The sequence below is a fragment of the Chitinophaga oryzae genome, assembly GCF_012516375.2.
Lineage (GTDB): Bacteria > Bacteroidota > Bacteroidia > Chitinophagales > Chitinophagaceae > Chitinophaga > Chitinophaga oryzae.
The window spans coordinates 4,266,709-4,324,379 of record NZ_CP051204.2 but is presented as its reverse complement, the minus strand read 5'-3'; the positions used below and the strand labels follow the sequence as shown (position 1 = coordinate 4,324,379).

42 protein-coding genes and 1 pseudogene (2 of these 43 only partly in view) are annotated in these 57,671 nt (G+C 50.6%); 19 read left to right on the top strand and 24 right to left on the bottom strand.

The annotated features are described in order from the left end of the window. Positions 1-14, bottom strand: the 5' portion of a protein-coding gene (locus HF324_RS17945) for a sialate O-acetylesterase (protein ID WP_246269646.1). It extends 652 nt beyond the left edge of the window; 14 of the gene's 666 nt are visible here — the first part of the coding sequence; it begins with the start codon at positions 12-14; its stop codon lies beyond the left edge, outside the window. A gap of 741 nt (positions 15-755) precedes the next feature. On the opposite strand from HF324_RS17945, the gene HF324_RS17940 reads away from it, so the two are divergent. The 8 genes and pseudogenes from HF324_RS17940 to HF324_RS17915 all read left to right on the top strand — a co-directional run bounded on the left by HF324_RS17940 (position 756) and on the right by HF324_RS17915 (position 13,970). Continuing rightward, positions 756-3,899 carry a SusC/RagA family TonB-linked outer membrane protein gene (locus HF324_RS17940; protein ID WP_168803788.1) on the top strand — a complete coding sequence of 1,048 codons (3,144 nt, stop codon included), beginning with the start codon at positions 756-758 and terminating at the stop codon, positions 3,897-3,899. Positions 3,900-3,923: 24 nt separating this feature from the next. Further along, entirely contained in the window at positions 3,924-5,771 is a 1,848-nt protein-coding gene (locus tag HF324_RS17935; RefSeq protein WP_168860410.1) for a RagB/SusD family nutrient uptake outer membrane protein, read from the top strand. 19 nt (positions 5,772-5,790) lie between these two features. After that, the gene (locus HF324_RS17930; protein WP_168860409.1) at positions 5,791-6,177 is read left to right on the top strand and encodes a DUF5017 domain-containing protein; all 387 of its coding nucleotides are present in this window, start codon (positions 5,791-5,793) and stop codon (positions 6,175-6,177) included. A 24-nt stretch (positions 6,178-6,201) separates the two neighbouring features. Further along, a complete protein-coding gene (locus tag HF324_RS33640; protein WP_258539145.1) occupies positions 6,202-6,630 on the top strand; it encodes a hypothetical protein in 429 nt (142 codons plus the stop codon). Positions 6,631-6,674: 44 nt separating this feature from the next. After that, the gene (locus HF324_RS17925) at positions 6,675-7,586 is read left to right on the top strand and encodes a mandelate racemase/muconate lactonizing enzyme family protein (RefSeq protein WP_258539144.1); all 912 of its coding nucleotides are present in this window, start codon (positions 6,675-6,677) and stop codon (positions 7,584-7,586) included. A 57-nt stretch (positions 7,587-7,643) separates the two neighbouring features. Then, a pseudogene (locus HF324_RS33880) lies at positions 7,644-8,099 on the top strand (chondroitinase family protein); the annotation flags it as partial. Between the two features lie 486 nt (positions 8,100-8,585). Beyond that, on the top strand, positions 8,586-10,871 hold the full coding sequence (locus HF324_RS17920) for a polysaccharide lyase family 8 super-sandwich domain-containing protein (protein WP_373997307.1): 2,286 nt from the start codon (positions 8,586-8,588) through the stop codon (positions 10,869-10,871). Between the two features lie 30 nt (positions 10,872-10,901). After that, complete coding sequence (locus HF324_RS17915) at positions 10,902-13,970, top strand: PVC-type heme-binding CxxCH protein (protein WP_168860407.1); 3,069 nt, start codon at positions 10,902-10,904, stop codon at positions 13,968-13,970. 13 nt (positions 13,971-13,983) lie between these two features. Here the strand turns inward: HF324_RS17915 and HF324_RS17910 are convergent, their stop codons facing one another. The 3 genes from HF324_RS17910 to HF324_RS17900 form a co-directional block, all read right to left on the bottom strand. Continuing rightward, the gene (locus tag HF324_RS17910; protein ID WP_168803782.1) at positions 13,984-14,385 is read right to left on the bottom strand and encodes a nuclear transport factor 2 family protein; all 402 of its coding nucleotides are present in this window, start codon (positions 14,383-14,385) and stop codon (positions 13,984-13,986) included. A gap of 177 nt (positions 14,386-14,562) precedes the next feature. Continuing rightward, on the bottom strand, positions 14,563-15,522 hold the full coding sequence (locus HF324_RS17905) for a hypothetical protein (protein ID WP_168803781.1): 960 nt from the start codon (positions 15,520-15,522) through the stop codon (positions 14,563-14,565). Between the two features lie 90 nt (positions 15,523-15,612). Further along, positions 15,613-16,173, bottom strand: a complete 561-nt coding sequence (locus tag HF324_RS17900; protein WP_168803780.1) for a glycosyl-4,4'-diaponeurosporenoate acyltransferase CrtO family protein — start codon at positions 16,171-16,173, stop codon at positions 15,613-15,615. A 349-nt stretch (positions 16,174-16,522) separates the two neighbouring features. Between HF324_RS17900 and HF324_RS17895 the strand changes: the two genes are divergently transcribed. Together HF324_RS17895 and HF324_RS17890 are read left to right on the top strand one after the other, a co-directional pair. Next, complete coding sequence (locus HF324_RS17895; RefSeq protein ID WP_168803779.1) at positions 16,523-16,873, top strand: hypothetical protein; 351 nt, start codon at positions 16,523-16,525, stop codon at positions 16,871-16,873. 139 nt (positions 16,874-17,012) lie between these two features. After that, positions 17,013-18,131 (top strand): oxidoreductase, encoded by a 1,119-nt coding sequence (locus HF324_RS17890; protein WP_168860406.1) that lies wholly within the window; start codon positions 17,013-17,015, stop codon positions 18,129-18,131. Here HF324_RS17890 and HF324_RS17885 read toward each other — a convergent pair. The 8 genes from HF324_RS17885 to HF324_RS17850 all read right to left on the bottom strand — a co-directional run bounded on the left by HF324_RS17885 (position 18,106) and on the right by HF324_RS17850 (position 34,304). Continuing rightward, complete coding sequence (locus HF324_RS17885) at positions 18,106-19,254, bottom strand: hypothetical protein (RefSeq protein WP_168803777.1); 1,149 nt, start codon at positions 19,252-19,254, stop codon at positions 18,106-18,108. The two genes, HF324_RS17890 and HF324_RS17885, sit on opposite strands and share 26 nt — an antisense overlap. A 22-nt stretch (positions 19,255-19,276) precedes the next feature. After that, entirely contained in the window at positions 19,277-20,227 is a 951-nt protein-coding gene (locus HF324_RS17880; protein WP_168803776.1) for a hypothetical protein, read from the bottom strand. Positions 20,228-20,257: 30 nt separating this feature from the next. Then, positions 20,258-21,829 carry a hypothetical protein gene (locus HF324_RS17875; protein ID WP_168860405.1) on the bottom strand — a complete coding sequence of 524 codons (1,572 nt, stop codon included), beginning with the start codon at positions 21,827-21,829 and terminating at the stop codon, positions 20,258-20,260. Positions 21,830-21,843: 14 nt separating this feature from the next. Then, on the bottom strand, positions 21,844-25,632 hold the full coding sequence (locus HF324_RS17870; RefSeq protein WP_168860404.1) for a hypothetical protein: 3,789 nt from the start codon (positions 25,630-25,632) through the stop codon (positions 21,844-21,846). Positions 25,633-25,643: 11 nt separating this feature from the next. After that, on the bottom strand, positions 25,644-27,932 hold the full coding sequence (locus HF324_RS17865) for a hypothetical protein (RefSeq protein WP_168860403.1): 2,289 nt from the start codon (positions 27,930-27,932) through the stop codon (positions 25,644-25,646). A 2-nt stretch (positions 27,933-27,934) separates the two neighbouring features. Continuing rightward, positions 27,935-32,236 (bottom strand): DUF6603 domain-containing protein, encoded by a 4,302-nt coding sequence (locus tag HF324_RS17860; protein WP_168860402.1) that lies wholly within the window; start codon positions 32,234-32,236, stop codon positions 27,935-27,937. Positions 32,237-32,278: 42 nt separating this feature from the next. Further along, on the bottom strand, positions 32,279-33,547 hold the full coding sequence (locus HF324_RS17855; protein WP_168860401.1) for a hypothetical protein: 1,269 nt from the start codon (positions 33,545-33,547) through the stop codon (positions 32,279-32,281). 352 nt (positions 33,548-33,899) lie between these two features. After that, positions 33,900-34,304, bottom strand: coding sequence for a hypothetical protein (locus tag HF324_RS17850; RefSeq protein ID WP_168803770.1), 405 nt, complete (start codon positions 34,302-34,304; stop codon positions 33,900-33,902). 226 nt (positions 34,305-34,530) lie between these two features. On the opposite strand from HF324_RS17850, the gene HF324_RS17845 reads away from it, so the two are divergent. The 6 genes from HF324_RS17845 to HF324_RS17820 all read left to right on the top strand — a co-directional run bounded on the left by HF324_RS17845 (position 34,531) and on the right by HF324_RS17820 (position 42,773). Further along, positions 34,531-35,079 (top strand): RNA polymerase sigma-70 factor, encoded by a 549-nt coding sequence (locus HF324_RS17845; RefSeq protein WP_168803769.1) that lies wholly within the window; start codon positions 34,531-34,533, stop codon positions 35,077-35,079. Positions 35,080-35,170: 91 nt separating this feature from the next. Next, entirely contained in the window at positions 35,171-36,430 is a 1,260-nt protein-coding gene (locus HF324_RS17840) for a FecR family protein (RefSeq protein ID WP_168860400.1), read from the top strand. A 115-nt stretch (positions 36,431-36,545) separates the two neighbouring features. Continuing rightward, the gene (locus HF324_RS17835; protein WP_168860399.1) at positions 36,546-40,112 is read left to right on the top strand and encodes a SusC/RagA family TonB-linked outer membrane protein; all 3,567 of its coding nucleotides are present in this window, start codon (positions 36,546-36,548) and stop codon (positions 40,110-40,112) included. A 10-nt stretch (positions 40,113-40,122) separates the two neighbouring features. Continuing rightward, positions 40,123-41,643, top strand: a complete 1,521-nt coding sequence (locus HF324_RS17830; protein ID WP_168860398.1) for a RagB/SusD family nutrient uptake outer membrane protein — start codon at positions 40,123-40,125, stop codon at positions 41,641-41,643. Between the two features lie 18 nt (positions 41,644-41,661). Further along, on the top strand, positions 41,662-42,636 hold the full coding sequence (locus HF324_RS17825; protein WP_168860397.1) for a TlpA disulfide reductase family protein: 975 nt from the start codon (positions 41,662-41,664) through the stop codon (positions 42,634-42,636). After that, positions 42,633-42,773: a TlpA family protein disulfide reductase gene (locus HF324_RS17820; protein ID WP_168860396.1), complete on the top strand. Its 141-nt coding sequence runs from the start codon at positions 42,633-42,635 to the stop codon at positions 42,771-42,773. Before HF324_RS17825 ends, HF324_RS17820 begins: the two co-directional genes overlap by 4 nt. Before the next feature lie 47 nt (positions 42,774-42,820). Here the strand turns inward: HF324_RS17820 and HF324_RS17815 are convergent, their stop codons facing one another. The 3 genes from HF324_RS17815 to HF324_RS17805 form a co-directional block, all read right to left on the bottom strand. Then, positions 42,821-43,231, bottom strand: a complete 411-nt coding sequence (locus HF324_RS17815; protein WP_168803764.1) for a hypothetical protein — start codon at positions 43,229-43,231, stop codon at positions 42,821-42,823. A 164-nt stretch (positions 43,232-43,395) separates the two neighbouring features. Beyond that, positions 43,396-43,545, bottom strand: coding sequence for a hypothetical protein (locus HF324_RS33875; protein WP_373997306.1), 150 nt, complete (start codon positions 43,543-43,545; stop codon positions 43,396-43,398). Between the two features lie 94 nt (positions 43,546-43,639). Further along, positions 43,640-43,816 (bottom strand): class I lanthipeptide, encoded by a 177-nt coding sequence (locus HF324_RS17805; protein WP_168803763.1) that lies wholly within the window; start codon positions 43,814-43,816, stop codon positions 43,640-43,642. A gap of 309 nt (positions 43,817-44,125) precedes the next feature. Between HF324_RS17805 and HF324_RS17800 the strand changes: the two genes are divergently transcribed. Both HF324_RS17800 and HF324_RS17795 read left to right on the top strand, forming a co-directional pair. Then, positions 44,126-44,545 (top strand): DUF3592 domain-containing protein, encoded by a 420-nt coding sequence (locus tag HF324_RS17800; protein ID WP_168860395.1) that lies wholly within the window; start codon positions 44,126-44,128, stop codon positions 44,543-44,545. Between the two features lie 15 nt (positions 44,546-44,560). Continuing rightward, complete coding sequence (locus tag HF324_RS17795; RefSeq protein WP_168860394.1) at positions 44,561-44,971, top strand: DUF3592 domain-containing protein; 411 nt, start codon at positions 44,561-44,563, stop codon at positions 44,969-44,971. Between the two features lie 5 nt (positions 44,972-44,976). On the opposite strand, the gene HF324_RS17790 is transcribed toward HF324_RS17795, so the two are convergent. The 6 genes from HF324_RS17790 to HF324_RS17765 all read right to left on the bottom strand — a co-directional run bounded on the left by HF324_RS17790 (position 44,977) and on the right by HF324_RS17765 (position 53,853). Continuing rightward, the gene (locus HF324_RS17790; protein WP_168803760.1) at positions 44,977-45,810 is read right to left on the bottom strand and encodes an SDR family NAD(P)-dependent oxidoreductase; all 834 of its coding nucleotides are present in this window, start codon (positions 45,808-45,810) and stop codon (positions 44,977-44,979) included. A 74-nt stretch (positions 45,811-45,884) separates the two neighbouring features. Further along, positions 45,885-46,790: a helix-turn-helix domain-containing protein gene (locus HF324_RS17785; RefSeq protein ID WP_168860393.1), complete on the bottom strand. Its 906-nt coding sequence runs from the start codon at positions 46,788-46,790 to the stop codon at positions 45,885-45,887. 108 nt (positions 46,791-46,898) lie between these two features. Further along, the gene (locus HF324_RS17780) at positions 46,899-48,482 is read right to left on the bottom strand and encodes a discoidin domain-containing protein (RefSeq protein ID WP_168860392.1); all 1,584 of its coding nucleotides are present in this window, start codon (positions 48,480-48,482) and stop codon (positions 46,899-46,901) included. A gap of 289 nt (positions 48,483-48,771) precedes the next feature. After that, positions 48,772-48,945 (bottom strand): class I lanthipeptide, encoded by a 174-nt coding sequence (locus HF324_RS17775; RefSeq protein WP_168803757.1) that lies wholly within the window; start codon positions 48,943-48,945, stop codon positions 48,772-48,774. A 163-nt stretch (positions 48,946-49,108) separates the two neighbouring features. Further along, positions 49,109-50,587: a SusD/RagB family nutrient-binding outer membrane lipoprotein gene (locus tag HF324_RS17770; protein ID WP_168860391.1), complete on the bottom strand. Its 1,479-nt coding sequence runs from the start codon at positions 50,585-50,587 to the stop codon at positions 49,109-49,111. 11 nt (positions 50,588-50,598) lie between these two features. Next, positions 50,599-53,853 (bottom strand): SusC/RagA family TonB-linked outer membrane protein, encoded by a 3,255-nt coding sequence (locus tag HF324_RS17765; RefSeq protein WP_168803755.1) that lies wholly within the window; start codon positions 53,851-53,853, stop codon positions 50,599-50,601. A gap of 330 nt (positions 53,854-54,183) precedes the next feature. On the opposite strand from HF324_RS17765, the gene HF324_RS17760 reads away from it, so the two are divergent. Then, a complete protein-coding gene (locus HF324_RS17760; RefSeq protein WP_168803754.1) occupies positions 54,184-54,822 on the top strand; it encodes a class I SAM-dependent methyltransferase in 639 nt (212 codons plus the stop codon). 26 nt (positions 54,823-54,848) lie between these two features. On the opposite strand, the gene HF324_RS17755 is transcribed toward HF324_RS17760, so the two are convergent. From HF324_RS17755 to HF324_RS17745, 3 genes are all read right to left on the bottom strand, one after another. Next, positions 54,849-55,019, bottom strand: coding sequence for a hypothetical protein (locus HF324_RS17755; protein WP_168860390.1), 171 nt, complete (start codon positions 55,017-55,019; stop codon positions 54,849-54,851). Positions 55,020-55,227: 208 nt separating this feature from the next. Further along, on the bottom strand, positions 55,228-57,384 hold the full coding sequence (locus HF324_RS17750) for a c-type cytochrome domain-containing protein (RefSeq protein ID WP_168860389.1): 2,157 nt from the start codon (positions 57,382-57,384) through the stop codon (positions 55,228-55,230). Further along, a protein-coding gene (locus tag HF324_RS17745; protein WP_168860388.1) for an NHL repeat-containing protein crosses the window boundary here: on the bottom strand, positions 57,384-57,671 show its 3' end. Its footprint extends 738 nt past the window's final position; only the last 288 of its 1,026 coding nucleotides appear in the window; the start codon falls outside the window, past its right edge; it ends in the stop codon at positions 57,384-57,386. The genes HF324_RS17750 and HF324_RS17745 overlap by 1 nt, the downstream gene beginning before the upstream one ends.

Sequence of the window (57,671 nt, the reverse complement as noted above, 5' to 3'; positions counted from 1 at the left end):
CCCCTGCCAGCCATATTGGATTGACCGATCAACAGGTATAAATGAAAGTCCTGATCTGGTGGGTGAACAGATGACTGCGCACAGGAAGGATAGATAAAAATTGTCAAAGAAATCGTTAGTAACAGAATGGTGAAAGTACATTTCATTTGCTGTAGTTTTTAGTGAATATGATTGAATAATGATGTCGGAAAAATTCCTGCGTACATCGAATACCTGTTTACAGGGAGATGAAAATACCAGTTTGTAAGTAGGTAAATAAGGAATCCTCACTCACTTGATTATCTTCTGTGTTTTTCCCTGAATTTATGCGCAAATATTAGCTTAAAAAATTTGCTTTATAATAATTGTTTTATAATTTCGGGTACGTACCCGGTTTTTTAGATAAAGGGTCTTTTTTATACTAATCGGAAAGGGAAACGTTGTCAAAAAAAACAGCGTAGGCTTGTAATTCATGGACGTACGATAATGCTGCCGAAAACCAAAAAAACCTGGCCTCCCGGAGTTAATGTTATTCACGTATGGAAAATTCCTCGTTGCCCCGGCACATGAGGGTTAAGCGTATATTGAAGGATTGTCTGAATTTTAAAGCAAACAAAAATATAGCGGTTAAACGATAGCCAAAATCTACTCTTGCAAAGAGTAACTGTTTCTATTGGATGTATACGCCAGTCACCATTCGTGTGCGTACACGTTTTTATGCAACTATGATGAATAACAATTATTGAAACCAACATCTATCAGCCAAAATTATTAAAATGAATATCTATCATTCAAGGCCTGCGCTTGTCATGCTGCTCTTGTTGTTTTTCCTTGCGTCGGTGAAAATCTATGCACAGCAGCCTAAAAGCATTACAGGCGCTGTTACAGATGCAGAAACAGGTGAGCCCGTACCAACTGTCATCATCAGGGCAAAACAGACGGGCGTTGTTGTAAAAACAGATGCAAACGGTAAATACACCATTAAGGCAAATGACGCCGATATCCTCACCTTTTCCGCGATGGGTTATACTTCAAAGACGCTCAACGTTACGAAAGGAGCGGTATTGAATGTAATGCTCAGCAAGTCTGTTTCCAATCTTTCTGAAGTGATTGTAGTGGCTTATGGCACCGTTAAGAAAACAGATCTTACCGGTTCGGTAGGCCAGGTAAACATGACTGACATCGCAAAGGCGCCCGTGGCTTCGTTTAGCGAAGCGCTGGCCGGACGTATCGCCGGCGTACAGGTTTCCTCCCAGGACGGGCAACCCGGGAAAGGAATGGGCATCGTCATCAGGGGCGCTAACTCATTAACGCAAAGTAATTCTCCGCTGTATGTGATCGATGGGTTCCCGATCGAAGATCCGGAAGACGGCATGCTCAACCCGGATGATATAGAAACGATCAATATCCTGAAAGATGCCTCAGCTACCGCTATTTATGGATCAAGGGCCGCTAACGGTGTGATACTGGTAGAAACAAAAAAAGGTAAAATTGGAAAACCCGTTGTTTCCTTTAATGCTTCCTATGGCATACAACAGGTCCAGAAAAAAATACCGGTGATGGACGCCTACGAGTTTGTAAAATACCAGACGGAACTCAATAAAACATCCGCCGCTGCCACCTATTTTACGAATGGAAGAACGTTGGAGTCCTACAAAGATATGGAAGGGATCAACTGGCAGGACCAGATATTCCGCCAGTCGCCCGTCACTATCAGTAACATCGCTTTAAGAGGAGGTACCGGTCAAACGAAGTATTCCATTTCCGGTTCAGTCTACGATCAGAAAGGAATCGTCATCAATTCGGGGTATAACCGCTACCAGGGCAGGGTGGCTATTGATCAGGGCATCGGCAAAAAGCTGAAAGCCGGCATCACCGCCAACTACAGTAAAATCACCACGTCAGGGCAGCCGCTGTCTGAAGGAAACGGTCCTTCCTTCACCACCTACCTGTTATCCAGGGCCTGGGGATACCGGCCGGTATCCGGTAATCCAAATTCGGACCTCACGGAAGAAGAAGGCGATATGGATTTTCTCAACCAGTACGATATCCGTCTAAACCCCATCATCACCAGTAACAATGAACATAATATCAGTAAAACATCGGACCTGCTGGCCAATGGTTATATCTCCTATGCACCGGTGAGTAACCTGGTGTTCCGGTTTTCCGGCTCCGTCTCCGGCAGGCAAAAGAGGGGAGATCTCTTCTTTAACTCCAAAACCGTGCAGGGAAGCCCCCTGAACCCGCGGAACTCCAGAGGGCAGCATGGCTCTGTGATCTATTCGGAAACAAACATCTGGTCCAACGATAATACCGTTACCTATAACACCACTTTTAACAAGGACCATAAAATAACCGTACTGGGAGGCGTTTCGTTTCAGAACTACAAAGCCGAAACCTATGGTTATGCCGCCCAGAACCTGCCGAACGAGCAACTGGAAATGCCCGGCCTGGATGAAGGTATCCCTTATGCCGGTTATGCCAGCGCCGGTGAAAGTTTTATGACATCTTTCTTCAGCCGCCTGACTTATAACTACCAGTCAAAGTACCTTTTCGAAGTGACCTTCCGGGGCGACGGTTCCTCCAAGTTCGCCAAAGGCCATAAGTGGGGATATTTTCCCTCGGGCTCGTTTGCCTGGAATATGCAGGAAGAAGAATTTATGAAAGGATCGCGGGTGATATCCAACTCAAAGCTGCGGCTTAGCTACGGAAGTACCGGCAACAACCGGGTAGGTAATTATGATGCGTATTCCGGGTTAAGCTTTCCCGTGGCGAACTCCTACTCGTTTAATAATGCCACCCCAGGCAAGGGCGCTATTATTAGTGGTATTGGCAATGCTAACCTGAAATGGGAAACCACCACGCAATTCAATATCGGTTATGACCTGGGGTTGTTTAAAGACAGGATTGAGTTTACCGCCGAATGGTACCGGAAAATCACGCGCGACTTGTTGCTGAATGCAGACCTTCCCTCCACCATGGGCCTGCTGAGCGCACAACAGAACATCGGTAAAATTCAGAACCAGGGCGTGGAACTGAGCCTTAAAACAGTGAATGTCAGAACGAAGGCGTTTGAATGGACCAGCAATTTTAACATCAGCTTTAATCAGAACAAAATACTGGAACTGGTAAGAGGACAGGATGCGCTGTATTCAACCGTGAACTTTGAAACCCAGTACAACAACAACCCTCCCTATATTTCGCAGGTAGGGCAGCCGGCCGGCATGTTTTACGGATATATTTTTGACGGCGTTTATCAGCTGGATGATTTTGACAAATCGGCATCCGGCGTGTATACGCTGAAGCCCGGTGTAACCAATAACGGCGCTGCTGCCCAGCCCGGGCATATTAAGTACCGGGACCTGAACGGGGACGGCAACATCAGTACGGCAGACCTGACCGTCATAGGACGCGGACAACCACTCCATACAGGCGGTTTCTCCAATAACTTTACTTACAAAGGATTTGATCTCGGCGTATTCCTGCAATGGTCGTACGGAAATGATATTATGAACGCCAACCGGTACATGTTTGAAGGTAACGGCAATATAAGACTCAGCCTGAACCAGTTCGCCAGCTATGAAGATCGCTGGAGTGAAACCAATCCCACCAACAAAAACTTTAAAGCCGGCGGCCAGGGGACCATAGGCAGCTATTCATCAAGAGTAATTGAAGATGGTTCTTACCTGCGGCTGAAAACCGTTTCATTTGGTTATAATCTCCCGGAAAGATACCTGCGTGCTTTACACTTCAGTAAACTAAGGCTCACAGTGGCCGCACAAAACCTGCTCACATTTACCAGTTACACCGGTATGGACCCGGAAGTGTCCGTTCGTAGTTCGGTACTGACGCCCGGATTTGACTTTTCGGCTTACCCGATCGCAAGGACCGTTGTTTTTGGACTCAATGCCATCTTTTAATTCCTGACGCTCATAACATACAACATGAAGTACAGCTATTTATTATTATCCCTGTTTCTTCTCACCAGTCTGAACGCCTGTGTAAAGAAACTGGATAGCAAACCCAAAGACTTTCTGCAGCCTTCTGATTACTACCGCACGGTAGAACAGCTGAACATTGCATTGAATGGCGTATATGATAATCTCGGTGTATTGTATTCCAATCCCATCCACTTCCGGTTCGGGTTTGAGGGCGATGAGCACTGGTATGTAAAGAGTTCTCCCCTGAGCGGGCTTCATATTTATGATTATACCGCTGCCCATCCTGATTTTCAGAGTTTCTGGAGTAACCTGTATATTGGTATTGGCCGTGCCAATTATCTGCTGGCCAACCTGGATAATAATCCCGCCCTTGATTCGGCTGCCCGTGCCAGGGTAAAAGGCGAAGCCTTGTTTTTAAGAGCCTATTATTATTTTATGCTGGTGCAGAGTTTTGGGGGCGTTCCATTGATCCTGACGCCTCCTGTATCGGTTGAACAGGTAGATGCGCCGCGTGCCACTGCGAAAGAAGTATATGACCGCATCATCGCAGATATGACCGAAGCAGAGGGATTGGTGGCGTCTATTAAACAGCTGGGCTTTGGCGGCAGGGTGAACAAGTCGGCCGTAAGAGGCGTGCTCGCACGTGTATGCCTGCATATGGCCGGTTATCCTGTCAGGGATATCAGCAAATATAAAGATGCCCGTAACTGGGCGAAGAAAGTGATGGACGACGGGGAAGCGGGGCACGCATTAAACCCTTCCTATTCCGGCGTATTCATCAACCTGGTATCGGATAAGTATGATATCAAAGAAAGTTTATGGGAGGTAGAGTACTGGGGCAATAAATCTGACGCCTATACGGAAACAGGCTCTCTGGGAGATGTGAATGGCAATGCCACACAGAATACACAAACCGGCTTCGCCTATGCGGGCATTAAAGCAACGGCAGACATGTACTACCGTTACCAGGAAGGAGACATCAGAAGAGACTGGTCTATCTCCACTTTTAATTACGGTACCGCCAGCCAGCCCGCCAATCATAAGATTTTCTTCACTTCTGTTAGCCGTAACACGGCTTACAACAGGTTTCCCGGGAAATACAGAAGGGAATATGAAGTGGTACTGCCTAAAAATAATACAGGTACGCCCACCAACTGTCCCCTGATGCGTTACGCGGATGTATTGCTGATGTTTGCTGAAGCGGAAAATGAAGTGTCCGGACCTACCGCAGCAGCCATAGAAGCGGTCAACAAGGTGAGAAGAAGAGGATGGTGCACCGGTATTAAGACGGTGACCATCACCAGTGGAGGCGCGGGTTATACGACTGCACCCGCCGTAACCTTTACAGGCGGGGGAGGCTCCGGTATTTCGGCCACTGCGGTCATGTCGGGTGGTCAGGTTACAGGGATAACATTTGCCCCCGATGCGGTGTATGGAACAGCCCGCGGCGTGGGATATACGGCTGCGCCTTCCATTACGTTCACCGGGGGCAATGGCGCCGGCGCCAGCGCCATTGCTACCATTTACACCACTGCCGATGCAGATATGCCGGTAGAAGCAACCGCCGGTAAGGACGCATTTCGCAGGTTTATCCAGGATGAAAGATCAAGGGAGCTGAGTGGGGAAACCTACCGCAAAGCAGATCTGATCCGCTGGGGGATTTTTGTAGAGCGCATGCATGCGCTTTCCGCTACCATTGAACGGGACCTCGGTACTTCCACTACACCTGCTTACCTGAATCTTTTTATCAAGGGGTTTGGGCCTAACATATCAGACAGGAACCGGCTTTGGCCTATTCCTACAAGGGAGCTGACTTTAAATAAGGCATTAACACAAAACCCGGGCTGGTAATTTATAAACCGATATGCATATGAAAGCAGTATTGATCGTATTATCCTTATTAACGATGACCGTGTCCTGCAAAAAAGAACCAACGCTGGATACGCCGGATTTTAACCTTACCTCCTCATCCGTCACTTTTGAAGCGGGAAAAGAAGGTCAGTTTGATTTTGCAGGAACAGCAGGTATTATCTCATTTTATTCCGGGGAAGCCGGGTTTGAGTACGGGCCGGAAGGAGCTGCCGCCGGCGTTAACAAATCGGTTGCCGTAAAAGGATATTCAGATGCCAGGCTCACAAAGTTCACCTATACCTACGCAGAAAAAGGCACCTATAAAGCTTTTTTTGTAGCGAAGAATGTCAGCATATATGCAGGGAAGGAGGTCGTAAGGGCTATAACCGTCACTGTTACCGACTGATCATCCGGGACAACTACCATTACAATGCACAGGAGACAATTTATCAAAAATACGGGCCTGATAGCTGCATTCACAGGGATGGACCTGGGTCAGCTGAAAGGCTATGGAACACATACTATGAAAAATATTGAGGTTATTCAAACAGGGTCGGATTTTGAGCGCGAAAAGCTGGTACGGCCATTTGGTTTTAAAGGAGCTTACCTGACAGAGCTCTGGCAGGTGGCTTCCAGGTTGGAAACGGCATCGGGGGTAAAGAAAACCGGCATTGCCACTCAGAGTGTATTATACGGAGATGCAGACCTGTTTGCCGCCCATTCGGAAACAGAAGGGAATGCCCTGATGTATCTGGTGGCAGGCCATGCATTGAAACTGATTAAAAAAACACCGTTCCGCGATCCTGTAAGGTTGCTGGATGCGATCTTCCCCGGCTGCTGGCAGCAGCAAAGCAATTAACCGGTAAAACAGATCTGAATACCAATTTTGTATACAATGCGTTGGTGAGTGCCGACAATGCCGCCTGGCTGTTATACGCGGCAGAGAATAACTTCTCCACCTTTGATGAGATGATTCCTGCCGCTTACAAAAAAGGACTGTCGCATAAAAACAATAAGGTAGCCATCATGTACCAGGTGCCGTACGGTATGCCGGTACAGGACTTACAGCAGGCCGCCGCCGCCGGCTATTTTGTATTTAAAATAAAGACGGGTTACCCGGGAACCACGGCAGAGATGCTGGAAAAGGACATGGCCAGGCTTACCCAGGTGCATCATGCGCTGAAAGACCTGCGTACAGCGCAAACCCCGAACGGTAAACTGATTTACACAATGGACGCCAACGGTCGTTATGAAAAAAAGGAATGGCTGATGCGCTACCTGGACCATGCCAGGAAGATCGGCGCTTTTGAGCATATCCTGTTTTATGAAGAACCACTGGCAGAACAGAATGAAGAAGATGTATCCGACACCGGTATTACCATTGCCGCCGATGAAAGTGTGCACAATGAAACCTCCGCGATCAGGAGAATAGAACAGGGCTACAAGGCCATGGTGTTGAAAGGCATTGCCAAAACCCTGAGTATGTCGATGAAGATAGCGGCGCTGGCTGCTGAAAAACAAATTCCCTGTATCTGTGCAGACCTGACCGTAAACCCTGTTTTAATTGACTGGAATAAAAACCTTGCCGCACGCCTGATGTCTTTCCCCGGCGTGGGGATGGGGTTCATGGAAACGAATGGGGATATGAATTACCGCAACTGGAAAAATATGCAGGGCTATCATCCGTTGGCAGGTGCTTCCTGGACGCAGCCTAAGAATGGGGTATTCGAGTTAAATGAAGACTTCTATCAGCAAAGCGGGGGCATATTCCTGCCGTCGCCGCACTACCGGGAAATTATTCAGCAACCTCATTGAGTAAATGTTTCCGGTTGCCGTTTCCTGCTATACCATAAACCATAAATCACATCAGTTATGAACAAAATTTTACTACTTGTTTTGATGTTTTTGGCAGGCCTTAGCGGGCTTAGGTCTCAGCAACGCTTTGTTTCTTTTGACACCGGTATTCCCGGCAACTGGCAAAGTAACAAACCAGGGGCGTTATCGTCCTGCACCGAACACCTCAAGGGAGGTGCCGGCTCGCTGAAATGGGCCGCGCAAAACGGGGATTTCATCCGGGCAACCAACCTGGCCATTCCGGATTCGGAAATTACAAAGGCTGCATCCGCCGCTGCGCAAATGTTTATCTATAGCCAGGCAATCACCACTGATACGCTGCTATTCCAGTTCCTTGATGAAGAGGGGGTGGTAAAAAGACAGGGAAGGATGCTGTTGAATTATAAAGGATGGATGGAATTTCACCGGTCTTATTATTACGACTATCCCCTCACCGGATCTGTTCCGGACACTTTTGCCCTGACCGAAATGAAAATTACCTATAAGCCGTCCAATGCGGCTAATAGCTGTGTGGTCTATATTGACGAAGCCACCATCATTGGCAATACGGATGTTCGTATTCCCGGTCCGCATGTATATCCCGACTATCCCTATTTCAGGAAGAATGTGACGAACGCTCCTTATCTGGATGTGCTGGAAAATTGGAAGAACGGCCCGGACCTGCCGGTGGTAGCGGCAACGGCAACGGAGCTGGCGGATTTGCAGACGGTAAAAAACCGTCTTATAAAAGTACCCGGCACTGATACTTTATTAAACGTCGCCAAAAACTATGTGCGTTCCCTTAATATCCATTATAACAGCGATGGCAGTATCAACGGCACCGGCATTCGCAGTATTTACCATCCTGATACTTTAGTGAAGGTATCGTCCTATTGCGGGTCACTGGCAAGAGCAGCGGCTGGTGATGCGGATGCTTTATCGAAGTTATTATTGTTTACGGAGTATTTGCTGAGTGAAGGCATGGCGGAAGGTGGCAGAATTGTGTTTCAAACCAATTCTTATACGCCGGCAAGAAATTTCCCGTTGGGATTTTTATTGGCGCTGCCCTATTATTCACCGGCTATGCGGGAAGAGGTGATAAAGATGCTGAAATGGTCTAACGAGTATGCCGTGTTATATGGCGCCACTTTCCAGGAGGGCTACAGCGTAGACTTTCTCAATATAAAAATGCCCTTGCTTTTTGACCTGGCCATCCTGGAGCAGGACGCAAACACCGCCGTCCGTGACCTGAAGTTGCTGAAACGTTTCCTGGAGCGGAACACGGTACCCGGACTGGGTGGCAGGGACGGGATGAAGCCCGACGGCGTCGGTTACCATCACGGGTCACAGCATACCAGTTACATGGGGGCGTGGTTAAGATGGATCGACTATGCCTATTATTTAAAAGGGACGGTTTATAAAATAAGTCTCAGTGCGTATGAGAATCTGAGCAAGGGATTGACTTATCTGCTGGCCGGATCATCCAAAGGCGTGTTGTATGCGCATGCTGAGTCCGGGAGAAATCCATTCCCCGATAAGTTACCGGTAACACCTGACCGCTTTGAAAAATTCGTCGAAATAGGAGGCGATATTAAAGGGGTTGATGCCGACCCGGTAATGGGAGGGATCTATAACGACGTGACAGGCGTCAATAAATATCCCGTACCGGTTAACTCCCTGAAAGGTTTTCATCAGTATAACTACGGCGCATTGGGAATTCAGCGGAAGAGCAACTGGGTGGCGGTGATGAGAGGGTTTACGAGTAAAATATTCGGAGCGGAAATATATAAGACGGAGAACCGGTATGGCCGTTACCAGAGTTACGGTACGCTGGAGGTATTGTATGACGGCACCCTCGCCGCCACCGGGTATGTACTCAACGGCCGCGGATGGGATTGGAATGTAATGCCTGGTACCACTACCGTGCACTTCGAGGGGTATGGAGGATTGCAGCCCTCCAGGGCAGGTACGGCGATGGAGTTTCAGAATTTCAATTTCGCAGGGGCGTTATCCCTTGGGCAGCATGGTATTTTCGGTTTAAATTTTTCTGAAAAGGCAAATGGAAATTATAACCCCTCCCGCCTGGTATTCAGGAAAACGGTCTTTGCGTTTGACAGCATTTTGGTTTGTCTGGGGAGTGGAATTACCACGCAATACGGTTTAGGGAATGTAGCTACCAATCTTTTCCAGGCCATCAATAAGACCACCCATGCGCCCATTTATGTTAATTCATCTGCCGCTGTTACAAATGCGAACTATGATGAAACCATCAGTACAGCCACAACCCCCTTATGGCTCCTGAATGCGCAATCAACCGGTTATTACATCCCGGCCGGCAATGCGCCCGTGCGCGTTGTGAGAACGCGGCAGGCTACTCCCCGGGAGTCTGTCACCGATCAGAGCCTTCCAAATTCCTTTGATACTGCCTACGCCAGTAAAGCCTGGATGAACCATGGCATAATGCCCAACAAGGCCAGCTATCATTATGTGGTAGTTCCGGGTACAACGCCGCAGGGCATGCAAACGCTGGCCGCGGAATTTGCCACCGCTATGCCCTATAGTATTCTAAAGCAAACGGACTCCCTGCACGTGGTAAGATATAATCCCTCGTCGCTTACCTCATATGTCTTTTTTACATCCAATAATAACGTCAATATTGGTTATGTAAAAAGCGTGTCAGCCGTATCCATGGCAGGGTTAAGAGAAAGCGGCGATACGCTGACAGTAACGGTGAACTCCCCGGACATGAATATCACGACGGAAACAGCCTTTAATTATTACTGGCTGGCTAATCCAAGGACGGTCAGCATGGTCCTTAACGGGAACTGGGATGTGCAGGAAAATCCCTCCAATGTGAGTATTACCAGCCAGGGAACTACGCTGACGGCATCGTTTAACCTGGAGCACGGATTTTCCAAAACCATCAAACTGGTGAAACACATAGAAGAGCCGGCGCGGGATTCCGTTGCGGCGATGATGAGTAAACCGGAAGCGATGAAAGCTGCCGCTGATAAAACAAGGCAGTTTATCATCTTCCCCAATCCAGCCGGCAGCCAGATAGAAATCGTGTTTATGGCGGCCAGCGCAGGCGTTGCCGTGCAGAAAATCATGACGATGCAGGGCACTGTTCTGCGCTCGGAAAAGATGCAGGTAAACAAAGGCCGGAATCAGGCTTCGTTAAATATTTCCGGATTAACGCCGGGCACCTATATTCTCCAGCTCACAGGGGGAACTGTGCAGGAGAGAGGGGTTTTTGTAAAATACTGACGTGAAATTTTGTCTTTTAAAGTATAAAAAATGAATACAGGAATAAAAGTTTGGTTTACGGGTATAGGTATGATGGTGATAATCGCTGCCTGTAATCAGCAACATCCCAAAAAGGAAAATACACAATTGCCGGTAAGCGACAATGAAGATGTGGCCCGTTATATGGAATCATTTAAAGGGGTAGGTGCGCTGACGGATTCTTCGCAGCCCACGCTACCCAGGGAGACGCTGAAACATTTCAAATGTCCGGACGACCTGGCGCTGGACCTGGTATTATCTGAGCCGCAGGTGGTACAGCCGGTGGAACTGAGCTTCGATCACCGCGGCCGGCTTTGGGTAGTGCAGTATCATCAGTATCCTTTCCCACAGGGACTGAAAGTAGTGAGCATCGATAATTACCTGCGGGTGAAGTTTGATAAAGTACCGGCTGCTCCGCCGGCAGGCGCGAAGGGAGCGGACAAGATTACGGTGTTTGAAGACACGGATGGAGACGGCGTTTATGATAAGTCCACCGATGCTATACAGGGATTGAACATAGCCACCAGCGTGATAACGGGAAGAGGAAAGATCTGGGTACTGAACCCGCCTTACCTGCTGGCCTATCCCGATGCGGACAACGACGGTATGCCGGATGGAAACCCGGAAGTGCATCTACAGGGATTCGGCCTGGAAGATACGCACGCAGTGGCCAACAGTTTACGTTGGGGACCCGACGGCTGGTTGTATGGCGCCCAGGGAAGCACCACCACGGCCGATATCAGTTCTGCAGTGTCAAAGCATGTTGCCTTCCAGGGCCAGGCTATCTGGCGCTATAATATAGATACAAAGGTGTTTGAAGTGTTTGCGGAAGGCGGAGGAAATACCTTCAATGTGGAGTTCGACAGCAAGGGGCGGCTGTATTCCGGGGACAACGGGTATGACAGGGGCCCGAATTTTAAACAGGGCGCCTACTATCAGAAGAGTTTGGGAAAACATGGTCCTTACACCAGCGCCTATACGTTCGGGAATCTGCCCAGTATGAAACTCACCGGAGAAAGAAAACGGTTTACACACTCCCTGATCAGGTACGAGGAAACCAGTCTGCCTGATAGATATAAAGGCAAAATGATCGCCCTTAACCCGCTGCTGAACTATGTACAGCTTACCCGTTTCGAACCCTCCGGATCTACCTTCTCCAATGTGGATGAACAGCAGATCATCAAAACGGATGATCATTGGTTCCGGCCTGTTAACATTAAAGCAGGACCCGATGGCAATGTGTACATCGCCGATTGGTACGATAGCCGTTTGTCGCATGTGGATCCGCATGATACCTGGCATAAAACATCGGGAAGGGTGTACCGCCTGCGTAATAAGGCGCATACGCCGGTACCGCCGAAGTTTGACCTGAGCAAATATTCCGGCGGTCAGCTGATACAATTATTAAAAGGGGAGAATAAATGGTTCCGCCAGCAGGCGCAGTTACAGTTTGCCAACCGTAAAGACAAATCCATCCTGCCTGCATTATTGCCATTGCTTCAATCCGGTGACGGGCAGGTCGCGCTGGAGGCATTATGGGCCATCAACGGGTGCGGGGGATGGAACGATGAAATAGCTATCGTTGCGCTGGGGCATAAAGATCCTTATGTGAGGAACTGGGCGGTGCGATTATCCGGCGACGGGGGAGCGGTATCCCCGCAGGTGGCCAAACGGTTGGTCCGGCTGGCAGCTTCAGAGCAGGACCCGGAAGTAAGGAGCCAGATTGCCTGCACTGCAAAACGATTGAAAAGCGATCTGGCTGTATCTATGATCGAAGGACTGCTGAAAAGCCATGATGACGCCACGGATGCAGATATTCCGTTACTGACCTGGTGGGCAATAGGAGATAAAGCAGAAACGGATAGAGACCGTGTGCTGGCGATGTTCCGGCAGCCGCAAATCTGGCAGCGAAAGACCGTTCAGCAGACGATATTAAAACGGCTGGTGCAACGGTATACTATGGCGGGCGGCGAAGCGAATTTTGCAGCAGTAGCCCGTTTAATTAAAATGGCGCCTTCCCGGCAGGTAGCGAAACTGTTGATCGATGGGTTACGCGAGGGGCTTCGCGGGCGTGACCTGGTTGGTTTGTCGCCGGCGCTTACCAAAGCCATACAGCCTTATCAGAATGAGCTTTTCGGAGGCCCTTTGGCGTTAGGGCTCCGGCAGAGCGATCCTGCAGTGGTGGACCAGGCCATTAAGGTTGTTGCGGATACGAAAGCAGATATGCAGCACCGTTTGGCTTATATCAAAATAATGGGTGAAACCGGCCAGAAAAAGGCGGTCCCCATCTTATTAAAAGTGGTAGGGGCTGGCAGCTCATCAGGAGCGTTGAGGCAAACCGCTATACAGGCATTACAGTATTTTGATAATCCTGAGATAGGCAGCAGCGTGGTGGCTGCATATCCGCAGTACCGGGGTGATGAAGGGGTGCGGAACGCGGCGATAGACCTGGTGTCCAGCAGGGCAGTGTGGGCGAATACATTCCTGGATGCGATCGAAAAAACCAAGGTGATCAATAAGGCAGACGTTACTGAAGCTGCCGCCCGCCGGTTTAAATTGCTCAAAGATCCGCAGATGGGAGAAAGAGTGAACCGGTTATGGCCGAATGTGAAGCTGGCTACTTCTGAAGAAAAGAATGAGCGGATTGCCAGGTATATGAAAATCATCAGGTCAGGTTCCGGCAATATGGAAAAAGGGAAAGTGCTGTTTGCTAATAATTGTGGTGCATGTCATCGTTTATTTGACGCAGGTGGAACGATTGGGCCGGAGCTCACCGGTTATGACAGGAACAATATCAACAGCATGCTGCTGAATATTATCGATCCAAATGCAGATATCAGGGAAGGGTATGTCATTCACCGCGTAGTGACTACGGATGGCCGTACCCTGGAAGGAAAGATTGTATCCCGTAACGGCGACGCAATTACCCTTCAGCCTGTAGGGGGTAAGGATATTGTTCTTCCTGCGGCGCGGATAAAGGACATGAAGGCGCAGCAGGTGTCAGTGATGCCGGAGAGGATACTCGATCATTTGTCCGACCAGGAAGTACGGGACATCTTTTCCTATATCATGAAGAAATAGTTGGTGTGCATCACTATGCCTCAACGGTTTCTTTTGGAAGCTCCTCCCGGTAGGAGACCTTGTCCACGATCTGCCATTGGCCGTCTAACTTTACCAGGTTAAACCGGTCAATGAACCGGAAGGTGTCAAAAGTCAGTTGGACATGCGCAGAACCGGTGTCTCCATCCCAGGAGAAGGAAAGCAGTTCGGGTTGGCATTCCTGTACGGTGGCCCGGGCAACCAGGTCAAGGTATTGTGGCAGTGTCCATTGGACCAGCTTTCCTTCTATGATGGTCCGGATGTATGCATCGGGATGGAAGGCTGCCCGAAGCCTTTCGGTATCCAGCACCGGACGTCCCTGGAGATAATTGTTCAGCGTAAGCAGTATCAGCTGTTTTTCGTCTTTTGCGTCACCTTTGTGTGCCTGAGTTTTCATATGATGTACCATTGAATTTTGATGATACAAAGCTATTACCTCCTGCTGTTGGCCGGTTGGTGTTATCAAAGGAATAATTGTGAAACTCAAAGAATGGGATAGCACCTACTTCATAGTATCATAAAGACGATCGCCATTAAACGTCTATTCATGCGGGTATTTTATGGCTGCAGCAAGTCAGGGCCTGCTCCTGGCAAATGCATGCTCCTGGTACTCTTTCAGCCGGCGGTCCAGCAGCGGGGTAACGATATCGGTGTGTTTCCGGTCGAATGGTATAGCGTCCAATACCGTTTTAGCCGCTGCGCCCATGTAATTGTCCTTTAGTGCAGGTTCTTCCAGGAAAGTATGTGCCAGGTCGCGGTTGTAAAGCACATCGTGTCCGCTGAGGTTATTAATATAAGCACTGATAAATCTATGTTCAGCCGCAAAATCCTCCTCCGTAACGTAACCTCTGTTCAGGTGTTGTACCCAATCCAATGCGGAGGTAAAGCCAGCGCCGGCAATAAGTTTTCTATCCAGCGCCCATTGCAGGAATATGAGGTAAGAGGTCTTATAATAGCTTTGTTCCTTCGCAAACTGATCAAATGTACCGTATGTCATTTCGTTGTACAGATGAAATAGTGGATTCCTGTAATCCAGCCCTAGCACAATATCTTTAACAAGTTGTTCGTCAGTGAATTCGGGCCCCCAGCTTATCTGTCTCTGTTTATCTACCGGAATACGCCAGCGGTAGAAGCTTTCGCTGCCGTCATCGTTTAACCATACAGGTGATATCTCGCTGCTTTTAAGCGTAGGGGCGCCGAGGGCCGTATTCAGGCGCTCAAAGGAGTCATGGAAGTCTACCTGCCCCGGAAAGATGGTCGACGATTTATTGTTATACCACCTGGCAGTTACCAGTCGTGGGACAAATATTCCTTTTTTGGCTCCCTGTATCAGCGGGTATATTTCAAGATATGGCTGAGCATTAAACAGCAGGTCAATTCCTAGTTTCTTGTTTTCAATCCAGTAGGATGTATCTGTGGCGCGATTGGATATAAAAGGCTTTTTGGGATATTTGAATCCGTGCTGCTCCAAAAAAGTAATGATGGCTGCGGAATCAATAGCAGATCCCATGAGGGGTACCAGTGTGTTGAACATTCGGTAGACATTTTTCGGGTTAAAACGAGTGTGGGTGTAAGATAGTAAAATCTCCCTGACTGCCAGGGGTAACTTTATGCTACTATACTATCAATCCACCAGACTGTCGGAAGTTTTTCTCCGTTTACTCAAATTCATCGCTCTCTTCACGCGCGGGCGATTATATCGTTGGAGAAAAACAGGATAGAGGTTCATGAAGACGTTCAATCCCAGCAACCATAAAGATTTGACAATACCAAACCTGACAGCCACAAAAACGTTAAATCCGAGGACCACGACCAGTATAATCAGGTGGTCCAGCTCAGATTTTTTTGTTTGATAATATAATTTCGTTAAGGCGCTGGTGTTATTTTCTATCGGGAAAGTTTTCCGGATGACTTTTTCCCAACCGATCCAGACCAATAGTTTTCTGAAGAAATTGATGCCAAAGCGCTCGTATATTTTTCCTTTCCGTTCCCATTCTTTTGGCTCATAGTAAGGGGAATCAAGAGGACTTTTCAGCGCATCCGTGAAAACGGAAACACATAGCATCAGCAGGAAGCTCAACGCCCACGCGAATGCGAAGCCGTCCATTCTAACGTAATACACCAGGGCTGAGAGGGCGATAATTGAAAATATTACAATTGTAATTAATGTAAATGTTCTCTTCATGCAAAATGCTTATTTTGATTTCGGGCATCAACTTGAATTTAAATGGCCATTTATATATCCCGGCTCTTGCATTCAGCAGGTCACTTACAATATATATCGCCATAAAAAAGCTGATTAAAATTGTTTTTATTTCACAAATATGTATAATTTAAATTTACCAGGCAATAAGCCAGATTAAAACCGCCGCAAGCCAGGTAACCTGCCTGGCGCAAACGGGTGAAGTGACTGTAAACAATCCGTAAACATGTATTGGAACGAAAAACTGGACTTGATAAAAAAGAGGTTCCCCGATGGATTCAAGGATCCATTCCGGGCCGGCCCTGAGATATTTGAGAAAATAGTCACGCGCTTGTTTAAAACCACCCTGCTGAATTTTATTACATCCGAAAACAGGGCTGGCCTGTTAAAACATGGCTCCCTCACCAGGCGCTGCACGCTCAAACAATTATACAATGAGGAATTACCCATGTTGGACAATGGACGCAACTACTGGGTGCTGTTTGTCAAGATCCCAATGGGTGCAGACTTCCAGGTATACGACTGTCGATACCAGGCATTGAGAGAGTTGATATATCTGTCTTCCGGACAGGATGAACGGGAGTTTTGCATCGTTGACAAAAAATACGCCTGGCTGCTTTTCTTCAGGATAAACCGTCCAAAGGATATGGTGGAGATTTACCATGCCGGCAGGCCAATGTAGATAGCTGCCTGTCCAAAGCAGGATTTTTTTCTGCAGTGTTAAACCCCTCAAAATTAAACTACTTTAACGCCCTTTATTATACTACTTTAACTTACAACGAAAACCCGCTCTGTAGTTTTGTGTTCATAATTTATCACATATGAACACTGCAAAGCATCCCATATTTCACCCGTTGCCATGGTCCGCACATCCACTGAAAAACAGGCTGGTGGTAGCGCCTATGTCGCGCGTAAGCGCCACCGCCGAAGGACTGGCCACCGCGGAGATGGAAGCCTATTACACCGCTTTTGCCCGGGGCGGTTTCTCTATGATCATCACAGAAGGCAACTATACGGACGAGGTAGCCGCCAAAGGGTATCCGCATCAGCCCGGGCTCACCACCAATGCGCACGCAGCCTCCTGGCGACCGGTAGTGAAACAGGTAAAAACACATGGCGCGTTGATGATTGCTCAGCTGATGCATGCAGGGGCGCTGTCCCAGTACTACCAGGAAACGATCGCCCCTTCCGCTATACAGCCTGTAGGCGTTAAGATGGCGCAGTATGGCGGTACAGGTGCTTTTCCCTTTCCGAAAGCCATGAGCCTGGAAGACATCCATGCTGCTAAAGAGGGTTTTGTGAACGCCGCCCGGATCGCTCTGCAGGCCGGTTTTGATGGAGTGGAGCTACACGCGGCCAACGGTTACCTGCTCGATCAGTTTCTTACCCCCGAACTGAATGTTCGTGACGATCCATACGGAGGCAGCACCGGCAACCGTTTCCGGATCGTCGCGGAAATTATCCAGGCCATCAGGGCGGTGGCGCCGGCACATTTCCTGGTCGGTATACGGCTGTCTGAAGGGAAAGTGAACGACCTCCGATACCGCTGGAAGGACGGGGCTGCCATGGCCGTTGAAGTATTGGAAGAAGTCAGCAAAGCTGCTCCTGATTTTATTCATATTGCCGTTCAAAGCGGCGAGTGGGAACGGGACAGTTTTTACAGCAACGGCGCTTCATATGCCGCACTGGCCAAACAGATAACAGGCAGGGTGATCATCGCCAACGGTGGCATGCACCAGCTGACAAGGGCCGCCAGGGCCCTCAAAGAATCGCATGCCGACCTCGTCTCTATAGGAAAGGCTGCCCTGGCTGACCCTGCCTGGCCTTTGCACACGCTGACCGGGACACCGCCGCGTGCTTTTCATCCGGATATGCTCTGGCCGGAAGCCACTATCCGGCATACGAACGAGGTGATCAAAGCCGGTTTGGTAGCCGGTTAGCGGCAGATAACCCTGCCTGCCGCAACGCCATTAGTTTTTCATTCAATAACCGCTTCATGTCTTCACCGATTTCTTTGTTACTGGCCCGTTCAACGTTTTGAATGAAGGCATTGGCAGTTTCCACCCAGGCGGCTTCTCTTGCCGCCTGGATCGCCGCCATGTCCGGCACTGGTGCCGGCAATTCCTCCGGCCGGGTATCCCTGACTGCAAATGTATCTTTCTCCGAAGCGCTTTTGCCGATGGGATACCAAAGCAGGGTAAATGCCAGAGGCCTGGACGGCTTATAGGAGGTAGCGTAGGTTAATGATGTACCGTTGGCGACAGGTAACAACAGCGAGTTGGAAGTGACATCCTTGCCGTAGGCATTGATGATATGGCCGCCTGATACCGCGAAGGAATATTTGCCCAGTGTCAGCGTTATCTTACTCCAAACGTTGAAATCCGGCAGTATGTAAGCCATCAGATAGCCGTCACAGTTAGCGGTAAATGTCTGGGTGACGGCATCGTTACCATTATAAACAGAGACGCTGTCGCTGAACAACGTTACTGCACATTGGAGCGCCGTCAGGCTGTTGTTCACGGTAATGTTTTGTGTGGTGGCGCCGTCTGCGTTTAAAGTTCCCTTGACGATAGTATCGCCTGACACATTAATGGCGCAGTTGGTTTGCAGATAACCGCTGATCTGGAAGTCGGGATTGTCAGGGTCGGGAAACGCTACTTTGCCTTTTACGTCCAGTTGATTGAATGTAGAATTACCAACCACGATCAGGTCACTTTTATCGGTATGGGCGCCGGTAACGGTCATGCTACTGGGCGTCAGGGTTGGATTGGTAATGATGGCGGTAACTGCCTTATACAGTTTGTCGCCGCCGGATTGGGCTTCCAGGGTAAAAGTGGTATCTACCGATGGTCCCTGGGCTATCGTAGTGCTTTTACCATTGCCCTGAAAGATGGGAGTGGTATTGTTGCCTTCATACAACAGGAAATAGTCGCCGGTGCTTTCCCAGGAGAAGTCGATGGCGCTGCCGGCTTCAAAGACGGTCGAAGGAGTGCCGTTCTGACTCATGAGCAGATAAGAAATAGTGAATCCGGGTGTAAGGTCTTGCGAAGATGGAGAAGACATAGTGAGGTGATTTATGTGGTAATTAATTTCCTCCTGACGTGGTGTACGAATCACTACCACCGCCAAGGGGGACCCAAAAAACGGAGATCAGCGGCACTTTGTCGCCTCCGCTGTTGCTCCCGCTGCAGCTCCACGTGTCTCCGTTCCGGATGGGAATACAACAGTATCCGGATTGGGGAATGTCTGCGGTACTGTCTTCTTCCAGCACCATGCCGTTGACGGTATACTGCTGAAGGCCATAGGTGATAGTACAGCTGGATGCTACGTTGGTGTCGCAGTCCTTAGGGTTTATTGTAATAATGGCGAAACCATCTGTCTTTGCCGTTACCTCCAGGATATCGAAAGCGATACCGAACTTGAGAAGATGCCCTCCTCCGATCATTGCGATGGTTGTGCCGTCTGTCTTCAGATTATTGGTAATAGTGAGGCTGTTGATATTGCTGGTGGGGCTTTGCAGGCCGTTGGAGAAAGCGGTGCCGCTGATTTTTGAAGTCTGGCTCACCGTTAAGTCCTGAAAGAAACCGTTATCGCCCATGTTCAGGACACCTTCGCTGCCAAAAGTAAGCGTAGTATTGTACAGGCTTCCTTCCACGTTCAGTGTGCCTGCGTTGGTCATATTCCCGGTGTCATGCCAGATGGTTTCCGGCGTTAGCACAGGATTGCTGATAATAATGGTCAGGAAAGCATATCGCTTGTCCACATTATTGTCTGCTTCCAGTATCAGGGTAGTGTTGGTTTGCAGTCCCTGTGGCAGATCGGCGGAAGTACCAGCCCCTGTGTGCAATGGCTGGGGATTGCCACTCACATATAAATTAAAATTAGTGCCATTGCTGTCCCATCTGACGCTAAACGGGCTGCCTGCGGTAAACTGCGTAACCGGCACTCCCTGGAAGTTCTGATAGGGATAAGAAATGAAGCTGGCCAGAGACAATGGCTCCTGGTCTGATTGCCCTTTTGAAATGTAGTGGTCCATATTAATAATTTTGAAATGCTGAAGAATCTGTCAGAGTTTCATGAGCTGCTCAATCATCTCTTCCTTTTGAGCAGCATCGAACGTTGTTTCCAGCATTGTTTCCATGGACGCGATCAACTCGCTGCGCCGTTTCCTTTTTGCTGCCAGATATCGCTCAAAGTGTGCACGGGGATGCTTGTCATCAGGGATATTTTTCCCGGAAGGCGGGGGCGTTTTAAAGCCGACGCTTTGCTCACTACCTGCCTTCCCTACAGGGATCCAGTACACACTGATAAAGCTTATTGGTGCGGAAGCAATAATGTTTGCACCCTGGTACATCCAGCTACTGCCTGCCGGTACCGGAAGCATCAGGTACCCGTCCGTCTCTGACATATATTGTAAACCTGAATTTCCCCCGTAGGTATAAATCCAGTCCAGCACACCGGCGATGCCAAGCGCACCATAAGCGGCAGATTCGGTGATGGGAAGGATAGGTCCTGATACGGTAACCACGGCGTAACCATCCGAAACTGCTGGTACAATACCAAAACCGATGTCGATGCCGGAGGTAACGAGTATGGGAGCGCCGAATAACGATTCCTGCTGGGTGTTCAACGTTAGCGACTGCTGTATGGTAAGGTTGTCTGTGTTGATGCTGTCGCAGGTGAGGGGGCCGGTGAAGGAGGCGTCACCACCTACTTTGAAATCACCGTTCAGACGAAAGGCGGATGCATTGTCAATCAGGTTACTGGCATTTGGAGGCGGGGCCGCCATTACGGTCGGGTTGCTGCTCAGGCTTAAAGTATTGCAGGTAGCCTGGTTGGTGGTCATGTCTCCATCTACTTCTTCTTGTCCGGCGGAAGTCACTGTTTGTGCGGTAATGGCCGGATTGGTCACCGTCAGCGTGAGACATTCATACAGTTTGTCTCCATTGGCGTTATGGGCCACGCAGCAAAAGGTGGTGATATCGGTAATGCCTTGTTCGAGAGTATAGTTGGTATCCTGCCCGCTGTATATCGCTTTGCTGATGCCACTCTGGTAAAGATCGTAGGAGGTGCCATTGCCTTCCCAGGTTATTTCTATGGGATACCCCAATTTGAATGCCCCGCAGGGGAATCCGGGTGACAGGTGGTCGATGGCTAAAAGATTGCGGAGGTAAAACAACGGTTTGTCGCTTTTCGTCACACTACGGTAGCCTTCTCTTCCTTCAAGGTCTCCCGGGTTGGTGCCGGAGTCCTCATCAATGATTATCTGCGCCTGTCCACCCAGGGCATTAACATTGCCGGTAAAGGTGAAGTCTGTCTTGATCACTGCGTAGTTGTTCTCCGCATTGCTGACTGTCCATTGGTAATAATGAGGTCCTCCTTCTGTATTATGTATAGGTTTAGGATCGCCGGTTGTCCAGTGGTTATTGGAGATGCAGAGTGACGGCTTGGGCGGCGGTGTGGCGAATATATCGGCTGGATCATCCCCGCACGGTACGCTGAATTGTATCTGGTCGCAGTAGTAGGGACTGTCTTCTACCGTGATTTTAACCTTTCCACTTTGGCCGGGCACAAGGGGAGAAGGAAGGGGGGTGACATTATAGTCGAGCAGCAGCTCCGGTTTGGTGTCTGTTTGCATAGTAGTATACTTTTTTATTTAGAATCCTGATCGGTGATAAATTGCAGATATCCATCGTGCAGGCTGGAGGTGTACTTGTTGAAGTCTGCTGTGGTGGTTGCTTTGGTCAGTGTATATCCCTGCCAGGAGAAACTGGCGGATGAAGTTCCGGGATCGGCCACCGTGTTTTGCCACCAGCTCCAGACGCCGAATTTGGCGCTCACGGGCAGATAGGTGAGTGCATCGGCATGTAGCGGTTGTCCGGCCATCTGGTCTGAGGGCTGAATGGCAGACAATACCGGTCCCGCCCTGAAAGTGATGTCCAGCGAGGATAATGGCTTTTCTACAAATTCTTCCGGTAACTTCACTTCCTTCACCGGCAGTATACCGGTAAAAGCGTGTATGGATGCCCGTGGGTCGGCCAATACGGTGAGATATACAGGGTCGGCGTCGTCAAACGACAGCTGTACGTAATTCCCGTTATCACTGTCCAGCGGCCCTATCTGCTGCAGGTAATTATCCGAGCTGTCCGGCGTGACCACACAGTTGAACAGGTCGTAGTTTTCTGCTTCGAAATAACCGATGACACCGTCTTCCCGGGACGCCTGGTCGCCGAAACGTACGTCAAAAACACAGGCGCCCAGTGAGGGAACATGCGGGTCCGGTGGCACATCCTGCAACGGAAAAGGCCAGTCCTCACTTTTTAACACCTGACCGTTCAGTTTCAGTTGCAACGTGAGGGCCACCAGCGCCAGCGGTCGTCCGATGAACAGCGAAAGGTCCTGGTCGGTGCGTTTGCCCAGGGGATCTACTGTCCATAAGGTGCTGTCAATGGCTTTCAGGAAAGCGTCGAATGCAGTCGGTGTTTTGGCTATCAGCGCTGTGGCAAAAGCGCCCAGCTGTTTCGACCGGTTACCTACGTCTGCCAGGGATACCAGGTTGTTGTTGGGAGGAGGCGTCCACTGGATATGCATCCCGTTCGTATCTGCCAGCAGGAGTATTTCACCGGCGTTGCTGCCGTCAGGGAAGAACAGCAGGAGCGACTTGTCGACATGATTGACGACCACCCATCCGCATATGGGATTAACATCGGAAGTGATGCCCAGTACATTGCTTTTGTCCCGGTAATCTGCCAGCAGCATATTTAGCCGCGATGGCTGCAGTACCCGCGGCGGCACCTGGAACGGAGCATTGATACCGGCTGATAGCTTATGTTCCACGGCAAAGGCGGTATCCACCATCAGCGGAAAACTGTCTGCGTCAAATACGCCGCCGTCGGCAGGCTGTACCAACTCCAGGATCCTGCCGAACTTATCGTATATGACCAGCTGTGTGAAATAAAATTCGCCTCCTCTGACCTGGTGAAAGGGAAATTCGCTGGGACCATCTTTGTTAACAGCGGGGAGCGTGTTCACCAGCCCCTGTGCAAAAGAAGGAGTATCAAAAGGATATATGTTGGTATCATCGGGATATCCCATGATCTTAGAGTATGTCAGCTGTTGGTTTTGATAGGTAAACGCAGCGTGGCCGGGTTTGCGGTAAAGTCTTTTGTCACGCTGGGCGAGGTAGTCATTGGTGTCCGCCAGTTCCTGGGATAGAAAGCGCCACTGGTCCGTATCGTTAATTTCCTTCCACAGGTCATTCAGATCTCCGTCGTTATATTGCCGGGCAAAGGCTTTGAGGCGCGCGCCGAAAGTCATTTGGGTATGGGTGCTCAGGGCCGCCCTGCCCGAAATAATGTAAGGCGTTCCCTGTCCCTGGGGAGAAGCGGTCATTTTATAGTCGGTACCATCGAAGGTCCAGTTGGGCGTGTTTTGCCATGCAAAAGGAACAGGCGTGTGCGTCATCTGCCATTCCATAAACAAAGGACTCCATTGCTGCTGCCATTCGCTCAGGTCAAATGCCGGCAGTACGCCTGTGGTATAACAGGTGGTTTCATGGGCGTTCATCGCATTATACACATCATCCGGCGATAAGCCTGTTTTTTGTGCTATCTGTGCTGCGTTTGCCGGGTCCAGCAGGAAGAATTCCGTATAAATATCCTGTACGTTTGCCGGCAACGGTTGAGCGCTGGTTAACGAAGGGATGATATTTCCCAGTGTTGAAGCGCTGATTTGCTGATTGTCTATGGTAAACGACTGTATCAGTTGTGAGGGCAGCCTTACCTGGAGGGCTGTTTCCGGATCGCCAAGCGGATCAAGAGATACGCCGGAGACGATGATATTGGGGTTGTTGGGGAGCCAGTAACGGGGTTGCGCCACGGCTTTTAACACATAGCCTGCGCTGATCTGTTTACTTTGGGCGAAAGTGGCAATGCCCTGCTGTAATGCATCCTGTTGATTGGCGACTCCTTTTTGTGGCTGTGGTACTTTGGGAAGCAGGTCGTTTACTACTTTCAGCTGTGCCAGTACCTGTCCCATTGTGCTCTTCGGGTCATCCGGGTCGAGGTAGGGTTTCAGCTGATCGGCGGATATCTTCGGCCAGTTCTGGTCAGCATTGTAAAATGTACGCTGAAGGGAATGATATTTCCACCATACCGCGTTCAGGTCCCATTGCAGGCTTAAAAGCTGCGTGAGCGCTTCATCAAGGGCCTGTTGGTCCTGGTTCAGCTGTTGCAGCCAGGCGGCATCGCCGGCGGAAATCTGATAGCCTGCGGCCTGCTGGTTTTCGGTGGAGGGGACAATCTTCCAGCGGTTGCCGCCAAAATGGGCGTTGAACCAGGCCTGTTGTATTCTTTCGTTTACGAGCTGGGTGCCATTTACGTTATTGAGTTCGGGCAACAGGTCGAACTGGAAGGCGCGCAGCAATTCAAGTGTTTTACCCGGGTCTGTGTACCCCTGCATGTTTTCCAGTTGCGTGGCCACCAGCGTACTGAAGGCTTCCAGGCCAGTGTTGGCCACACAAACCGACATGTGCCGGGAATCCCGTAGTTTTTGCAGCTCGTCATTAGCCGGTGGCTGCTCAGCGGTAGCATTCCAGGGAAGATTAAATGACATTCCGCTGTACAGCGTAATATTGCTGTCACCGGCGCTTTGTCCCTGTGCCAGTTGCCAGTTTAAGGCAGTTAATACGGCATCTGCGGTCGCTGCGCCCGTAAAACCGGTATTGCCTGTAACAAGGATATCGCTGCCGGGGTCTGCATACCAGCCTGTAACCATATAGCTGAGTGACGTGGTGTCCGGTACGCCCGCAAGACTGTCGTAGAAAGACAATACACCCAGGTTAAACCCTATGTAGCCGCAGAACTCCGCATTGCCCGGGCCCAGGGCCGTGATAAACATGTTTTCAGGATAGGCCTCCTTCCAACCGGACAAATCAAAGGCCCGTCCTATACTAAGATAATAGGACTGCGTATCGGAATTATCTCCCTGGTCAAAAGGTATCAGGAACGCGCCGCTTCTGTTCGTGTCGCCGCTGCCGGCCCAGTTGTTTTTTACGGTATCGTTGACAATAAAATAGCAGCTGTTGGGGTCGTTGTCGGGATTGGGGCAGTCAGCTTCCAGCATCCATGTTTGCTGTACATTTTGTCCACCGGCGTCACGGTATATGCGTACAATAAGCCAACGATTGGGAATAAGCGGAAAGTCGCTGGTGCTGTCGGCTTTGCCAACACGCAGCGAGCGCGGTAAGGTCCAGTGCAGGTAAGCCCCTGTGCCTGGCATGGCATGACCATCGGTAAAAGCCGGAGGTTCAGGGTCCGACCATGTTTTGTTTCTCATGGAAGCATAACTGTAATACCACAGCCTGAACTGGTCCCTGTCCATCAGGGCGGTATTGGCGAGCAGCACATCCAGTTCCATGGGTACTATAACGGGGGAGTTCATACGGATTGATTTTAAGATTGACTTTGGAACACCACCGCTTCGGCAGACTTCATCATCTGAAGTGCCAGTGTGCCGGCGGTTAACTGACCGTTGGGTGGCGGCGTTTTTAAACTGGTCATGGAGCGCTGCAGCGTTTGTACGAGGCCGTTAGGATCTTCCGGTGCAATGTTCAGCACATGGCTGCCCGGTGCGCGCATACAGTATTGTTGTTTTCCTGAGAGGTCGCGGACCTGCACGGTGCCCAGCTGTTGCCCCAGGGCGGTATCGCCGGCAACGATGTTCCTGATAACGGCATATCCTTCATCGTCCACGCCAAAGCAGAGCGTTTCCGCAGGCTCGCTGAGGGTAACGTTGTCGGGGACCCCGCTGAAGATGCATAACAATACATTGGGGGCGAGGTGGTCTGTCCGGATGATGTTAAGGGAGTTGTCGCTGGCATCCCGGGCACGTATAACCAGTGTGGGCCATGCCTTCACCATGTCGGACCTCAGCAGGAAGCCGCTCATCACGTCCGGGGGCTGTGTGTCGGCAGTCTGTCGCCCTGTTATCCGGGACCGTATCATACCCGCTTTCTGCTGTGCTGCGGCTCTGATTCCCGGCATCACGATGTCGTGCAGCAGCTGGTTTTTACCGGAGGTGATGCCGAAGCTCATGGCCCCGTCGATAGCGGCATTCAGCCAATTGAGATCTACATAAAAAAAACGCAGTGATTCGTTGGGGAGCATCCGCTCGTCTGCGATCAGCTTTCTGAATGGAACAGGATAGAGTAGTTTTACTTTTGCCAGCCAGTCAGACAACTCTCCGGAAATGTCCGCTGCCAGCTGTTGCAGGCGTTCCTGCACGTCTTTGCGCCCGAAGAATGTGCTCAGTTGCAGTTGAGGGTCCGGTGCAGCGGTTTTTGCCCTGGTTACCGTCGCACGTTTGCCAGGCATCTGTGAAGCGGTATTGCCGATGTCCTTTATCAGTTGCGGTGTCAATAAAGATCTTAGCCTTTCCTGCACGGTGGAGCGGGGATCTGTATCTGCTATCGCCTGTGACGTGAAATGCGGCGAGGTGGCGCGGTGCATCAGTTTGTCGGCGATAAGGTTCATTTGCTGCCGGAAGTCCGTTACTTTGCGCAGGAAGGCCGCATCGGCCAGCGCTATCTCCCTGCCGGTTTCCCAGGCAGCGGCCAGTGCAACGTCAAATATGCCGTGTGTTTTGTCAAATATCAGTGCTGCATCTGCTGTTGGGTAATGGGTGGTGGAGGGAGCCGGCAGCAACGGAGTCAATGGCCCGCGATACCAGGCAAAGGTGCTTTCGCCGCTGCGGGTCTGCCAGGGGAGCGGAACATAGCCGTCACTGATCCGCTGGCGTACGACCGCATTCATATTCGTGTTGGTGTTTGCGGGCACAGGTAGCCGGAGCCATAACAGTGACGGATCTACGGCATTGCCGTTTTTTTCCGAGTTGACCAGGTTCTCAGCCAGCATACGGAAGCTGTAGCCGTCTGCCTGTGATTGGAACGTCCAGCTGGCCAGGCTTAGCAATACTACGCCTGAATAGCTGCTGAGGTCAACCTTTGGGTGGAGGTATTCCTCCATGCCCTCCAGCGACACCAGGTGTACAATGTTCTTTAGCTGGGTTTGCTGGCTTTCGGGCGACAGGCAGAAGCGGTTAGCGGCCACCACGGAGAAGAGCCCGTGTTCATTGATGCCGCCGATAGCGCAGTTGTCGGTGTTGATCCTGCGGATATGGGAGAGATAGGACAGCTCGTCGAGCCCAGGCGCGATCTTCTGAAAAACATCAACACTCATACTGATTGTTTTACAGCTGCTTTTCGGGTCTATGTCATCTTCACGGGTAATTTTGGGCATTAATACGCCGCTCTGGCCCTGCTGAAATGCTGCTACGGTGGTCGTGGTGGATTTGTCGCCGGTATCGTCGCCGTCATTCAGCTCGGTTTCCTGGAATACCATAAGCGCCAGCCACGGCGTACCGGGTTTGTCCATACCTCTTTCCCAGGGAAGTCCCGCATCTTTCAGGACAATGTTGGGTAGCACTTCACTGTATTTACCGCTGCTGCCGGGAGCAGGGTACATACCTACTACCTGCGCTTTATCAATAAAGAACTGCGGGGCTGTTACGGTGAATTCCTGCACGGCGTCCACGCCATCGGTATCCAGCTGCGTACTGTCGTTGTATACCGGCTGCCGGACAGTTATGAAGTAATTGCCGGCTTCGATGGAGGGAATATAGTTGTCGAACAACTTAATGTCCCCCACAGGGATATCGTCATTCAGGTCTTTTATGTTTTTCATAATCAGTTGGATTGTTCCATTGGAATGTCAACAAATAAGCCGTTGGCGGTGGCGCCCATCTGTTGCATACTGTCATTGCTGCCGGTATAAAGGCCGTCCTGTTGCAGTTCTGCGTACAACGCGTTCCTGGCGGCCGTTAGCGTAGTCCCGATAGTGCTGATATCGGCGAGGGTAGTGTCGCTGGCGGACGGCGTATAGTCGTTGTTGTAAGCATGTGATTTGCTGAGCGGGTTCTGCGGATTATCGGTCTGGCAGATATATTCGTTCAGCAGCAATCGCATCTGCACGATACCGAAGGTGTAGCCGGGTTGAGGGGCTGGCGCTTCTACGGTATAGCCGGTGAGCTGACTGCCTACCGTATCAGCTGAGGGGGTGGAGGGTGCCTGTACAAACTGCCCGTTTTCTGTTATGGGTTGTCCCCATAAGGTAGCGGCTACATTCCCGTAGTTGGCGGTGAACGTCCAGCCGTCAACACTGATAGGATCGCCGCTGGCGCTGTTTTGCGTGATACATAGATTATGGACGGCGGTCGCAGTGGTAATATTCATCGGACGGATGCTGATGTTGGAAGCGCCGTTTACGCGTTGCCCGCTGTCATTGCCATAAGTCAGACTGGTGGCAGGGATCATGCTTTTGGTGGTGAACCTTAGCCTGCCTGACCGCAGGAACCAAACTTTCGTAGTGGGGTTGCCGGTAGTGTCACCGTTGTAGATAATCTGACCTGATACGGTGTCCTTTTCCAGCATATTGGTCAAACCGTCGTTGGCGATGATCGTACAGCGGTCTTCGGGCTTCGGTAACATTTCTTTGAATTCATCCCATACCAGTACCTGTTTGTTTTTGTCCTGGGCACCGTCAGAACCGATCCTGATTTTAAAGGTGACAAAGACAACATGCACCCTTACAATACCGCCGATCGGCGGTCCCCACATATCCACCGCGGCGCCTACGCTGGCGCTGAGCGTTTTATGGATAAACCACACTTTTACGGTGAGCGACACGCCGATTTCTTCCCATATGCTGGCGGTAAATGTCAATGGATGCCAGGTGACAAGGAAATTGGCGCCGGCGTCGAACCAGGCGCGCAGCGGACCTGACTGGAACTGTACCTGTAGTCGTCCGCCGGCCATGGCACAGGATGGCGTAAAGGCAAAGTAGGAGCTGCCTTTGATGGACACATCGCCAGATACCTGCCAGTTGAATCCCAGCCGGGCTACTTCAGGGTAATAATCAGGTGGTTTAAAGGCGGGATGGTAACCGCCGGCAGTCAGTACGAACTGACCGGCGTCGGGACTATCGCCGAACCACAGGTAGAATGCAAAGCCTCCGGTAAGATGACAGTCTTTGGTTAATACGAATGAATTACTGGTGAGGCTTGCGCCAATCTGCAGCGTGCCGTCTTCCGGTTTTAGTACTGCGGCCATCTGCAGTTCCACGAATACCAGTCTGTCTCCCTCCACCGCTTTCTGTGGTAAGGCCATCCAGGAGAGGCCCAGCAGCGAAAATTGTGTCTCCCGGCCTAATTCCGCTGTCAGCAGTAGTTTTCCGTTAATGATCTCAAATGAGTTGAATGCTACGCCCAGCGCCATCCAGTAGTCGCCGCTGCGCGGGCTGGCCCACTGCCGCTTCGTATTGTCAGTTCCCGGTATCTGTCCTTCCAGTACCTGCAGCGTATGCATGGCCACATCTTTCTTACTGCCCGTTGGCGGCGCATCGAGGGCCAGTAACGGAAAGTTCTGTACTTCATCAAAGGTGGGCAGCGCAAGCGTTCTGTTAAAGCCAAATCCTCCCATCAACCCGGAGACCATAAAGAAAGGCGGGCCGCCTGGCGGAAAATCGGCTTCCAGGAAGATGAAGAACGATGCTTCGCCATCGCTTAGCTGAGCATAAGAGCCCAGCGCAGCAAGTCCCAGTTGTTGTATTTTGACGATCAGCGCCCCGTCGAACTGAAGGGAAACACCCTGTGCAAGCTGACTGTCCGGTATGCGAATGAGTGCCCCGTCAATACTGAAAGATGCTGTTGTGAAATCGAAGCTGAGACCATTCAGGCTAAACGACGGTGTAAACGCACTGAGGGACGTGCCAATGCCCAGCCCGTCCAGGGCCGCATCAAACGGTCCGACCTTCATGGTTGCGTTGATATTGCAATAGATGACCTGGTCCTTGTAGCTCAGGGAGAGAGAATCAACGTACAGCGGCCCGAGGTTTTTCCCGATCTGGATGGTATAGGCGGTATTTCCGGAACTGATATCCGCTTCACTGGTAGCAAGGTAAAAGCTGTTCATGACCGCTTTGAAATCGGCGGAGTAGGCGAGCACAGGGAGGGTGACAGGAGTATCTTTTCCTCTCAGCTCCAGGTCAAAATAGAAGGAAATACCAGGTGGAATGTTGGGCGGCAGGCCGGTAAACTTAATCCCTTGCGGCGCCTTGGAGGTGATGATCAGATACCCTTTTTTCAATGTCAGGTCTCCGGTCAGCTTACCGCCTACCAGCGGGATATGGGCGCCGATATCAAATGCAGGGTTAAGGTCAAACCCGGCCATGGCCACAAACTGCCACTGGTTATTGCTTTTCTGGCCAACGAGCTGGAAATCTCCCATGGTGCCGTTATAATCAAGCGAGCCGGTAATGGTAAGCGTGTCAACTGAAGGCGTGTTGTATTGGATGGATATTGCCGATAGTGTGATTTCCGGCAATATGGTCAGATCGATGTTGATATCGGAAAAAATACTGGCCAGCAGGTCGGTAAGGGGAATGTCTTTGGCGGAACCGGTGAAAACGATTTCATTGTTGTTTAGCTGAAGATCCGCGTTCAGAAAAGTCTCACCGACAATGGTATCGGCCTTCAACTCATAGGAGGTGCTGCCATTGTGTGTTATCAGCAGGGAGAATTGTGTACTGAGCATTACATCGAACAGGTGCATGTCCAGCGTGCCATAACAGGCACAGGTATACGAATTTCCGCCGGGGTCTGCCTCCAGGGAGAAATCGGAGAAGGTAAGCTCCGCCAGTTCCTGCGGAAAGGTAATTCCCGGATCCAGTTCCTGTATGAGGTCGGTGAAAGAAACGGTATCAGGGTAAGCTGCGGTGATCGTATCGATATTCCAGGTGCTGCCGGTATTGGTATTATCGCTGGTGCTGATGTCAATAGTGCCGATAAAGTTGCCCTTAAATGTCTGCAACGGAATTTTCGCCTCTATCAGCATGTGTACATAGGCGGCTGCCTGGCCGCCCGGGTTGTCCAGGGTGAAGTTGAGCTGGAAGCCGCTGAGCGTAAATAATCCCAGTCCCAGGCTGCTGTCCGAATAGGCCCTGAATGTAATGCCCCGAACATTGAATCCGCCGGAAAAAGAAAGTGAAAGGATCACGTCAAAGGTGATGCTTCCAAATGCGCCGCTGAGTGCGGCCGGGACAAAGTTTTCAAAATGCCAGGAAGATCCTATCAGCGCCTGTGCAATACTGCAGGAGCTCAGCTGGGCCAAGGTAGTGCCGGCACTGCTGAGCGGCGTACAGTCTACTTCGATCATCAGCGAAGAGGTATTGTCCAGCAGAAACAGCAGGTTGAACATAGGATCGGTGGCCCACAGTCCCGTAATGATGTCCTGTGCCGCCCCGTCAGGGTCGGTAATTTCAATTTTCAGCTGCAGGTTGCTGAGTTTAAATTTATTTGTCAGCGGAAGTTGGGAGAGGAGCGGTACCAGTAACGTCGTGGCCGGATAAGCGGTAGTGTTGTTTTTAAAGTCGGCAGTACCGCTCAGCGGCAGGTTGCCGGAGGGGACGGAGCCGAGTATGGCAGCCAGTTTAGGTATTTTACTGACGTCAGTGAGGCAGGAAAAGTTCAGGCCTGCAGACAATGGGATACTCCTATTGGCGTTGACCTGGTAATCGCTTTGTGACGTGGTCGTGTAAACGAAATAACCGTCCGATACGGGAAGCAGTGTAAAGGGCGGCAGGCTGAGGTCCGGGAAGGAACTGGTCCATTGCCAGGAGGAAGGTAACGCCAGATTGAGAATAAAGTCTATCGTCTGTGCCGCTCCCACCGTGAAAATCAACTCCTTTACGGGGAGGCTGTTCTGATTTAACAGATCTGCCTGCCCGGCGGTAATGGTGACGGCGCTGTTTTGGGCATCGGGGATGTCTCCTGCCCGGAGGTTTTTGATCGTGATATATCGGGTAGGAGCCATACCAAGCACGCCCTGTATGGTGGCCACCTGTGCATCGCTGAGGTAGGCGGTATTCAGCACCACCTGCCCGGCGGCTGAAGCGTCTGCCCTGAGTTTACTGATCAGTTCAGAGATATCCATTGTTGGTTATTTAGCGGGAAGCGATGATAACGGTACCATCAGTTATGCATTCATTAGTTGAACATCATATTTACCTTTGAAGATAAAAACGATCTGCAGTAGCTTGGAAGTAAGATCAGTCCGTGTTGTTATACTGTTTTCATTGGACATATATTTCAGCTGAATTTGTTCCGAAGCTTTCATGCGGGCTATTTCGATCGGGTCGCCCTTCAGGGATTTTTTATTTGACTGCAGTAGTTTCCTGAGAGTGGAGTTGCCGTTGACAGGTATAGGATCTACGCCGTCAATTAAATTGTATATCCCGTTTTTCAGCTTTTGAAGTTGTTTGTTCGCTGCTGCCTTGCTGTCACAGCCTTTATAGATAAGACATTCATAGAACGCCTTGCACTTGTCTTTCCCCAGGAAGTAGGAGATACTGACATCTTCGCCGGAGCAGATGAAGTAGGGGCTGAAGTTGATAGTGTTACCGACGAATTGTTTGATATTCCACAATACCGCCTGTTGAAGGAAATCCGGGCCCATGAAATTTGTTGGCGGGGTATAAACCGACGTTTTTCTGATATCCCGGAGACTTTTCTCTGTCTGGTATATCGCCTGTCCGGTACCTCCCAGCGCCCAGCAGCCGGGGGTGCTGTTCATTTTGGCTTCAAAAAAACTGAACTCATGGAGGCGTGCAATGTAGAGTACATTGTCATCTATTAACCAGGCCATTGATGCGCCGATATTGCTGAAGAAGTTCACTGCAGCATAGCGGCTGGCGCCGAAACCCAGCATAGGCTTGTACTCCGTCCCCAGTTCATACCCTATCACGGTAATACCGGTATCCTTAAGGTCGGTGACGTAGGTTTGATATTCGTTTTGTTGAACAAAAATGTAGAATCCTCTCTGGTCGGCATCTTCAGCAGTAAGCCGATAGGGGAAATAAACGGGGATCTTATCGCCGTTAGCAATGGGGGTAAGGTCATCGATACCGGCAAAGCGTTGGTTGTTCCCCAGTATGCTTCGGCCTGTTGCGTACATTTTTTTGATCCAGGCGCTTCTTCCCGATGAAACAATGCCCAGTGGCGGTTTCCTGCCAGCTGCTTTTTCTGTTTGCTGTATCTGCTGCATTTTTTTGGCCCGGAACTTCAGCAGGTATATATTCCTGTTGTCATCTTTAAGAATATTTATCCGGTCGGTAGCGATTTTTTTGATAGTGTCCTTGTCGGCATTAACATCGATCTTAAGGTTATCATGGTCCAGCGGGCGGTATTTTTGGTAGATGTTCCCCTGAGGGTTGTAGCCGGTGTTTATTTGTGCTTCAATGGCCATAGTCATGGATTTGAGGGTACGCGAGTTTTAACAGCTATCGTTCTAACCAGTGAGGGAGTCTGGCTAATGCGGTTCTGATGGATATCGTTGCTGATTGGTCCGGAATGGATAGTGATATTCCGTGTATCAGGATTTCATAGGTGGAAGTGATAGTTAGGACCGTTGATTAAAAATATCGTCGTCTTGTAAGCGAACTTCGTTAATTATTTCATTTTAACAAAAAAAAGTTTGGGAGTAGCGCGCTGCTTCTATGCTGGTCGCGTTCTCCGGGCTGACGATGGCAGGTATACACGTTAATGCACCGGGAAGACTGCAGCTTCCCGGTGTTGTATTGCATTAAATAACGTGGTCGTCAGAGCGGGCAGGCAAAAATCCGGTAATTGACAGCGGAAGTGAAGACAGATGTAGCGCTGTAGTAGTAAGACCAGGTCCTGCAGCCGGTGGTACAGGAAGGGTTGACATTTGATTGAAGCCATATGTCCCTGCAGTAGTCGCTTGCCGACAGCATGTAATAGGCGGGCCCGGTCATCCGCGTGGCGATCCCGGAGGCATAGTCGAGCTGGTAACTGTAAGGATACATAAACGCTGCGTCGTCCGGATGAATAGCGTTGCCTCTCCAGTAGCCGGGGTAGTACGTGTAAGTCCGTGTGACGGCATTGCCTTTCGGGTTGTGTTTGTCGCTTTGGGCGCCGGATGTGAAGCGGGTGGCTGTGATACCCGCGGCAACGAGCGCAATAAACAGCAGTATTCTTTTCATGTGATACGGGATTTAAGGTGAATGGTGAATATAGCGATAAGTACCGCGGGTGTAATGCCGGCGGCCATTCGGTAATGTTGTATGCCGTATGCCGTATGCTCCTTCCGGCTTTTTCTGTCGGCCGCTAGGATTATTTTGGAGTAAAATCTATATTTGAAAGATATATATGGACTAAAATAATATATGAGCATTGCAAAATAGCGAGATACATAGTGAACAGGATTTGATGGTAAGCATACAAGACGGCGACACAGCGGCATTTGACGAGCTTTTCCTGGCAATGTATCCGGCGCTTTGCCTGCTGTCAAACAGGATCGTAGGCGATGAATCTGCGGCAAAGGATATTGTGTCCGAGGTTTTTCTTCAGTTATGGAAAACGAGGGAATTCTTGCATGAAGTAAAAAGCGTCAACGCCTATTTGTACGTAGCCACCCGTAACCGCTCCCTGAACCACCTGAAAAAACTGAAGCGCAACGAAAAGAAAGTACAGTTGGCCTACGAAAGGCAGCTGGAAGAGAAGACGTATGAAGATATCCTGCAGGATGTTTTTAACGCCGAAGTCGTTCGTATGCTGCATGAAGCTATTTTAACGCTGCCTCCAGAATGCACCAAAGTGGTGCAGTTAAACATAGAAGGGCTCAGTACCAACGAAATAGCCCTGCAACTTGGCATTTCCCCTTCGGCGGTCAGCCATCAGAAAGCCAGGGCTATAAGATTGCTGCGGGGAAAAATTGTTCCCGGCATGGCGCTTATCTGCCTGCTCCTGGCGGATTAATCCCTCATTTTACCCTTTTTTTAAAAAAATAGCATGATGGAAGTCAAATCCGTCCTGCTACTGTTGTCATATAACAAACAGACATCGCACGATGATAAATGATCCCGATATACCGGATGATGAATGGCTTGCCCTGCTGAGGGCAGCAAAGCTGGCGGCTTATGAAAAACTGGACCAGCTGCCGGCAGCAGAAAGGGAGGAGCTCGAGAAGTGGCTGGAGCAAAAGGCACAACACCACGACTGGCGGGCTTCGCTGAACAATGGAGAAGACCTTGCAGCGCTGCAGAAGGAGTATGCCAACTTTAAAGCAGCGGCGGCTGAAGCGCTGGAGAGCTTTCACCAGCAACGCCTGCAGCTGCCCGAAACAGCCGGACCTGTCTCCCGTATTTCATTCCTGCGCCGTTCCTGGACGCGTTACGCGGCAGCCGTACTGCTGCTGGCGGCGGGCGCCTGGTACTTTTGGCCGGCGGAAAATACCACACCGGCTGCAACACCGGTGGCAAAGGAAACCCAACAGGTGATGCCGGGACAGGATGGCGCAGTGCTTACGCTGGCGGATGGTTCCACCATCCTGCTGGATTCAGTTGGTAACGGGATCGTCGGCCACCAGGGCGGCGCGGAACTGTCGGTGAAGGACGGCCAGCTCGCGTATAAAAAGGCAGGTCAAACTGTTGCGGAAGAAACCTTTAATACCCTTGCCACGCCCAGGGGCCGGCAATTCAGGATAGTGCTGCCGGATGGTACCGCTGCCTGGTTAAATGCAGCCAGCTCCATTCGCTTCCCCACACAGTTTACGCAGGACGTCCGCCGGGTGGAGATTACCGGGGAAGTTTACTTTGAAGCCGCTTCCATGAAAAAAGAAGGCAAAGCCGTTCCTTTCGTGGTGAATGCCGGTAACAGGTTCGAGGTAACGGTGATGGGCACCCATTTTAACGTGAACGCCTATCCGGATGAACCGTCCCTGAATACCACGCTGCTGGAGGGTAAGGTGGCGGTTACCATGAACGGGCGCGGGGGAAAGCAACAGGTCATATTAAAGCCCGGTGACCAGGCGTCGCTCACGATGCGTGGCGACGTGGTTGAAAAAGTGCAGGTGAGGCCCGGTGACATTGCAAAAGTGATGGCCTGGAAAAATGGTGTTTTTGATTTTGAAGACGCCAGGATCGACGAGGTAATGCGCCAGTTGAAAAGATGGTACGATATCGATGTTAAATATGAGTCTGGCGTACCTGACATAGAATTTGTCGGAAAAATGACGCGGGATATACCGCTGAGCGGATTGTTGATTGCACTGGAAAAATCGAATGTTCATTTTCGTCTTGAAGGGCGAACGCTGATTGTCATGCCCTGATACCGCTAAAATAAAAAGCCGGAAACGATTGGCCTCGTTCCCGGCGGTATTTTAGTTGATTGATAAAAGGTCTCGCGAACCGTTTTTATTCACAACCAAAACTAGATCACAAGTTATGCAAAAAACTGCTTATGGCGGCCTGTCTTTCCCTGCGCTGCGGGGAAGCAGGCTCCCGGCACAAATTTCAAAAGTAATGAGGCTGCTACCTGTGTTTTTGATCACGGCCCTTGTTTCCGTGAAAGCGGCTGTTTCTGCCCAGTCTGTCACGCTTTCCGGCAAAAATCTCTCACTGAAAAAAGTGTTTTCAGTCATCGAAAAACAAACAGGGTACGTACTGTTTAGCAACAAGGAATTGCTTTCGGGATCGGGAACGGTCTCCCTGTCTGTCGTCGATGCTCCCTTAAAAAAGGTACTGGACCTGGTGCTGAAAGATCAGGACCTGGATTATGTGCTGCAGGGCAAAACCATTATCCTGTCAGGAAAACCTGCGACGGCTCCCGCGCCTGCGCCATTTTCCCCTGCGGCGGCCACGGTGATCACCGGCCGGGTGACCGACATGGAAGGCGTTGCGTTGCCCGGCGTGAGCATCCATGTGAAAGAAACGCAGAAAGGCATAGCCACCACGGCTGATGGAAGTTTTTCGGTGGCCGTCAACGAAGGAAATACCCTCCGGTTTACCTACGTAGGCTTCACTCCCCGCGAAATAACGGTGACCGCAGATATGCTCAAAGAAGGACGGCCCGCACTCATCGTAAAACTCAGCCGGGCATCCACCAAACTCGATGAGGTGGCTGTTACCATCAATACCGGTTACCAGTCCATCTCCCGCGAAAGGATGACAGGCGCCTATTCCTCCCTGCAGACAAAACGACTGGAAGGCAAACTGCAACCCAGCCTGCTGACCATGCTGGAAGGACAAGCTGCCGGTGTCGCCATTACCAAAGAAGGTAAGGTGGAAGTGCGCGGACGCTCCACTTTCCTGGCCAACGGGGAACCGCTGGTGGTGGTCGACGGTTTTCCGGCGCCCGGTGGGTTGGAAACGGTCAACATCGACAACATAGAAACCATCACCGTATTGAAAGACGCGGTAGCTGCTTCCATTTATGGCGCCCGTTCTTCCAACGGCGTCATCGTTATCACTACCAAAACGGCCAGGACCGGAAGGTTGCAGATAAGCTACAAAGGCAGCACCGGCATGACGCTCCGTCCCCAATTATCTTATCTCAACAAATCCAGCGCCGCAGATTTTGTGGACGCGGAAGTGGACTACTATAACAGCGATGCCGCCAATATGCTCTGGGAATATGAATCATCCACCTTCTATGGCCGCGTAACGCAATTAATGGTGATGAAGGAGCAGGGACTGCTTTCAGAAGCGGAAGTAAATGCGGAACTCGCACATCTCAAAAAAAATAATACCCAGGACCAGCTGGAGCGGCATTTCTTCCGGAAAAGTTTAACCCAGCAACATAATATCGCCATCGCCGCCGGTACGGAGAAATTCGCTACCAACGCGGCTGTCCGCTATATCGCCAATCAGGGCAATATGAAAGGTAACAGCAACGACCGGCTGATCCTCGACCTCAAGAACGACTGGCGGCCAGGGAAACGGGTAACCGTTAAAATGTTTTCCAATATCAATTTCAATAACAGCAAAACACCAATGGACGCGGCGGATATGCTGGATTACACCAATTGGAAAATCATGAAGCCTTACTACAATATTGTGGACGAGCAGGGGAATCCGCAGGATATTCCAGCGGTAAGGCCCGATCTCATTGACCGTTATATTGAATATGGCGGCCTTAAATCCATGGAATACAATCCGCTGAATGACCTCGGAATGTCCACTACCAGTAATCAGGCGTTTCAGGCAAGATTGGGAGGCAGCATCGCTGTAAACATCCTCGATGGCCTGAGTGCCGAAGTAGGCGGTTCATGGACAAGGGGCAGCGGCATCTTGCGCAACCTGCGCAATGCCAATTCTTTCTTTGTGCGCTCGCTTTATAATGCCGCTTCGTCGGTGTCCAATCCCGGCAAACACTACCTGCCGGAAGGCGCCATCCTGAATGAAACCCGCAGTCAGAGCGAAGCCTATACTTTCAGGGCACAGGCCAACTATGGAAAGACTTTCAATAAAGTTCACCGCATTTCCGTTATCGCCGGCAGCGAAGTGAATAAAGACCTGATAGACAACAACGCCGCACCCAGCAGGGTAGGGTATAACGAACAGGCCGGAACATTCGCTACGTTCAATTACCTGGATTTTAACAGCTTCGCCTATAACACGGATTTCCTCTTCCCCGATGGCATGAACCCTGTCAGCAACGGGTCCTATTCCCTGCGCGACAACCGCTTCTTTTCCGTATACGCCAACGGTTCCTATGAGTACAACAATCGTTTTATCCTGAGTGGCAGCGCCCGTATCGATCAGGGCAACCTGTTCGGCACCAATCCGAAGTACCGCTATAAACCCAACTGGTCTGTTGGCGGTACCTACAAACTCGGACAGGAAAAATTCTTTAACGTCTCCTGGATAGATAAACTGGACATCCGCGGTTCCTATGGTATCAACGGAAATATCTCTTTCACACAGGGGCCTTTTCTGTTGATTACGCCAGGGGCCTTTTCCACATCCACAGGAGCCATTCCCTATACCATCGCTTCCCTGCCGGACAATAACCTGCGCTGGGAGCGTACCCTCATCACCAATATCGGAACGGATATACGTTTGATGGGAGGACGGCTCAACATGACCATCGATTATTATAACAAAATGAGCAAAGACCTGCTGGCGCCCGACTTTATCGACCCTACCTACGGCAGGTTCATGATTACCAGGAATGCCGGGTCGGCGAGGAACACCGGCATCGAACTCTCCCTGGAATCGGATGTGATGAAAACAAAACACTTTGGCTGGAACGTCTTCTTTAACGGCAGCTACAACAAGAGCAAGGTATTGCAGTTCAACTATAACTATCTCAATCCCAATTACCTGACCTTCAGCTATTCCAATACGATGCTGGGAAGCAACGGCGGGGCAGTACTGAGAACAGGTTATCCGCTCGATGCCATTTTCGCGTACCAGTATGCCGGACTGGACAACACAGGTACTCCTCAGTACTACTCCGACGGGAAAGAAAAAATATACGGCAACGAATTGGCCGTGAAAGACATGGTGTATGCAGGAACAGCCCGGCCCAAATTCATCCTGAGCCTCACCAATACTTTCAGTTACAAACGTTTTGACCTCTCCTTTATGATGATCGCCCAAATGGGGGCCGTGTTCCGCAGAGATGCGTTCAACGGTGACAACATCGATCATAAGGAAGTTGCCCTGCGCTGGCGTAAACCGGGAGATGAAAATCATACCATCTATCCCAAGCTGGCCGCTTTCAGCACAGATGCCTGGTATTTCCCCTATACGGAAGTGATGATTGAAAAATCAGACTTCCTGAAACTCCGGGACCTCACCCTGTCCTATAAACTTGACAATAAAGTATGGGGCAACACCGGGCTTAATGGTGCGAGGATATATTTCCAGAGCCGCAACCTCTGGACTTTAACGGCCAACAAGGTAGGGGTAGACCCCGAAACAATTGAGCAGTCCGTGAATATGACCATCAAAAGGACATTGCCGCTGAGGCCCGAATTCTATATCGGATTTTCTGTAAACCTGTAACCTGACTATTATGACCAACCAAAAGTACTTTATACTCATTGCTGTCGTTTTGCTGATGGGCTCCTGTAAACGATTTCTCGATGTGAAGCCCAAAGGAAAGCTCATTCCTTCATCGGTAACGGATTATGACCACCTGCTGGATAATACCGGTACAATAGAATTCAATTTCCTGGATGGAAACAGGGGGTCTTTGCTCTCTTACCTGGGAGATAATCTTGAAATGACCGAAGGACAGTCCAAAGTAGGTTTTGTGCTCAACAGTCATCCTAACCTGGAACGTTATTACGCGCACATCTTCCGCCAGCCCTATAAGAACCCCAATCTCGATGATCAGTTCTGGAGTTCAGGGTCAATGGGAATTTATCCCCAGATATCGTACTTCAACAATGTTATTGAAGGGATCCGGGGTATCAGCCAGAAATCGCCGGAGGAAGAAAAGCTGGGCAGAGTTTCCGTTGCGCAGGCACTGGTAGCGAGGGCCTGGTGTTATTTTCATGCCAATATGATTTACGGGCCGGTATACAAACCCGGTACGGACAACGGCACTAAAACCATTCCGTATGTGGTAGATGTAGATATCAACAAACCCATTCCTGATTTATCTACCTCGGCAGAAGTAGCCAACCGGGTGCTCGGTGAACTGCATACCGCCTTGCCTGATCTGCCGGTAAGGTCCAGCTGGCCTTCCCGCGCCGACAGGGCCACCGGCCATGCCATGCTGGCGTATTATCATCTCTTCACCCAGCGGTTCGACAGCGTGGTGTATTATGCCAATCTCGCGTGGACGGCAGCAGGAAGCCCGGAAAGCGTGTTGTATGACTTTAATAAGTTCAAACTGGTGGATCCTTCCAGGCCGGTTACCTCCCTGATTGTTTCCTCCCAGGATGGCAACACCAACCTTGTCAACAGCCGGGAAATGTTGTTCTACAGAGTGTCCGAAAGAGACGCCGGCCAGGGCATCGCACTGTCATATCCTTCTTCAGAACTGATAGCCCTGTACGATCAGGCGGCGGATCTCCGGTTTAATTTTTTCTATATCAATGCCCCCGGATACAAAACAACCGTTGGCGGCGGATATGATGACGGCATGCGTATCGGTAATTACCGTGGCCGCAAAACGCAGGTGACAGATGGCTTCTCCTGGCCGGAAGTTCTGCTCATGCGGGCAGAAGGGTATGCCAGAACGAACCGGCCGGACCTGGCGCTTGTCGATCTTAACACCCTGCGCAGGTTCCGGTTTAAAACCGGTACTCCGGCACTGGCCGGTGGCACACAGGATGAAGTCCTCCAATGGGTGCTGCAGGAAAGACGACGGGAACTGCCTATCGGTGGCGTCAAAAGATTTCTCGATTTGAAACGTTTTTCACTCGATAAGGGTAAACCCTGGTCAAAATCGCAGATTACACACAACATTGCGGGGCAGACTTACAAGGGCACCATCGACTCGAAGGATTTTATTGTACCCATCAGCAACGTGGTGCTCAGGTTCAATCCCAACTGGGGTATTCCGCTCGAAACCCGTCCTTTTTAAACCGATTAATTGATGAATATGCGAAAGTTATTACCGGCATTAATGATGGTGGGTTTGGCCACCGGCGCAGCAGCCCAGTCAAACATAGTGATCAAAGGCGCCGTCAGAGGGGACCTGAAAGGATATCATAAAGTATATGTGTTTGGAGACGGTATCAAAGAGGATTCTGTTGAAATGAAAGATGGCCGTTTCACTATCAGTATTCCCTGGGTAAAAGATGCCATCCCTTATCTCTACTCAGCGTATGATGCCAAAATGAGATCGGGGCCACCGGCGTTCCCGGTTGTTGTCGATGGTCCCGGCACTATTTATATCGATCTCGCCGATGTGACTAAAGGGCTTCGCTCCGGCGCCATTCGAGGAAACCGTTCCGCAACAGCTTTCCAGGCATTCGAGGAGGGGAGGGAGCAGTTAAAAACGGATCTCAGAGCTGCGGTAAACGAGCGTTTCAGGGACAAGCCCAAAAACGATTCCACCAGTAACAAGGCTTTCCTGCAGTTAATGCAACAGCGCCTGATTCCATATATTACCAATTTTGTTGAAACGAATGCAGACGCTTACATCGGAGCGTTTATTCTTGGCCGTTACCAGGTGATCCTTCCGCCGGATGATCTTGAACGGCTTTACAACAAACTTGGCCCGGCGCAGAAAGCTTCCGCTCCGGCAAAAGAAGTGGCCGCCCGTCTGAACGGTATGAAAAAAGCAGTTACAGGTGCTGAGGTGACTGATTTTACACTGGATTCGCCGGAAGATAAATCCATTACCTTCAGCAGTTTCCGGGGGAAATACGTGTTGATTGACTTTTGGGCGAGCTGGTGCGGCCCCTGCAAAGCTTCCTTTCCTTACATGAAACAGTTATACCAGCAGTATCGTGGCGATAAGTTTGAGATCGTTGGTATTTCCATTGACCAGGAAAAGGCCGCCTGGCTCAATGAACTGAAAAAGCAGGAGCTGCCCTGGCCCAGGTACTGGATACAAAAAAGGTGTCGGTGAACAGCTTCGCGGTAACCGCTGTTCCTACTGCTTATCTGATCGGCCCGGATGGGAAAATACTCATGAAGCAGATCGGTATGGGTGAAGAGGGAAATGGAGAAATAGAGAAAAAGCTAAAAGAGCTGTTTGCACAATAAAAGTTTTAAACCCCGCGCTGGCCGCGGGGTTTTGTTTTTTAACCGTCTCACGGGCAGCCCACCGCTAAATAGTTAATATTTGAGGTGAAGGCAGGTGCGGGAGTGTAGTAGTAAGACCATGTTCGGCAGCCGGAGGTACAGGACGGGTCGATGTTTGAATTCAGCCATTCACTTCTGCAGGAAGAGGTGAGCGCAAACATGGCATAAGTGGGGCCACTCATCAGCGTGGCTGTACCACTTGCATAGTTAATCAGGTAAGTATAGGCATACATAAATTCCTCATCTGCCGGATCAATGGCCACGCCTCTCCATTTACTCGGATAGTAGGTAGTGGCAAACTTCGCGTCCCTGGCGACGGCGGTGCTTTGCAGGTGGGGCTTGTCTCCCCCGGACGTGGAACGGGTGGTAGCGGTAATACCTACTACCGCAAAGGCTACAAACAACAGTATTTTTTTCATGTGAACCACAGATTTTAAGGTGAATAATGAAAGTAATGACAGCTGCTGCAGAGAGAATGCCGTGGCTTGCCGACATAGCGACCTTAGATGAAACGACCTGCCGGCTTGTGCGGCAGGTCGTCCGTCAATGATAATTCGCTGCATTCATCCGGCAGCTGCCGGGATTAATTGCAAAGAATTTGAGGGTTTGTTTCAGTGTAGCAACCTTCGTTAGGTAACCAGGTAGGGCATCCCCAGGTAGTCCTGGTACCGCCTCCGTTTAACTGAGACTGTGCCTGATTGTTCAGAGGGGCAATAATCTCCCGCTGAAGCATCAATTTCTTGCTTAAAGACAGTTTTTTCTTTTTCATTTTACGGGTTTGATGTGTGTAACAATGCGGGACAATCCCTGTTGTTATACCTCAGCGATCAAGGGCAGAGATAACATACAGGTCTTCCTGTAATAGGACGGGTCTCACATTCCAATGTACGGGTTATAAGTGCAGCACCACCGGCTAAAAGCGCCTGCTGGAAGGAGGTGAGGGTAGTTACCGCCTCTTTTTTGAGGACCAGTTTTTTCTTCAGATCGATGTTTTTCTTTTTCATAACATTGATTTTTTGTACAGACCTCCCCTGTCTTTTACGTGGAGTAGCGCCATGGGGTGGATGTTCAGCGCAAGAAGCTGGTGATGATGTTGTATGTTCGAAGGAAATGAGGGCATAGTGGGTTATTGATACAGGTTATTTTTCTGAGATAATTAAGATAAGCAAACTTTCTGAAACAGGACCAAAGTATTATCAGGAAAATCTTTGCCACTGGCGCTTCTGCTGCAGTTGTTTTTTTTATGGGGAATAGGTAACTTATTGTTGTTATCTTACAATAAACTTCTTTATTGAACGCCTGATCAGACTATCATGAAGTACAAAATATGTTTGTTGGCCGGATGCCTGCTACTGGCTGCTTCACTGTACAAATTGAAGGAGTCCCTGGATTTTATCCGAAACAGTGAACGGGCCACCGGAACTGTCACTTCGCTGGAAATGCATGATGACTCGTATTCACCGGTTTTTGTCGTGACAACAAAAGACGGCCGGCAGCTCGATTACCACCATGCGGCCTCCAGTAAGCCGGCGAGCTGGGAAGTAGGCGAACGGGCGGTATTCCTGTACGATCCCGCTAATCCGGGCGCTGTACGGATGATGCGTTATTTCTGGATTTTCAACTGGAGTATCGTCTTCATGGCACTTGGGATGCCGCTAATTATACTGGGAGGAGGATACTATTGGCTTCGCCGGTTCATAGAAATGCCGCAGGAAAGCTATACCCTGAATTAACCCAATAACATTCTTATGACCATACATTCCATTTATATCATCGTTGGCGCTTTACTGTTAGTCTTTGCCCTGAAAAGCCTCAGGCGCATGCTCGCATTTATGAAGAATGGTGAGCGCGCCGTGGGCACCGTTGTGGAGCTGGTAGAGAAAAATGAGGACGACGGTACGTTTTACTATCCCGTTTTCAATATCCCCACCCGCCGGCATGAAGTCATCACTTATAAGCATCTGACAGGCTCTTCTACTGCAAAATGGCAGGTAGGCGAGACCGCCGCTTTTATATTTCATCCCGGCAGGCCGGAGACGGTTTGGTTCCTCAATTACGGAACAATTTTCTGGTGGCCGCTAACGCTGTTGGCGGTGGCAATAGACCTGCTGCTGATTGGCGGCGGCTATTTCGTATTTCACGAATACTTTGGCGCTTAACTGGCCTACGCACTAAAATCGGTGGCGAAGGAAGCTGCTTTCCATGTATTCATCTGCGCCTGTAACTGCGCTATCCTGGCAGTGGCCCGATGGTACGCATCGCTCCCCAGGAAAAGATCTGTGGCGGGGTCCGGACTGGAAGTGAGTTGAAGGAAGATGTCCGCCATCTTATCCGGGTCACCCGGTTGCGCGCCGTCCATACTGCTCAGCTTGGCATGAGACGCCCGCAAATGTTCATAATCGGAAATGGTTTGCCGGCTGAAGGCGATGGAGTCTGCTGCGGCAAAACTGGTCCGGAAGGCGCCGGGCATAACATTGGTCACATGGATACCCAACGGCTTCAGGTCGTTGGTCAACGCGGCACTCAGGCCGCTCACCGCGAATTTGGCCGCACAGTATACCGCCCAGCCCAGGCCGGGCGCAAAACCAGCGATGGAGGAAATGTTAATGATATGGCCGGACCGCTGTTGTCGCATATAGGGTAATGCCTGCTGTATCACCCGTACTACTGCGAAGAAATTAATCTCAAAGTTTTCGTTGATCTCTTCTGCGGTAAGTTCTTCCAGCGCACCGCCCAGTCCATACCCTGCATTATTGACTACAACGTCCAGCCGGCCGAATTTCCCGACGGCTTGTCTTATCGACGCTGCAACAGCAGGCTCGCTTTTCAGGTCTGTTTCCAGCGGCAGGAAATTGTCATTTTCCCTGAATGCGTCAAACGCGCTTATTGACCGCGAGGTAGCGGCTACACGCTGGCCTTTTTCCAGCAACTGTTTTACAAGGGACAACCCCATTCCTTTTGATGCACCGGTGATATACCAGGTTTTTGTTTGGCTCATGATCTGTTTTTTAAGCAAAATTACCCCGCTGCCGGACAGTATTTTTGTCGTATACAAACCATTATTTGTCAAATTCAAACCTGCCTGAAATCGGAAGGGCTCATAGTGGTCTGTTTTCTGAAAAAATTGTTGAAATGCGCCTGGTCTTCAAATCCCAGCACATAACTGATCTCTGCGATGTTCCAGGTGGTGTGTTTCAGCAGCGCTTTGGCTTCCGCCGTCAGCCGCTCGAAAATAAGGTCGGTGGTGGTATGTCCGGTGGTTTTTTTGATGGCGCGGTTGAGTGAATTTACATGAACGGAGAGCCTGTCTGCAAAGGCTTTCGGCGAGCGCAGTTCAAAACGCTGGGACACCGATTCAATAGGGAACTGTCGCTCCAGCAGCTCGGTGAAAACGGCCGTTATCCGTGACGCGGCATCGGGATGCGCATACCTGTTGCCGGCTGGCCGGAGTTTCATGGCCAGGTAGATCAGTTCGCTTACATAAGCCCTGATCAGTTCATATTTATAAGCATAATCTGAATGCAGCTCCCGGATGATTTTCTCAAAGATGGTAGTTACCTCCTCCGCTTTTTCTTTGTCCAGGCTGAATACCGGCGGCGCGCTTATGGTGAACAAAGGCAGTTTGCCCAGTTCCAGCCGGAGGTTTTCCCTGAAAAACTCATCCCGGAACACACAAAAATAACCGCCGGTACCGGCGGTCAGCGGTTCATAGGTATAAGGCGCCTGCGGGTGGAAGAACAGCAGTGTATTGCCGCTTACCGGAATACTTTGGTCGCCATAGTGAAAAATATTATCTCCCCGGTACAACATGATCTTAAAAAAATCCCTGCGCACAAAGGTGGGGGAAGTGGCGCCTGTCCGCACCCTGTCCTCAATCCTGAAGGCATTGAATTGTCCTATGTTTTTCTGGAAGTCGTCAGACAGGGTGCCGAACTTATCCCGGTAAAACGCTTCCAGCGATGCAGTCGCTTTTGCCATATACTGGTATAAACTGCGAAGTTGAAACTTTTTTCCGAGAGGACGGCAGCAAAAAAAAATCCGGGTACATCTACCCGGATTTTTTATATATGCTTATCTGTTTTTCGATCAGTCTTTATAGGTGCCCACCTCACACATGGCGGCAAACTGTTCGCCATCATAGGAACTGGTCATATTCAGCCTGAAATAACGGAAGTTTTTGGTGGAAGGAAGAACGATGTTCTGCGGGTTGGTGGTGGCCGCCAGCGTGAAAGTGCCGATCGGCGTCCAGGTGGTGTTGTTATTGCTGCTCAGGATTTGTATGTCTTTTACCATTCTGCTGCTCCGCTGTTTAAATGTAAACCGGTTTACGTCCAGCGCCTGTCCCATATCGATGGTGATGGTGTGCGGATAGCTGGCCGCAGCGGAAGACCACCGCGAGTGCCAGAAGCTGCTGCCGGAGCCATCGATGATATTGGCGGCGGCGCCGTTTTCCGCGGCTGTTTCCTCCGAACTGAAAGCGGTTACTGTCCACCCGGTTTTATCGTATACCACTTTATCCCCGAAGTTGACAACAGGGACGTCGTTGACAAAGCTGTAGGAGGCCACATAACTGGTGATACTACCGTTTTCATGGCATAGCCGGATAGTAAATTCATAGTTTGTATTGCCCTTGTCCCTGAAGTCGCTCACGGGCATGGCGATACGAAAACTGTCGGTGCCTATCGGCTTGGAGGCAAAGGTAACCGAGTTGTAGCCGCCATTATCGTTACCGGTGTTGCGGTTGTAATAAGCGATATCCTTCACCGCTTTGGCAGCCGAAAATTTGCCGGAGACGATAATACTGGCGGAACCGCTGTTATACTCCGCATATACCCGTTTCACCTGGCAGCCGGGATCTGTGTACCAGTCGCTCCGCGTAACGGGACTGAATAGCTGGCCATTGGCCAGGATGGCGACATCCGCCGGTGAAAAATAAGTAGGCGCTTTACCTAAAGTGCCGTTGCCGTAACCCATCAGCGTGGTGCCATACAGGATATTTTGCGACTGGGCGCCGCCGTTGTGCGGGAGATTAATACCGTGGCCCATCTCATGTGCCATGCCGCCTATCCATTTGGTAGAGAATTTATCATCCGGTTTTCCCAGGTTGATCGTATCCAGGCCGGTGTAGTCGAGCGCAAAGCACCAGCGGCCGATTCCGTAGAATGGCCCGCCGCTGGGATCTCCGTTGGCGCCATAGGAATAGGTGGGAATGATCACCATGATATGGTCACTTTTTTTCTCGGCCGGATGAGCGGCGAAATAGGCGTTTACTTCATTCATCACGGCGCCGGAACCGCCTTCGTAAGGATAGCTGCTTTTGCCCTGCTGTCCGCGGACCAGCGATATTTTCAACCGGCCGGCGGAATCTGTCTGCAGTCCTATTGTTCTGCCGGCATATCCCCACTGGTTCATCCATTTGGTGGTGAACTGCTGCATATACAGGAATACCCCGTTTAGCCTTTCCCGGTATCCCGGAACGGTATCGAGGTCGGATGGAACGAAATAGACAACGTTGAGCATATAGGTGCCATTGGCTACGCCATTGACGGCCACCGATGATTTTTTGGCGTCCATTTTCTCAAGGGGAGTGGATTCGGGTTGTTTCTGACAGCTGGTGATTGCCATGGCCAATACGGTGGCCACCACCAGGAGAGGAGCGATTTTGGTCATTGTTTACTGTTTTGGATGAAGAATAAAGGTTTATCAGATAGTATGTTTACATCGTACCAAAGGGTTTTTCTGTTGTGTAATGGGAAAATCTGTTAGCGTGAAACACAGGAGGAAGGGTAAATAGCCAATAACAGAAAGCGGGCGTTTACCGGCCAGCCGGTCTTTTGCTATGACTGGTATTCATTGTTCCGTTCAAAAATAAGGAATAGTTTCTATTTGTCGGGTATATTATTTTAAGAAAGAAAATAATGCAACGGAAACCACGCAGGCGGCGGTTTCCGTTGTTTTGTCAGCCGAGGCCCGGGTATTCAGGCGCTACCGGGCAGCCGGTAGTCACCTGGCATGTTCTCCCGATAGTGGTGAGACGGCCCCCTTTGATGGCTGCCTGCTGGTAGCCGGTCATAACTCCTACGGTGTTTTTGGCCAGTGTTAGTTTTTTGTTCAATGACATTTTCTTTTTCATAACATTAAGATTTAAAAGATGATTCCACCCTGTCTTCCGCGCCATGGGTGATTTTCAGCGCATCGTAATTTCTGAGAGGTTAATGCTTGCTGAAAACAAGAGGCCGGCCTTCCTGCGAAAACCGACCTTTTTTCATGACCGTCTCTATATCCTCAAAAGTTTATTAATAAAGGTCCCAGAAGTGTTTTGCGGCCTTGCTGTCTTTGCCGCCGATGGACTGGACCGCTTTGTCGTAGTTGCTTTTGTTCAGCTGTTGTTCGTCTACGGGGTAGGTCATGCGGGTAGGCACAACAGTGACTTCGCGGTCGAGGGAGCCATCAACGGGCGCTACGAACAGTGCTTGTCCATCCGGCTTTTTGAAGTCGAGGCGCAGCCTTTCGAACCAGCCTTCCAGGCCCTGCATGTACAGAGCGATCCACTTTTGCGTACCGATCACGTTCTTCCAGTCGCCCCCGTTATAGGGAACGCCGGCAATATAAGGATCGATAGCGGAAGCGGCGACGCCGCGGTCTTCCAGGGAAGCCCTGATTCCTTTTTTATAATGCTCTTCGGCGGAACCGCTGATGATGTTGCGTTCTATGGCTTCGGCAAGGATGAACTCCACTTCGGCGTAATCCATGTAAACAGCCGGGGCTTTGGCGTCCAGCACAGCGCTGCCGGGCAGGGATATGGCGCTGTTGGGGATGGTTTCCCCGTTTTGCTGGTTCAGGCCATATGCCTTACCGATATACCTGCCGTTGTCTTTCGCCGGCGCTGCGTAAACAGGCAGCCGGGGATCTTTGATATCGAGCATGTAGTCTACCATGGTTTTGCACATACAGAAATCAATACGCGATTTGAAAGCCTCGTTCAGCGGATTATTGTTCGGCGGCGCTTCCACATACCGGAACAGGGCATTGTCTGCGTTGGAAGTAAATACCCCGGAGGCCACGGCGTCGTTGATAGCCTGTTTGACGAGTGGCTGTAAAGAGGGAACGTCACTCACGCGGATCGCTATACGCAGCCGGAGAGAGTTGGCAAAACGTTTCCACTTATTGACATCGCCGTTGTAGATGATATCTGTTTTGGCGGGGAAAGAACCTTTGGACGGGTCCAGTTTTGCCGCCTGCTCACCGAGTATTTTCAGCAGATCAGTATAGATGGTGATAGCCTTGTCGTATGGACTATTAGGCCGGTCGAGGCCGCCCAGGGAAGATTTGTAGGGAATGTCTTCATATACGTCCACCAGCATATGGTAGGTCCACACTTTTAAGATTTCGGCGATGGCTATCTGGTTGGGGGAGTAATCGAAAGGTTTTTCGGTATTGATCCTGATGATCTCGTTGAGGTCTTTGATGGTGCCGGCGTACAGGATGTTCCAGAAGTTGTTGTTCTGGTTTTCACGGATCTGGTAGCGGCTTTCGTTGGAGTAAGTGGTGGCGGACCAGTACTGGGCGTAGTGCATGCCGGTACGGCCGTTGTTCCATTCGTTCCAGATGTTGTCTACGGCTTTTTTCTCGGCGGAGACCAGCAGGTAGCCGGGGTCGGTTGTTTTCGGGTTATTCGGGTCCAGGTTGATCTCATCGAATTTTTTAGTACAGCCTGCCAGCAGGAGCACCACTACCGACGCGAAGCACAGCGCTTTAAATATTGTTTTTTTCATGGCTTAGCTTTTTAGAAGGAAACGGATAAGTTAACACCGAAGGAGCGTACAGAGGGAAGCGCAGCGGCTTCAATGCCCTGTACGTTGCCCGCGGATATGGCCAGGCTGGTGGGATCGAGGTGCGGGTTGGCAGTGCTGATCAGCCATACGTTCCTTGCAGAGAAGGAGAGGCGGAGGTGCTGCAGCCGCAGGGCGGACACAAATGATTTCTCAAATGTATACCCCAGGTTGATCTCTTTGAGATAGAGATAACCGGCGTCCCACATGTCGAGTTCCTGTACCACGTATCCGTTGTTGTTATTGAAGTGGTCATAGGCGGATATGACTTTCGTATTTTTCTTGCCGTCTTCTGTATACCCGTCTGCCACCGTGCCGTTTTCGCGGATGCCATTTTCTGCTGTTTCCGCCAGGAGGCCGGATTGCCGGCCGAACATGGTGGTGGTGGAGAAATACTGGCCGCCGATCTGGAAATCGAAATTGACGCCCAGTGAAACACCTTTATAGCTCCACATGGAGGAGAAGCCACCGGTGTAGTCGGGTAGCGCGTTGCCCAGCACCGACTGGCTGGCGTCCCTGATATAGAAGCCGTCGGCGCCTACCAGTTTGTTGCCGTTGGCGTCCCGTTTAATGGCGTAGCCAACGATAGAGCCGTAGGTTTCGCCTTCGCGGGCATTCACAGATACGGCAAAGGGCGCGTTGGCCAGCAGCAGGTTGGTCACGCGGATGCCTTTCTCCGGATTGTCGTACAGTTTTTCGATTTTGTTTTTGTTGCGGGCGATGTTGAAACCCAGGTCCCAGGTGAACCCGCTCTTTGTTTGCACGGGTGTGCCTGTGAGCGCCAGTTCAAACCCTTTATTCCTGATCAGCCCCGCATTGATGATGGCAGTGGTATAACCGGAAGAGGCGGAGATGGTCAGCGGGATGATCTGGTCTTTTGATTTTTTGTCGTATACGCTGAAATCCACGCCCAGCCGGTTATGCAGGAAACGTAATTCAAGGCCGGCTTCCACTTCGGTAGTGATCTCAGGTCTTATGTTTGCATTGTTCAGTTGATCGGGTACGGTGATGTGGGCGGTGGAACCGAAGTTCTCTTCTGCCAGGTAGGCCAGCGCAGTGCTGTAAGGAATAGTGCCTTTACCTACCTGCGCCCATCCCAGCCGGAGTTTACCGAAAGACAGCCAGCGGGTGTTTTTCAGGCCGCTGAGTTCGGAGAAGACGAATGACCCGGATACAGATGGAAAGAAGTAGGCGTTGTGGGCTGCCGGCAAGGTGCTGGACCATTCGTTCCTGCCGGTAACGTCAAGGTAAAGCATGCCCTGGTAGCCCAGCGAGGCGCTGCCGAAGACGGCGTTCTCACGCAGCCTTTCCACGCGGTCGTACGTACGGGCGGGTTGGCGTGAGTTGGCGAGATTATACCAGCCATCGATGTTTAACCCGTCTTTGCTTTCACCGCCGGTGAATTTGAAATAGTTTTCCCTTCTGTTGATGCCTGCAAAGGCTGTCAGGGAGAAGCGGGTGCCGATGGATTTGTTGAAGTTGATACGTCCTTCGTAGTTGTTTTCCTTTACGAAACGGGTGGCTTCAACGTAAGAGGGGATGCCCTGGGAACCGATGGCCACTCTTTCCTGGCGGCTGTCGGTATAGAAGTCGGTCATAAATTTACCGGTAACGGTAAGGTAGTCGGTGAGTTTAAAGTTGATGCCTGCGTTGCCGAATACGCGGTCGCGCCGGTCTGTCTGGTAGTTTTTATACCGTGTCCAGTAGGGATTGTCGGTATACCGTGGCGGCTGATCATCCCATGCGCCGCGGTTCCACGAACGTTGGGACCCGTCGTATGCATAGGCGTAGTCTTTCATCTTCTCCATGTCCCAGTCGCGGTGCCCGAATTCAGTGAAACCCTGCATAACGTTCCTGCCGTGGTAGCCGGTACCGGGCCTGCCGAGGGTATTGGTGCTGGCGTAATTGACGCCGATAAAGGCTTCCAGCCGGCTGGAGATGGCATAGTTGCCATTGAAGCTGAGAGAGTTGCGTTTGAGTTTGGAGTTGGGTAGAACGAATTTCTGGTCAAGATTGGTGTAAGCCAGGCGGAAAGCGCCTTTCTCATTACTACCGGTGACGGCTACACTGTTGGTGAGCGTCAGGCCGGTTTCGAAGAAACTGCGGTTATTGTTGGGATGTGGTTCCCAGGGGGCAGATATGCCGAAGTCAGGGTTTTGTTTGTTTTTGTCCCATGACCAGAAGTGGCGTACGAGCCTGCCATCCAGCCGTGGTCCCCAGGATACGTCGGGTTCATAGTCCGGAACGAGGTCGTACGGACCTTTGCCATCGTTATCGTCATAGGTGGCTTTGCCGTCTTTGAATCCTTCCGGGTGTTCCTTTACATACAGTTTGGTGAATTTATAACCGCCACCGTATTCATCCTGGTATTGCGGCATGATGTACACTTTTTCCATCTGTGCGCCAAAATTATAGGTGACGCCAATGCCGCTGGCGGCGCCTGATTTGGACTTTTTGGTGGTGATGGCGATCACGCCGTTGGAACCGCGGGTGCCGTACAAGGCGGAAGCAGCAGCGCCTTTGAGTACGGACAGGGATTCGATGTCAGCGGGGTTGATATCCTGTATGGCGTTGCCATAGTCATATCCGCCGCGGCCGCGTTCCTGGTCAAGGCTGCTGGTAGGATTGTTGCCGGTAAAGAAGCTGTTGTCCATCGGTACGCCATCGACCACAAACAGCGGGTTGTTGTTGCCATAGATGGAGTTGATACCGCGGATGGTGATCCTGGCAGATCCTCCCATATTGCCGGAAGATCCGGTAACCTGTATGCCTGCTACTTTTCCGCTGAGTGCATTGATGAAATTGGCGTCTTTCGACTGGGTGAGTTCTGCACCTTTTACTTCCTGGACGGAGTAGCCCAGTGATTTCTTTTCCCGCTTTACGTTGAGCGCAGTCACCACTACTTCCTGCATGGTCTTGTCATCCGGCTGCAGGTCGATGCTGATAGTGGCAGCCTCTCCGACAGGTATTTCTTTCAACAGGTAGCCGAGGCTTCGGACGACGAGCACGGCGTCTTTACCGGTTACGGATATCCTGAAATTTCCCTGCTGGTCTGTAGTGGTGCCGGTAACAGCTCCTTTAAGCTGGACGGTGGCAAAAGGGACAGGCGCATTGTTGCCCGTCACTTTCCCGGTTACCTGCCGCTGCTGTGCAGGCAATAGGAGGGTGATTGCCATGAGAATGGCAATAAGACAGAACGTCTTTTTCATGATGGTTCAGATTTGGTTGAAAAATATAGAGGGGCCGGTCATTATGCCTGGTTCATAATTGTCATTGGGTTTTCGTTAAGTAAAATGGGCCGTTTAACTGGGTTTCATAAATCGATCATTGTGGCATTGGTTTGGGCTTACCGCCGTTGGCTCGTAAAGTGGGTCGGAGGATTACAGTCTTCTTTCTAAAGATAATAAAACCAAGCGCTAAAATCCGGCACTGGCTTGCCCCCGGCTTAAAAAAATGTAAGCGGGCACATTTCTCTATATCATTTTTAAAGCATATTTTCAGTAAACAAAATTTGTTAATACCGGAAACTCAGCTTTCATATGAACCCACAGGAAAAAGTACTGCACTGTTATAACCAGGTTGCCGAAGACTATGCGGCGGAACGCTGGGATGAGCTCTCCAAAAAACAGTTTGACCGTTTGTTGCTGAAGGAATTTGCATTTGCCAACAAGGAAAAGGGGCTGTGTGCGGACTTTGGCTGTGGCCCCGGGCAAACAACACGTTTTCTGCATGACAACGGTATGAAGGAACTTATCGGTACGGATTTGTCACCTGCTATGGTAGATACCGCCCGCAGGCTTTCTCCTCATATAAAATTTGAGACCAGCGATCTGCTGAACACCGGTTACCCCTCGGCATACCTGGGTAGTGCGCTGGCGTTTTATGCTATCGTGCATTTTACGAGTGAACAGGTGGGGGCTTGTTTCAAAGAAGTTCACCGGGTGCTGAAAACAGGAGGAGGCTTTTTATTTTCTTTTCACGTAGGAGAAGAAGTCGTTCATTTTGATAAGGCACATGAGAAGGAAGTGGATGTAGATCTGTTCTTTTTTAAGACAGATGCTATTATCGCGTTGCTGAACGAGGCGGGCTTTGATGTTATTGATGCCATAGAAAGGCACCCCTATGAAGGAGTAGAGTATCCAACGAGGAGAGCCTATATCTGGGCGGAGAAAAAATGAACCGTTGCAAGGTCCGTTTTAACTACTTAGTATTTTTTCTGCTGTCCGGGCGCATATGGTTTGGCGGATTGGGAGCCGGTCATTTTCTTCGCCTGGCCCGGAGGTATTTTCCCGCTGTTACCCGCAGTGTGCACCGTATAGCAGGAACTGAAAAGAATCAGGGCGACAGCGGTTAAAAGTAGATGTATTTTTTTCATAAAGTAATTTTTCTTCACATGTAATTACCAGAACCGTGCCATTGTTGCCTTTTGTCATGCTTTGGGTAGAAAAAATGACAATTCAATATACTATTTCTCCTTTTGACAGCGGTAATGAGGATGGCTTCATTGGCCTGACACATTAATCAACCAGATCAATCCTCCTTGTTAAGGAAGAGCGTTGCCACGGCAACGCTCTTCCTTATTTTTAGTTGAAAAGCAGCTCGTCCACAAAAAGCCAGGCGCGGTTGCCTTTGCCGGGATGCCACGGTGGCAGCGTGGTTTGTGTCATCATTATTTTAACATACGATACCTGTGTGAGCGGGAAGTCGCAATTGATGTCCATCGTGGTAACAGGATCGTCTTTTTTGTCTGCGGGAGGCGTGACTTTCTTTAATAATTTAAGATGCCGCGGATCGTTGCCGCCCCATATTTCAACCTGGCGCGGCAGGAAAATATAGGCGCCGGTGTTACGCAGTGCGCCGATGGTAACAGCTTTTAGCGGTACGGGCGCAGGAAATTGCACAATAGCCTCCAGGCTGTTTTTCGTATAGCCGAGCCATTTGCCGTTGTTATGGTCTGTTCCGCCCTTTTGGCCGTCCGTAAGGCTGGTGCCACCGTTAGCGATATAAGATCCTTCGGGTTGGTTGGTAAGCCTGATACTGTCGGGCGTATAGGTGGTTTTGCTGAACGACAGCTGTATGGGATCGCTGGCATACCATCCCTGTTTGCAGGCGATGGCGCGAACCACGGTATTACCGGTGATCAGCAGGCTGTCCTTGAATACAGGAGAATGCAGGCTGTCGGGTACGCTGCCGTCGGTCGTATAGCGGATCTCAGTCCCTCTTACGGGATGTTGCATTTTCAGTTGTAAACTGTTTTTGAAGACTGCTACAGCGTTGAGCACAACAGGCTGATTGAGTTTCAGTTGCTCGCCTTTGTCATTGGTAAAGCCTTTTACGAGGGTAGCCCTGGGGAGAATTTTTTCTGCCTGTTGCAGGTCCGCGGGTGACAAGCCGGTGTTCCATACATACAGCTCTTTCAGCGCAGGGGCTGATTTCAGGCTGGTCAGCTGCTGTAGCGTTACCGGCGTGCCTGATAACGAAAGACGCTGTAAATGGGGCAGCCTGGCAAGTGTGGCCAATGTCTGCCCGGTGATATTGGTAAAGCTCAGGTTGAGCACCCGCAACTGCTTAAACTGCGACAATACCTCCAGGTCAGCATCCTTCACGGGCATCTTCTGCAGATGCATCTCTATGAGCTGTTGTTTGACGGGCAGCAGTTCGCTGACGGATTGGATATTGAACTTGTCTTTGTTATACCAGTTGGCTACCAGGGGCGCGGCGTGTAACGCTATCGGGTATACGACGCGGTAGTTATTGCTGAGCTGTTGCACCAGTTTCTCATCGGCGGCAGAAAAATCATATACCGGCGCTTCGGACGTGGCAGGCTGCAGGCGTTGTGCAGCCAGCAGGTACAGGCTGTCGCGGGCCGGCAGCGTGGCTACGGCTGTTTTGAAGTCGGCGCCTCCTTTGATCCAATAGTGGAGCAGCGCTGTTTCTTCCTCCGTCAGCTGCGGCTTGCCGGCAGGCGGCATGTGTTTTTTGTCTTCCGCCGGAAGGTGCAGTCTTTCCATCAGCAGGCTGACAGCCGGATTGCCGGGAATGAACAACTTCCCGCTCTTACCCCCTGCAAGCAGCTGTTGCGGTAACTCCATGGATAAACCGCCTTTCGCTTTACCATTATTGTGGCAGTTCATACATTTTTCTTCGAGGATAGGTTTTACCAGGTGGTCGTACACCAGGGCTTTGTCTAACGGCACTGGGGTATTGCGCGGGGTCACCGGCGCCAGCACGAAATTGTTGCCATGGGTGATGTCGGCGCCATAGTGGCCGGTAACCAGCAATAACGCCACGGTGACGAGCGCGCCTGTTTTCGGCAGCCAGGGCTTCGCTGTGGCGCGCAGCCAGTACAGCGCGGAAGAAGCCCACAGCACGGCCACGCCGCCCCATTTGTGCCATTGTATGCTGCCGTTGTCGGTATAACCTCCTTCGCGGGCAAGCAGCAGGCCCATAATAACGGTAACGGCTGTAGTAAGCGCTGCGGTCAGCAGCAGCAGTTCGGTAAAGCAGTTTTTCCAGCGGTTGGCTTCCGGCTCGCGCAGCTGAATAAAAAGCAGCAGGCTGCCCAGGAGAAGCAGTACGATCGGAAAATGAAGCACCAGCGGGTGCATACGCCCCAGTACCTGCAACCACGCAGGCACCGTAAGACTGCTGCCGGCGATGAATAACACCAGCACAAAAATATTAGCGGCAAATAAAAACTGGTTACCGGCGTCCTGCCATCGGATACGATTCCACTTCATTATATCCTCCTGAGTTTATAGGGGTACACTTTGCCGGCGGCCCATTGGGCCACGTACACGTTGTCATCGTTATCTACACATACATCATGCGGGTGAACGAAGATCTTCTCCGCCTGCTGCATGGGTTGCAACTGCTGTCCGTTGTATACCGGCGCAGTGCCGCCGATATTGGAAACAACCTTGTTGTTTTTGTCGAGGATGGTCACAAAGCCGCTGCCGCTGACGTTCATATCGGGAGAACGCAATACGGCTGCATAGAGATGGTCGCCTTTGATCACGGGGCGGCA

Coding starts and splice junctions, on each gene's coding strand:
- HF324_RS17825 (WP_168860397.1), top strand. CDS start 41,662: ATGCGAAAGTTATTACCGGCATTAATGATGGTGGGTTTGGCCACCGGC.
- HF324_RS17880 (WP_168803776.1), bottom strand. CDS start 20,227: ATGGACCACTACATTTCAAAAGGGCAATCAGACCAGGAGCCATTGTCT.
- HF324_RS17785 (WP_168860393.1), bottom strand. CDS start 46,790: ATGGCAAAAGCGACTGCATCGCTGGAAGCGTTTTACCGGGATAAGTTC.
- HF324_RS17870 (WP_168860404.1), bottom strand. CDS start 25,632: ATGAACTCCCCCGTTATAGTACCCATGGAACTGGATGTGCTGCTCGCC.
- HF324_RS17770 (WP_168860391.1), bottom strand. CDS start 50,587: ATGAAAAAAACAATATTTAAAGCGCTGTGCTTCGCGTCGGTAGTGGTG.
- HF324_RS17760 (WP_168803754.1), top strand. CDS start 54,184: ATGAACCCACAGGAAAAAGTACTGCACTGTTATAACCAGGTTGCCGAA.
- HF324_RS17830 (WP_168860398.1), top strand. CDS start 40,123: ATGACCAACCAAAAGTACTTTATACTCATTGCTGTCGTTTTGCTGATG.
- HF324_RS17850 (WP_168803770.1), bottom strand. CDS start 34,304: ATGAAAAGAATACTGCTGTTTATTGCGCTCGTTGCCGCGGGTATCACA.
- HF324_RS17755 (WP_168860390.1), bottom strand. CDS start 55,019: ATGAAAAAAATACATCTACTTTTAACCGCTGTCGCCCTGATTCTTTTC.
- HF324_RS17795 (WP_168860394.1), top strand. CDS start 44,561: ATGACCATACATTCCATTTATATCATCGTTGGCGCTTTACTGTTAGTC.
- HF324_RS33875 (WP_373997306.1), bottom strand. CDS start 43,545: ATGCTTCAGCGGGAGATTATTGCCCCTCTGAACAATCAGGCACAGTCT.
- HF324_RS17750 (WP_168860389.1), bottom strand. CDS start 57,384: ATGAAGTGGAATCGTATCCGATGGCAGGACGCCGGTAACCAGTTTTTA.
- HF324_RS17865 (WP_168860403.1), bottom strand. CDS start 27,932: ATGAAAAACATAAAAGACCTGAATGACGATATCCCTGTGGGGGACATT.
- HF324_RS17835 (WP_168860399.1), top strand. CDS start 36,546: ATGCAAAAAACTGCTTATGGCGGCCTGTCTTTCCCTGCGCTGCGGGGA.
- HF324_RS17885 (WP_168803777.1), bottom strand. CDS start 19,254: ATGTCTTCTCCATCTTCGCAAGACCTTACACCCGGATTCACTATTTCT.
- HF324_RS17905 (WP_168803781.1), bottom strand. CDS start 15,522: ATGTTCAACACACTGGTACCCCTCATGGGATCTGCTATTGATTCCGCA.
- HF324_RS17765 (WP_168803755.1), bottom strand. CDS start 53,853: ATGAAAAAGACGTTCTGTCTTATTGCCATTCTCATGGCAATCACCCTC.
- HF324_RS17935 (WP_168860410.1), top strand. CDS start 3,924: ATGAAGTACAGCTATTTATTATTATCCCTGTTTCTTCTCACCAGTCTG.
- HF324_RS17920 (WP_373997307.1), top strand. CDS start 8,586: ATGGCGGAAGGTGGCAGAATTGTGTTTCAAACCAATTCTTATACGCCG.
- HF324_RS17875 (WP_168860405.1), bottom strand. CDS start 21,829: ATGCAAACAGACACCAAACCGGAGCTGCTGCTCGACTATAATGTCACC.
- HF324_RS17805 (WP_168803763.1), bottom strand. CDS start 43,816: ATGAAAAAGAAAAACATCGATCTGAAGAAAAAACTGGTCCTCAAAAAA.
- HF324_RS17780 (WP_168860392.1), bottom strand. CDS start 48,482: ATGACCAAAATCGCTCCTCTCCTGGTGGTGGCCACCGTATTGGCCATG.
- HF324_RS17860 (WP_168860402.1), bottom strand. CDS start 32,236: ATGGATATCTCTGAACTGATCAGTAAACTCAGGGCAGACGCTTCAGCC.
- HF324_RS17775 (WP_168803757.1), bottom strand. CDS start 48,945: ATGAAAAAGAAAATGTCATTGAACAAAAAACTAACACTGGCCAAAAAC.
- HF324_RS17930 (WP_168860409.1), top strand. CDS start 5,791: ATGAAAGCAGTATTGATCGTATTATCCTTATTAACGATGACCGTGTCC.
- HF324_RS17915 (WP_168860407.1), top strand. CDS start 10,902: ATGAATACAGGAATAAAAGTTTGGTTTACGGGTATAGGTATGATGGTG.
- HF324_RS17900 (WP_168803780.1), bottom strand. CDS start 16,173: ATGAAGAGAACATTTACATTAATTACAATTGTAATATTTTCAATTATC.
- HF324_RS17800 (WP_168860395.1), top strand. CDS start 44,126: ATGAAGTACAAAATATGTTTGTTGGCCGGATGCCTGCTACTGGCTGCT.
- HF324_RS17790 (WP_168803760.1), bottom strand. CDS start 45,810: ATGAGCCAAACAAAAACCTGGTATATCACCGGTGCATCAAAAGGAATG.
- HF324_RS17940 (WP_168803788.1), top strand. CDS start 756: ATGAATATCTATCATTCAAGGCCTGCGCTTGTCATGCTGCTCTTGTTG.
- HF324_RS17845 (WP_168803769.1), top strand. CDS start 34,531: ATGGTAAGCATACAAGACGGCGACACAGCGGCATTTGACGAGCTTTTC.
- HF324_RS17855 (WP_168860401.1), bottom strand. CDS start 33,547: ATGGCCATTGAAGCACAAATAAACACCGGCTACAACCCTCAGGGGAAC.
- HF324_RS33640 (WP_258539145.1), top strand. CDS start 6,202: ATGCACAGGAGACAATTTATCAAAAATACGGGCCTGATAGCTGCATTC.
- HF324_RS17815 (WP_168803764.1), bottom strand. CDS start 43,231: ATGAAAAAAATACTGTTGTTTGTAGCCTTTGCGGTAGTAGGTATTACC.
- HF324_RS17890 (WP_168860406.1), top strand. CDS start 17,013: ATGAACACTGCAAAGCATCCCATATTTCACCCGTTGCCATGGTCCGCA.
- HF324_RS17910 (WP_168803782.1), bottom strand. CDS start 14,385: ATGAAAACTCAGGCACACAAAGGTGACGCAAAAGACGAAAAACAGCTG.
- HF324_RS17840 (WP_168860400.1), top strand. CDS start 35,171: ATGATAAATGATCCCGATATACCGGATGATGAATGGCTTGCCCTGCTG.